46 protein-coding genes (1 of these 46 only partly in view) are annotated in these 57,671 nt (G+C 64.4%); 33 read left to right on the top strand and 13 right to left on the bottom strand.

What is annotated here, in order from left to right:
• Window positions 1-141: 141 nt before the first annotated feature.
• Genes kdpA through HIM68_RS11545 form a run of 5 tightly spaced genes read left to right on the top strand, consistent with a single transcriptional unit; the run spans window position 142 to window position 8,120 of the window.
• Window positions 142-1,878 (top strand): potassium-transporting ATPase subunit KdpA, encoded by a 1,737-nt coding sequence (kdpA, locus tag HIM68_RS11565; protein WP_172172331.1) that lies wholly within the window; start codon window positions 142-144, stop codon window positions 1,876-1,878.
• Between the two features lies 1 nt (window position 1,879).
• On the top strand, window positions 1,880-3,967 hold the full coding sequence (gene kdpB, locus HIM68_RS11560; protein WP_172172329.1) for a potassium-transporting ATPase subunit KdpB: 2,088 nt from the start codon (window positions 1,880-1,882) through the stop codon (window positions 3,965-3,967).
• A 51-nt stretch (window positions 3,968-4,018) separates the two neighbouring features.
• Entirely contained in the window at window positions 4,019-4,666 is a 648-nt protein-coding gene (locus HIM68_RS11555; protein WP_172172327.1) for a potassium-transporting ATPase subunit C, read from the top strand.
• Window positions 4,666-7,443, top strand: coding sequence for a DUF4118 domain-containing protein (locus HIM68_RS11550; protein ID WP_172172325.1), 2,778 nt, complete (start codon window positions 4,666-4,668; stop codon window positions 7,441-7,443). The genes HIM68_RS11555 and HIM68_RS11550 overlap by 1 nt, the downstream gene beginning before the upstream one ends.
• Window positions 7,440-8,120 (top strand): response regulator, encoded by a 681-nt coding sequence (locus HIM68_RS11545; protein ID WP_172172323.1) that lies wholly within the window; start codon window positions 7,440-7,442, stop codon window positions 8,118-8,120. The genes HIM68_RS11550 and HIM68_RS11545 overlap by 4 nt, the downstream gene beginning before the upstream one ends.
• A 57-nt stretch (window positions 8,121-8,177) precedes the next feature.
• Here the strand turns inward: HIM68_RS11545 and HIM68_RS11540 are convergent, their stop codons facing one another.
• Window positions 8,178-8,966: a helix-turn-helix transcriptional regulator gene (locus HIM68_RS11540; protein ID WP_172172321.1), complete on the bottom strand. Its 789-nt coding sequence runs from the start codon at window positions 8,964-8,966 to the stop codon at window positions 8,178-8,180.
• Window positions 8,967-9,040: 74 nt separating this feature from the next.
• Here HIM68_RS11540 and ilvD point away from each other — a divergent pair, with 74 nt between their 5' ends.
• The 6 genes from ilvD to dld all read left to right on the top strand — a co-directional run bounded on the left by ilvD (window position 9,041) and on the right by dld (window position 17,490).
• Window positions 9,041-10,900, top strand: a complete 1,860-nt coding sequence (gene ilvD / locus HIM68_RS11535; RefSeq protein ID WP_172172319.1) for a dihydroxy-acid dehydratase — start codon at window positions 9,041-9,043, stop codon at window positions 10,898-10,900.
• A 210-nt stretch (window positions 10,901-11,110) separates the two neighbouring features.
• Window positions 11,111-12,478 (top strand): hemolysin family protein, encoded by a 1,368-nt coding sequence (locus HIM68_RS11530; protein WP_172172317.1) that lies wholly within the window; start codon window positions 11,111-11,113, stop codon window positions 12,476-12,478.
• On the top strand, window positions 12,475-13,497 hold the full coding sequence (locus HIM68_RS11525) for a CNNM domain-containing protein (RefSeq protein ID WP_172172315.1): 1,023 nt from the start codon (window positions 12,475-12,477) through the stop codon (window positions 13,495-13,497). Before HIM68_RS11530 ends, HIM68_RS11525 begins: the two co-directional genes overlap by 4 nt.
• A gap of 110 nt (window positions 13,498-13,607) precedes the next feature.
• Window positions 13,608-14,279: a GntR family transcriptional regulator gene (locus HIM68_RS11520; protein WP_172172313.1), complete on the top strand. Its 672-nt coding sequence runs from the start codon at window positions 13,608-13,610 to the stop codon at window positions 14,277-14,279.
• Window positions 14,280-14,287: 8 nt separating this feature from the next.
• Window positions 14,288-15,646 carry an MFS transporter gene (locus HIM68_RS11515; protein ID WP_253903923.1) on the top strand — a complete coding sequence of 453 codons (1,359 nt, stop codon included), beginning with the start codon at window positions 14,288-14,290 and terminating at the stop codon, window positions 15,644-15,646.
• 137 nt (window positions 15,647-15,783) lie between these two features.
• Entirely contained in the window at window positions 15,784-17,490 is a 1,707-nt protein-coding gene (gene dld / locus HIM68_RS11510) for a D-lactate dehydrogenase (RefSeq protein WP_172172311.1), read from the top strand.
• Window positions 17,491-17,548: 58 nt separating this feature from the next.
• On the opposite strand, the gene HIM68_RS11505 is transcribed toward dld, so the two are convergent.
• The 4 genes from HIM68_RS11505 to HIM68_RS11490 all read right to left on the bottom strand — a co-directional run bounded on the left by HIM68_RS11505 (window position 17,549) and on the right by HIM68_RS11490 (window position 20,975).
• Window positions 17,549-18,292 carry an alpha/beta hydrolase gene (locus tag HIM68_RS11505; protein ID WP_172172309.1) on the bottom strand — a complete coding sequence of 248 codons (744 nt, stop codon included), beginning with the start codon at window positions 18,290-18,292 and terminating at the stop codon, window positions 17,549-17,551.
• Window positions 18,293-18,552: 260 nt separating this feature from the next.
• On the bottom strand, window positions 18,553-19,128 hold the full coding sequence (locus HIM68_RS11500) for a hypothetical protein (protein WP_172172307.1): 576 nt from the start codon (window positions 19,126-19,128) through the stop codon (window positions 18,553-18,555).
• Complete coding sequence (locus HIM68_RS11495) at window positions 19,125-19,337, bottom strand: helix-turn-helix transcriptional regulator (protein ID WP_172172305.1); 213 nt, start codon at window positions 19,335-19,337, stop codon at window positions 19,125-19,127. The genes HIM68_RS11500 and HIM68_RS11495 overlap by 4 nt, the downstream gene beginning before the upstream one ends.
• Window positions 19,338-19,733: 396 nt before the next feature.
• Window positions 19,734-20,975: an MFS transporter gene (locus HIM68_RS11490; RefSeq protein ID WP_172172303.1), complete on the bottom strand. Its 1,242-nt coding sequence runs from the start codon at window positions 20,973-20,975 to the stop codon at window positions 19,734-19,736.
• A gap of 278 nt (window positions 20,976-21,253) precedes the next feature.
• On the opposite strand from HIM68_RS11490, the gene HIM68_RS11485 reads away from it, so the two are divergent.
• The gene (locus HIM68_RS11485; RefSeq protein WP_253903922.1) at window positions 21,254-22,339 is read left to right on the top strand and encodes an LCP family protein; all 1,086 of its coding nucleotides are present in this window, start codon (window positions 21,254-21,256) and stop codon (window positions 22,337-22,339) included.
• Window positions 22,340-22,516: 177 nt separating this feature from the next.
• On the opposite strand, the gene HIM68_RS11480 is transcribed toward HIM68_RS11485, so the two are convergent.
• The 3 genes from HIM68_RS11480 to HIM68_RS11470 form a co-directional block, all read right to left on the bottom strand.
• Window positions 22,517-22,987, bottom strand: coding sequence for a hypothetical protein (locus HIM68_RS11480; protein ID WP_172172301.1), 471 nt, complete (start codon window positions 22,985-22,987; stop codon window positions 22,517-22,519).
• Between the two features lie 421 nt (window positions 22,988-23,408).
• A complete protein-coding gene (gene pgm, locus HIM68_RS11475; RefSeq protein ID WP_172172299.1) occupies window positions 23,409-25,049 on the bottom strand; it encodes a phosphoglucomutase (alpha-D-glucose-1,6-bisphosphate-dependent) in 1,641 nt (546 codons plus the stop codon).
• 118 nt (window positions 25,050-25,167) lie between these two features.
• On the bottom strand, window positions 25,168-25,464 hold the full coding sequence (locus HIM68_RS11470; protein ID WP_172172297.1) for a hypothetical protein: 297 nt from the start codon (window positions 25,462-25,464) through the stop codon (window positions 25,168-25,170).
• A gap of 246 nt (window positions 25,465-25,710) precedes the next feature.
• On the opposite strand from HIM68_RS11470, the gene glsA reads away from it, so the two are divergent.
• Both glsA and HIM68_RS11460 read left to right on the top strand, forming a co-directional pair.
• On the top strand, window positions 25,711-26,727 hold the full coding sequence (glsA, locus tag HIM68_RS11465; protein ID WP_172172295.1) for a glutaminase A: 1,017 nt from the start codon (window positions 25,711-25,713) through the stop codon (window positions 26,725-26,727).
• Complete coding sequence (locus HIM68_RS11460) at window positions 26,727-28,355, top strand: MFS transporter (protein ID WP_253903921.1); 1,629 nt, start codon at window positions 26,727-26,729, stop codon at window positions 28,353-28,355. The genes glsA and HIM68_RS11460 overlap by 1 nt, the downstream gene beginning before the upstream one ends.
• Window positions 28,356-28,425: 70 nt before the next feature.
• On the opposite strand, the gene HIM68_RS11455 is transcribed toward HIM68_RS11460, so the two are convergent.
• A complete protein-coding gene (locus HIM68_RS11455; protein WP_139469974.1) occupies window positions 28,426-28,755 on the bottom strand; it encodes a rhodanese-like domain-containing protein in 330 nt (109 codons plus the stop codon).
• A gap of 261 nt (window positions 28,756-29,016) precedes the next feature.
• On the opposite strand from HIM68_RS11455, the gene HIM68_RS19205 reads away from it, so the two are divergent.
• From HIM68_RS19205 to HIM68_RS11420, 7 genes are all read left to right on the top strand, one after another.
• Entirely contained in the window at window positions 29,017-29,856 is an 840-nt protein-coding gene (locus HIM68_RS19205) for a pyridoxamine 5'-phosphate oxidase family protein (protein WP_172172293.1), read from the top strand.
• 189 nt (window positions 29,857-30,045) lie between these two features.
• The gene (locus HIM68_RS11445; protein ID WP_172172291.1) at window positions 30,046-30,336 is read left to right on the top strand and encodes a DUF4287 domain-containing protein; all 291 of its coding nucleotides are present in this window, start codon (window positions 30,046-30,048) and stop codon (window positions 30,334-30,336) included.
• Entirely contained in the window at window positions 30,333-30,677 is a 345-nt protein-coding gene (locus HIM68_RS11440) for a cupin domain-containing protein (RefSeq protein ID WP_172172289.1), read from the top strand. Before HIM68_RS11445 ends, HIM68_RS11440 begins: the two co-directional genes overlap by 4 nt.
• Window positions 30,678-30,739: 62 nt before the next feature.
• Entirely contained in the window at window positions 30,740-32,053 is a 1,314-nt protein-coding gene (locus HIM68_RS11435; protein ID WP_172172287.1) for an FAD-dependent oxidoreductase, read from the top strand.
• Window positions 32,054-32,124: 71 nt separating this feature from the next.
• Window positions 32,125-32,982: an ABC transporter permease gene (locus HIM68_RS11430; RefSeq protein WP_139469989.1), complete on the top strand. Its 858-nt coding sequence runs from the start codon at window positions 32,125-32,127 to the stop codon at window positions 32,980-32,982.
• Complete coding sequence (locus HIM68_RS11425; protein ID WP_139469991.1) at window positions 32,975-33,805, top strand: ABC transporter ATP-binding protein; 831 nt, start codon at window positions 32,975-32,977, stop codon at window positions 33,803-33,805. Before HIM68_RS11430 ends, HIM68_RS11425 begins: the two co-directional genes overlap by 8 nt.
• A gap of 410 nt (window positions 33,806-34,215) precedes the next feature.
• Window positions 34,216-35,487, top strand: coding sequence for an MFS transporter (locus tag HIM68_RS11420; RefSeq protein ID WP_139469992.1), 1,272 nt, complete (start codon window positions 34,216-34,218; stop codon window positions 35,485-35,487).
• Window positions 35,488-35,716: 229 nt separating this feature from the next.
• Here HIM68_RS11420 and HIM68_RS11415 read toward each other — a convergent pair whose 3' ends face one another.
• Window positions 35,717-36,625 carry a sulfite exporter TauE/SafE family protein gene (locus HIM68_RS11415; protein ID WP_172172285.1) on the bottom strand — a complete coding sequence of 303 codons (909 nt, stop codon included), beginning with the start codon at window positions 36,623-36,625 and terminating at the stop codon, window positions 35,717-35,719.
• Window positions 36,626-37,021: 396 nt separating this feature from the next.
• On the opposite strand from HIM68_RS11415, the gene HIM68_RS11410 reads away from it, so the two are divergent.
• From HIM68_RS11410 to HIM68_RS11365, 10 genes are all read left to right on the top strand, one after another.
• Window positions 37,022-37,897, top strand: a complete 876-nt coding sequence (locus HIM68_RS11410) for a sirohydrochlorin chelatase (RefSeq protein ID WP_172172283.1) — start codon at window positions 37,022-37,024, stop codon at window positions 37,895-37,897.
• Between the two features lie 128 nt (window positions 37,898-38,025).
• Window positions 38,026-39,753 (top strand): nitrite/sulfite reductase, encoded by a 1,728-nt coding sequence (locus HIM68_RS11405; RefSeq protein WP_172172281.1) that lies wholly within the window; start codon window positions 38,026-38,028, stop codon window positions 39,751-39,753.
• The gene (locus tag HIM68_RS11400; protein ID WP_172172279.1) at window positions 39,750-40,559 is read left to right on the top strand and encodes a phosphoadenylyl-sulfate reductase; all 810 of its coding nucleotides are present in this window, start codon (window positions 39,750-39,752) and stop codon (window positions 40,557-40,559) included. Before HIM68_RS11405 ends, HIM68_RS11400 begins: the two co-directional genes overlap by 4 nt.
• Window positions 40,556-41,521, top strand: a complete 966-nt coding sequence (gene cysD / locus HIM68_RS11395) for a sulfate adenylyltransferase subunit CysD (protein WP_172172277.1) — start codon at window positions 40,556-40,558, stop codon at window positions 41,519-41,521. Before HIM68_RS11400 ends, cysD begins: the two co-directional genes overlap by 4 nt.
• Window positions 41,521-42,900 carry a sulfate adenylyltransferase subunit 1 gene (locus HIM68_RS11390; RefSeq protein WP_172172275.1) on the top strand — a complete coding sequence of 460 codons (1,380 nt, stop codon included), beginning with the start codon at window positions 41,521-41,523 and terminating at the stop codon, window positions 42,898-42,900. Before cysD ends, HIM68_RS11390 begins: the two co-directional genes overlap by 1 nt.
• Window positions 42,897-43,706, top strand: coding sequence for a uroporphyrinogen-III C-methyltransferase (gene cobA / locus HIM68_RS11385; protein WP_172172273.1), 810 nt, complete (start codon window positions 42,897-42,899; stop codon window positions 43,704-43,706). Before HIM68_RS11390 ends, cobA begins: the two co-directional genes overlap by 4 nt.
• The gene (fdxA, locus tag HIM68_RS11380; RefSeq protein WP_172172271.1) at window positions 43,703-44,029 is read left to right on the top strand and encodes a ferredoxin; all 327 of its coding nucleotides are present in this window, start codon (window positions 43,703-43,705) and stop codon (window positions 44,027-44,029) included. Before cobA ends, fdxA begins: the two co-directional genes overlap by 4 nt.
• Window positions 44,030-44,099: 70 nt before the next feature.
• Window positions 44,100-45,509, top strand: a complete 1,410-nt coding sequence (locus HIM68_RS11375) for an FAD-dependent oxidoreductase (RefSeq protein WP_172172269.1) — start codon at window positions 44,100-44,102, stop codon at window positions 45,507-45,509.
• Window positions 45,510-45,722: 213 nt separating this feature from the next.
• Entirely contained in the window at window positions 45,723-47,393 is a 1,671-nt protein-coding gene (locus HIM68_RS11370; RefSeq protein ID WP_172172267.1) for an APC family permease, read from the top strand.
• 178 nt (window positions 47,394-47,571) lie between these two features.
• Complete coding sequence (locus tag HIM68_RS11365) at window positions 47,572-48,900, top strand: hypothetical protein (RefSeq protein WP_172172265.1); 1,329 nt, start codon at window positions 47,572-47,574, stop codon at window positions 48,898-48,900.
• 95 nt (window positions 48,901-48,995) lie between these two features.
• Here HIM68_RS11365 and HIM68_RS11360 read toward each other — a convergent pair whose 3' ends face one another.
• On the bottom strand, window positions 48,996-50,978 hold the full coding sequence (locus HIM68_RS11360) for an acetoacetate--CoA ligase (protein ID WP_172172263.1): 1,983 nt from the start codon (window positions 50,976-50,978) through the stop codon (window positions 48,996-48,998).
• A gap of 191 nt (window positions 50,979-51,169) precedes the next feature.
• The gene (wecC, locus tag HIM68_RS11355; RefSeq protein WP_172172261.1) at window positions 51,170-52,429 is read right to left on the bottom strand and encodes a UDP-N-acetyl-D-mannosamine dehydrogenase; all 1,260 of its coding nucleotides are present in this window, start codon (window positions 52,427-52,429) and stop codon (window positions 51,170-51,172) included.
• A gap of 186 nt (window positions 52,430-52,615) precedes the next feature.
• Between wecC and wecB the strand changes: the two genes are divergently transcribed.
• The gene (gene wecB / locus HIM68_RS11350) at window positions 52,616-53,722 is read left to right on the top strand and encodes a non-hydrolyzing UDP-N-acetylglucosamine 2-epimerase (RefSeq protein ID WP_172172789.1); all 1,107 of its coding nucleotides are present in this window, start codon (window positions 52,616-52,618) and stop codon (window positions 53,720-53,722) included.
• 8 nt (window positions 53,723-53,730) lie between these two features.
• Here wecB and HIM68_RS11345 read toward each other — a convergent pair whose 3' ends face one another.
• Window positions 53,731-55,614: a glycosyltransferase gene (locus tag HIM68_RS11345; RefSeq protein WP_172172259.1), complete on the bottom strand. Its 1,884-nt coding sequence runs from the start codon at window positions 55,612-55,614 to the stop codon at window positions 53,731-53,733.
• Between the two features lie 349 nt (window positions 55,615-55,963).
• On the opposite strand from HIM68_RS11345, the gene HIM68_RS11340 reads away from it, so the two are divergent.
• Window positions 55,964-57,671, top strand: partial view of a nucleoside-diphosphate sugar epimerase/dehydratase gene (locus HIM68_RS11340; protein WP_172172257.1) — the 5' portion only. It continues 209 nt past the right edge of the window; the window shows 1,708 of its 1,917 coding nt (coding positions 1-1,708); it begins with the start codon at window positions 55,964-55,966; the stop codon falls past the right edge of the window.

Raw genomic sequence — 57,671 nt, 5'->3', positions numbered from 1 at the left:
CGCCGTCCGGGTCGCACCGCGGTGAGATGAACGCATGTCACTCACCCCATCGCCGAGGCGGTCGGCCGATCGTTCGAACGCGCGGTCCCGCATTCGCTGCGAACACTCGCGCCCCCATCTCCCCTGCAGGGAGGGCCGCCCATGAGCTGGTTCACCGGCATTACGCAGATCCTGCTCGTCCTCGTCCTCCTCGCCGCCGCTCACGTTCCCCTGGGCACCTACATGGCCCGGGTGTTCCTGTCGACGTCCGACACCCGCGCCGAGGCGCTGCTCTATCGTCTCACCGGCGTCGACTCCTCCTCAGAACAGCGGTGGCGGGTCTATTTCCTCTCTGTGCTGACGTTCTCGGCCGTCTCGATCATGGTCCTCTTCGGGGTGCTCCGACTCCAACACCTCCTCCCGCTGTCCAACGGGCGTCCCGCCGTCCCCGTCGATCAGGCACTCAACACCGCGGTCTCCTTCGTCACGAATACGAACTGGCAGTCCTACGCCGGTGAGACGACGATGGGCTTCCTCACCCAGATGGCCGGCCTCGCCGTCCAGAACTTCGTCTCCGCCGCCGTCGGCATCGCAGTGGCCGTCGCCCTCATCCGCGGCCTCATGCGCTCGAACTCTCTGTTCATCGGCAACTTCTGGGTCGACCTCACCCGTGCCACCCTGCGCATCCTGCTCCCGATCTCGGTGATCTTCGCGATCATCTACATCGGACTCGGCGTCACCGACAACCTCACCCCCGACCAGGTCGTACACACCGTCACCGGAGGAGCCCAGGCAACCCAGACCATTCCCGGCGGACCCGATGCCAGCCAGGAGGTCATCAAACACCTCGGCACCAACGGCGGCGGCTTCTTCAACGCGAACTCCGCCCACCCGCTCTCCGCCCCGTCCGCCCTGGTCAACCTCGCGAACATCTTCCTCATCCTCCTCATTCCCTCGGCACTGCCGCGCACCTTCGGCATCATGGTCGGCAGCCGCAAGCAGGGGTGGGCGATCCTCGCGGCCATGGCCGCCTTCTTCCTCATCTCCCTGACCGCCGTCATCGTCCTCGAAACGGCAAACACCACTCCCGCCTCCCAGGCGGCAGGTGCTGCGATGGAGGGACGTGAGACCCGCTTCGGCGTCATCCCCTCGGCCTTCTTCGCCGTGGCCACGACGCTGACCTCGACGGGAGCCACCGATTCGGCGCACTCAAGCTACTCCGGCCTCGGCGGCGGAGTGCTCATGCTCAACATGATGATCGGCGAGATCGCGCCCGGCGGCGTCGGCTCCGGCCTCTACGGCATGCTCATCATCGCGATCATCGCCGTCTTCGTCTGCGGACTCATGGTCGGTCGCACCCCGGAATTCCTCGGCAAACGCATCGGCCGGACCGAGATCACACTGGCGAGCGTCTTCATCCTCGTCTCCCCGGCCCTCGCGCTGCTCGGCACCGCCGCGGCCACTCTATGGCCCGGCGCGATCGACTCGATCCTCAACACCACCGCCACCCACGCGGCAACCACAACAGCCGCCGCCACAGCCGCAGCCGCCGGCAACACCCCGCAGCTCAACCCCCACGCCCTGTCCGAGCTCCTCTACGCCTTCACCTCGGCGGCGAACAACAACGGATCCGCCTTCGCCGGGCTGGACGCGAACACCCCGTTCTTCAACATCGCCCTGGCCATCGTGATGCTGCTGGGCCGCCTCGTGCCGATCGGCGCCGTGCTCGCACTCGCCGGGTCACTGGCCGGACAGACCCCCGCCGAGGCGAGCCCGGGCACCCTGCCCACCCACCGACCTCTGTTCGTCGGGGTCGTCGTCGGCATCGGCTTCGTCATCAGCGCCCTCACCTTCCTCCCCGTGCTCGCACTGGGACCGATCAACGAAGGACTCATGTGAGATGAGAACCATCACCGCCCCCGCCCTGGCCCAGGCGAGCCTCCTCGGACTGAAGAAGCTCGACCCGCGCACCGCCTGGCGCAACCCCGTGATGTTCCTCGTCGAGATCGGCGCGTGTCTCACCCTCATCCTCGCGATCATCGAACCCAACCGTTTCACCTGGGCGATCAGCATCTGGCTTTTCCTCACTGTCGTCTTCGCCAACACCGCCGAGGCGCTCGCCGAAGGGCGCGGCAAGGCTCAGGCCGACTCCCTGCGCGCCAGCCGGGTGAGCGTCGACGCGACCCGCGTGCTCTCAGGCGGGCACACCGAAACCGTGCCCGCCTCCACGCTGCAGGCCGGGGACCGAGTGCTCGTCACCGCCGGAGAGACGATCCCCGCAGACGGCGACGTCATCGAGGGGGCAGCTACCGTCGACGAATCCGCCATCACCGGCGAATCCGCACCCGTCATCCGCGAGGCCGGCGGTGACCGGTGCGCCGTGACCGGCGGGACGAGGGCGCTCTCCGACTCGATCACTGTGACCGTGACCGCGAGCCCCGGCGAGAGCTTCCTCGACCGGATGATCTCCATGGTCGAGGGCGCGAACCGGCAGAAGACCCCCAACGAGGTGGCCCTCGGCGTCTTCCTCTCCGTGCTCACCCTCATCTTCATCCTCGTGGTCACAAGCCTCGCCCCGATCGCCGCGTTCTCCGGTGCCCCGCAGTCGCTGACCGTGCTCATCGCCCTCCTCATCTGCCTCATCCCGACGACGATCGGCGCGCTGCTCTCGGCGATCGGCATCGCCGGAATGGATCGACTCGTCGCGGCGAACGTGCTCGCGAAGTCCGGTCGCGCCGTCGAGGCCGCCGGCGACGTGTCCACACTGCTGCTCGACAAGACCGGCACGATCACGATGGGCGACCGGCAGGCGACCGACTTCGTCCCCCTCGGATCGACCACTCCGGATGACCTCGCCGAGGCGGCCCGACTGTCATCGTTGGCCGATGACACCCCTGAGGGCCGATCCGTCGTCACCCTCGCGGAAGCGGAGTTCCAGATCGATGCGACGGGTCTCGAGGCCTTTCCCGGGGCCGAGTTCATCCCGTTCTCGGCGACCACCCGCCTGTCCGGAATCGTCCTCCCCGCTGTCTCGGGCACCCGCACCGTGGTCAAGGGTGCGGCGAAAGAGGTCATCGCCTGGGCCCGCGACCGCGGAGCCACGATCCCCGACTCAGCGACCGCCGAGGTCGAGCGCATCAACACCGGAGGCGGCACTGCACTGCTTGTCGCCGAAGCGGTCGACGACCCGGTCCCGGGGTCAGGATCCGAGGTCGACCGCACGGTCGCCTCGGCGAGGGAATCGGGCACGCTCGCACGGGTGCTCGGAGTCATCGATCTGCGCGATATCGTCAAACCGGGCATGGCCGAGCGCTTCGCGACCCTGCGTCAGATGGGGATCAGGACGGTGATGATCACCGGCGACAACGAATTCACCGCCCGGGCGATCGCCCGTGAGGCCGGCGTCGACGACTTCCTCGCCGAGGCGACCCCGGAGGACAAGCTCGCCCTCATCAAGAGAGAGCAGGCGGGGTCTCGGATGGTCGCGATGACCGGGGATGGGACGAACGACGCACCCGCGCTAGCGCAGGCCGACGTCGGGGTCGCGATGAACACGGGCACGACCGCGGCGAAGGAGGCCGGCAACCTCGTCGACCTCGACTCGGATCCGACGAAGCTCATCGACATCGTCGGGATCGGCAAGCAGCTGCTCATCACGCGCGGAGCGCTGACGACGTTCTCGATCGCCAACGACGTCGCGAAGTATTTCGCGATCATCCCGGCGATGTTCCTGACCGCGTTCCCCGGACTCGGGGCGCTCAACATCATGGGTCTGCACAGCCCCGCCTCGGCGATCCTGTCAGCGGTGATCTTCAACGCGCTCATCATTCTCGTCCTCATCCCCGTCGCCTTGCGCGGGGTCCGGTTCCGGGCGCGGACGGCCTCGGCGCTGCTGCGGATGAACCTTCTCGTCTTCGGTCTCGGCGGGCTCATCGTCCCCTTTCTCGGCATCAAAGTCATCGACCTCGTCATCGCGCCGCTGCTCTGATTCCGCTGTTCTGATTCCTCCTCTCCCGTCCACACAGAAAGGACACCCGTCATGGGTCCCATCCTCGGTCGCCAGCTCCTCACCGGGGCGCGCATGCTGCTTGTGCTCACCCTGATTCTCGGCCTCGCCTACCCGCTGACGCTGGTCGCGATCGGCCGCCTCATGCCCGGTCAGGACGCCGCGATCCGCAACAGCGCGGGCCGGGTCGTCGGCAATGCCCACCTCGCTCAACCGGTCAGCGGGGACGAATGGTTCTACCCCCGGCCCTCGGTCTCGAACTACGACGGACTCGCCTCGGGGGCGTCGAACCTTGCGGCGAACAGTCCTGAACTCGTGGCCCAGATCGCCGAGCGCAGGGCCCAGGTTGCCGGTCGTGAACACGTCGACCCGGCGAGGATTCCTGCGGATGCCCTGAGTGCCTCGGCCTCTGGTCTCGATCCGGACATCAGCCCTGAGTATGCTCGACTCCAGGTCCCCCGCGTCGCGCGGGAGACGGGACTGAGCAGGAAGGACGTGGCAGCCATGGTCGAGAAGAACACCCGGCATCCACTGCTCGGCTTCATCGGCGAGACCCGCGTCAACGTCGTCACCCTCAACAACGACCTCGCGAACGGCACAGCGACACAAGTGGGTGCAGAGTCCTCGGGTGCTGCGCGTGTGAACACGGCGTCTTCGGGCGCGGAAACCGGCGGACACTGATGGGATCACCTCGGCGGGGCTCGCTCACGGTCTTCCTCGGCTACGCGCCCGGGGTCGGCAAGACCGTCGCTATGCTCGAGACCGCCGCCACGGCGAAAGCCAACGGCCGTGACGTCGTCTTAGGCATCGTCGAGGACCACGGGCGGGCGTTCACGCGGACGCTGACCGAAGGGTTCGAGACCCTCGACCGCCGCCACGTCGACTACCGCGGACGGACGTTTCACGAACTCGACACCGAGGCGGTGCTGGCCCGGACGCCTGAACTCGTCGTCATCGACGAACTCGCCCACACGAACGTGCCCGATTCCGGCAGGAACGGGAACTCGCCCGATTCCGGTGTGGCAGGCGAAGTCGGCCCGACTCGTACTAAGCGGTGGGAGGACGTCGAGGCGATCCTCGCCGCCGGCATCGACGTGTTCACGACGGTGAACATCCAGCACCTCGAATCCCTCGGTGACGTGGTCGGGGCGATCATCGGCCGCAACCAAGCCGAACGGGTGCCCGACCCTTTCCTCCGCGCCGCCGACGAGGTCGAACTCATCGACATCACCCCAGCGGCACTGCGCACCCGCCTCGTCGACGGTCGAATCTACGCGGCCTCGAAGGTCGACGCCGCAATGTCGAACTACTTCCGGCTCGGCAACCTCACGGCCTTGCGCGAACTGGCCCTGCTGTGGTTGGCCGACCGTGTCGACGAAGGACTTGAGAAGTACCGCGACGAAAAGGGCATCCGCGCCACCTGGGCCGCACGCGACCGGATCCTCGTCGCCGTCACCGGCGGGCCGGAGTCGACGACGCTCATCCGCCGCGGACTGCGCATCGCCGGCCGCGTCGCCGGCCGCGAACTCCACATCGTCCACGTCATCGAACCCGATGGGACTCGCCGTTCCGGCGCCCCGCACCTGCTGAGTGCCCGGGAACTCGCCGAGGACAACCACGCCACCTGGCACACCGTCGTCGGTGATGATGTGGCCAAGGCGCTCATCGAATTCGCCCGCACCCTCAACGCCTCGCAGATCGTCCTCGGTGTCTCCCGCACACCCTGGTATCGGCGCATATTCGGGCCCGGAGTGGCCAACCGGGTCATCAGCTCTGCGGCCGACATCGACGTGCACATGGTCACCCACGCCCAGGCTGCCGGGCTGTGGAGCTCCGACCGCGAGCGCTCCCGGGCCAATCCGCTCTCGCAGGCCCGCCGCATCCTCGGCTGGATCAGCGGTGCGATCGCCCCGCTGCTGCTCACCGCCCTGTTCGTCGGCCTCGGCCCCGGATCGACTTCGCTGAGCATGAACTTCCTCGCCTTCATCACCGTCGTGGTGTTCGTGGCACTCATCGGCGGGCGTTGGCCGGCGGTGATGACGGCCGTATTCGGGGCCGGGCTCATTAACTTCTTCTTCACTCATCCGGTGAACTCGCTGTCGGTCAAACAGCTCGAGAACATCCTTGCGCTCGTCATCTTCGTCGCGGTCGCCGTGGCCGTGGCCACCGTCGTCGACCAGGCGGCTCGCCGTTCCCGGCAAGCCCAAGCCGCCGAACACGAAGCCGCGGTGCTCAGCGAGCTGGCTGGATCGATGATCGCTGAGGGCGACAGCCCCGAGGCCATGGTCACAGGTATCCGCACGAGTTTCGGTCTCGACGGGGTCGCCCTCTTGACCCGGGGCGGTGGCTTCGGTCGGCTCGATACGGCTGCCGGCCCGGACGGCACCACGCGCACTGACGGCACCACGCGCACTGACGGCACGGGCGGGGCCGACCTCGTCCTCGCCTCGGCGGGGGAACCGATTGCATCGCGGGCGCAGGCCAGCGAGGTCATCGACCTCGACGGCGACACCAGCCTGGCGCTGAGCGGCCGACCGCTCAGCGCCGGCGAGCTGCGGATCCTTGACGCCTACGCCGGTCGACTGTTGCGGGTGCTCACGGAGTCGGCCCTGCAGCGCAGCCGTACCGAGGCTGAGGAGCTCTCAGCCGGCAATGCTGTGCGAACCGCGCTGCTCACCGCGGTCTCCCACGACCTGCGCACCCCGCTCGGGGCGATCACCACGGCGACGTCGACGCTGCTGTTCGACGAGATCGAGCTGACTGAGTCCGACCGGAGGCTCATGCTCGAGACCATCGAACACGGTGCCCTGCGGCTTGAGAAGCTCATCGACAATCTCCTCGATCTGAGCCGCATCCAGTCCGGTGCGGTGGCGATTACGACCGCTCCGGTGCTCGTGGCCGACCTCGTTGCCTCGGCGCTCGACGAGATCGGCGGGGAGGCCCGGAAGACCGGGATCGATGAAACCGGCGGGGAAACTCGGGCCGCCGAGCTGGGCGAGGTCGATGGTGGCCCCTGCCCGCCCATCGCCGTCGACATCGACCCCGAAACCTGGGTCGAGGTCGATGTGGGGCTCGTCGAACGAGTGCTCGTCAACATCATCGAGAACTCCGTGAAGTACGGCGAAGGGGCTCCGATCACGATCGATGCCTCCGCCGGCGCCGACGCGGTGCACCTGCGCATCGCCGACTACGGTCCCGGCGTGGGAGCGGAGGCGCTTGAGAGCATCTTCACACCGTTCACCAGGCTCAACGAGTCCAACACGAAAGGCCTCGGTCTCGGGATGGCGGTGGCGTTGGGACTGTGCCGGGCGATGGGCATCGAGCTCAGCGCGGAACCGACCCCCGGCGGCGGGTTCACTGCGGTGCTGACCATTCCGTTCCGAGACGGGGCGCCCCTGAAATCGGGAACAGCGAGTCAGGAAGGTGCGGGACTGACGGGCAGGGAGGAAGCCCCATGAAGCATGTGCTCATCGTCGAAGACGACACCGACATCGCCCGTGCCGTGAGCGTGGGATTGCGCGGCAAAGGCCACGAGGTCACGATCGCCGGAAGCGGGCGACAGATGAATGAGGCGCTCGCCGAGGCGGCCGTCGACGTCATCCTCCTCGACCTCGGTCTGCCCGACGTCGACGGAATCGAACTCATCACCCAGGTGCGCAGGTGGAGTCAGGTGCCCATCGTCGTCGTCTCCGCCCGGCACGATGCCCACGGCAAGATCGCCGCCCTCGACGCCGGGGCCGATGACTATGTGACGAAGCCCTTCTCGCTCGGCGAGGTGCTCGCCCGGCTGCGCGCGATCGAGCGACGCTCGGGTTCGGCCGCTGATTCGTCTCTCGTACGCACCGGCGACGGGCGGGTCGTGATCGACCTCGCCTCCCACATTCTCACGGTCGAAGGCGCCGAGGTGCATCTGACGCCGATCGAGTGGAACATGCTCGGCGTGTTCGCCAAACACCGCGGCGCCCTCGTCGACGCGACCACCCTGCTCACCGAGGTATGGGGGCCGGAATACGCAGGGGAGCGCGGTTACCTGCGGGTCTATATGTCCCAGCTGCGGCAGAAGCTCGAAACCGACCCTGCCCGACCGCAGTACCTGCACACGCAGATGGGCATGGGCTACCGCTTCACCCCCTGACTTCCCTTGCTACCTGACGGCGGCCCAGCAACCTCGCGCGAGGTTGCTGGGCCGCCGTCAGGTAGCAGGGACGTACATAACGACGTGCAGGCGGGAGTCTTCGGAGGGGATGAGTCGGTGGTGCTCGAACTCGACTATGCCCTGCGCGTGGTGGTCGAAGACGCGCCGCCTGCTCGCGAAGCGCTCCACCGTCTGCTCGGCCCATTGCTCGCGGAAGTCCTCACTCGCCTGACTCAGCCTCTGGATGAGCGCACGGTGCCCCGGTGTGCTCAAGCGCACCCCGGACTCGACGCGGAACTCGGCCAGGAAGTGACGGCTCTCTGCCTCCCAGTCGGGAAGCATCCTGCGCAGAGTGGGATCGGTGTAGATGAGCCAGATGAGATTCCGGTCGGGCTTCGGAATCGACGTGATCGCCGGATACAGCCATTCGTAGGCCGCATTCCAACCGGCGATCGTCCAGTCCGGGGCGACAGCGAAGGCTGGGAAATCGAGCGCATCGAGCAGACGCTGGAGCGACTCCGTGACCTCAGCAGGCTCATCATCCCGAGCAGCCTCGACCCGTTCGACGAGTCCGAGGACATAGTCGGTCTCGGCGGCGCTGAGGTCGAGGACCCGGGCCACAGCGGTGAGCACCTGCCTGGAGACATTGGTGTCCCGGCCCTGTTCGAGCCACGTGTACCAGGTGCTGCTCACACCTGCGAGGGTGGCGACCTCCTCGCGGCTGAGTCCGCTGTCACCGCGCCTGGAATTCGGCGGCAGACCAGCCGCCGAACGCTGCCGTTCCCTGCGTCTGCTGGTGAGGAACTCACCGAGCTGCTCACGGCGGGGAGTGCGGGGTCGAATCATGGATTGATAGTACTCCCAGTACTGGTACCGATGGTAGCTTCCGCCGAAGCCACTACCGCGCTGAGATAGATTCCATGCCGACCTATCGTTCTCGTACAGTCACCCACGGCCGCAATATGGCCGGAGCCCGCGCCCTCTTCCGCGCAGCCGGAGTCTCCGGTGCCGACCTCGGCCGCAAACCGATCATCGCCGTGGCGAACTCCTTCACCGAATTCGTTCCCGGGCACACTCATCTCGCCCCGGTCGGGCGGATCGTCTCCGAGGCAGTGACCGCCGGCGGCGGCATTCCCCGCGAATTCAACACCATCGCCGTCGACGACGGCATCGCCATGGGTCACGGCGGCATGCTCTACTCACTGCCCTCACGCGACCTCATCGCCGATTCCGTCGAGTACATGGCCAACGCTCATTGCGCTGACGCCCTCGTCTGCATCTCCAACTGCGACAAGATCACGCCCGGCATGCTCATGGCCGCGCTGCGCCTCGATATTCCCACGGTGTTCGTCTCCGGCGGACCGATGGAGGCCGGGCGGACCACCTTGGCCGACGGCACTGTCCGCTCGCTCGACCTCGTCGATGCGATGTCCGAGGCCGTCAACGAGGCGACCTCCGATGCCGATGTGCTCCGCATCGAGGAGGCGGCTTGCCCGACCTGCGGATCGTGTTCGGGCATGTTCACGGCGAACTCGATGAACTGCCTCACCGAGGCGATCGGACTCTCCCTGCCCGGCAACGGTTCGGTGCTCGCTACGCACACCGCGCGAAGGGCCCTCTACGAAAGGGCGGGCAGCCTCGTCGTCGATCTCGCACGTCGCCTCTACGAGGACGATGACGATTCGGTGCGCCCCCGCGCGATCGCCACCTCGGCGGCCTTCGGCAACGCCATGGCTCTCGACCTGGCGATGGGCGGGTCGACGAACACGATCCTCCACCTGCTCGCCGCCGCCCATGAGGCAGGGGTCGACTTCGACCTCGACGATATCGACGACCTGTCACGCCGGGTGCCGTGTCTGGCGAAGGTCGCCCCGAACGTGGCCGGGGACCGCACCTTCTACATGGAGGACGTGCACCGTGCCGGTGGGATCCCCGCACTTCTGGGGGAGCTGCGCCGTGCGGGTCTGCTCAACGAGGAGGTCCACTCCGTCCATGCTCCGTCCCTGTCCGCGTGGCTCGACGAATGGGACGTCCGCGGTGGCAAGGCCGCATCTGCCGCTGAGGAACTCTGGCATGCCGGCCCCGGAGGGAAGCGCTCCTCGACGGCATTTTCGCAGTCTGCCCGGTGGAACAGTCTCGACCTCGACGCCGTCAGCGGCTGCATCCACGACATCGACCACGCATATTCGGCAGACGGCGGTCTCGGCGTGCTGCGCGGGAACATCGCCGTCGACGGTGCCGTGGTCAAGACCGCCGGCGTCGACGAATCCATCCACGTCTTCTCCGGGCCCGCCGTGGTCTGCGAGTCACAGGAGGAAGCGGTGGAGAAGATCCTCAGCAGACAGATCAAAGAAGGCGACGTCGTCGTCATCCGCTACGAGGGACCGCGGGGCGGACCCGGCATGCAGGAGATGCTCTACCCGACCTCATACCTCAAAGGCCTGGGCCTGGGGAAGTCGTGCGCGCTCATCACCGATGGACGTTTCTCCGGTGGGACCTCGGGGTTGTCGATTGGTCATATCTCGCCCGAAGCGGCAGCGGGCGGCACGATCGCACTCGTCGAAGACGGCGACATCATCGGCATCGATATCCCCCGCAGGTCGATCAGCCTCGAGGTCACCGAGGCTGAACTCGACCGCCGTCGGTCCCGCCTCGAGGCGGAGGGGCCCTACCGTCCTCGTCAACGCAAACGCACAGTCTCGACCGCGCTGCGCGCCTATGCCGCCTTCGCTCAGTCCGCAGACAAGGGAGCGGTGAGGAAGGTCCCCGAGGCGGTCTGACTATTCGTCCGTGACCGCCCGTCCGTGCTCAGCGTTCTGCCAGCCGGGGCCAGGATAATCGATACTGGCCGCCCACTTGATCACTTTCGGAAGGACCATGGACGACTATCGAAGTCCCGGCTGGGACATTTCACTTCGCACCTCAGAACAATTCAATAATGCGCGGGCAGACGCTCTGCGAGTACAGAGCGCGCGGGCAGGTGGTCGCCGTTGACCTGGCTGCTCTCGCTTCTCGTCGGCCTCCTCGTCGTCCTCCTCATCACGGTGGCCACCGGCTACTTCGTGGCGCAGGAATTCGCGTACATGGCCGTCGACCGCTCCCGACTCGCCGCACGTTCGGCCTCCGGTGATCGCGCCGCGGACAGGGCCCTGTCCATCACCCGCCGCACCTCCTTCATGCTCTCCGGCGCGCAGCTGGGCATCACCGTCACCGGACTGCTCGTCGGCTACGTCGCCGAACCGCTCATCGGCACCGCCGTCGGCGAGGCACTCGGCGGCACCCCGATCCCTGCCGGCACAGGCGTGCTCATCGGCACCGTCCTCGCCCTACTCGTCTCGACGCTCATCCAGATGCTCTTCGGCGAACTGTTCCCGAAGAACCTGGCCATCGCCCGCCCCGAGGCGCTCGCCACGTGGCTCGCCCGCTCGACCTCGATCTACCTCGCCGTCTTCGGCTGGCTCATCACGATCTTCGACAAAGCCTCGAACGCCCTGCTGCGCGTCCTCGGCATCGAACCGGTCCACGACGTCGACCACTCCGCCACCCGGCGCGACCTCAAGCACATCGTCGCCGAATCCCGGGAGGGCGGCGAGATCGTCGACGACGATTCGCTCATCCTCGACCGCATCCTCGACTTCCCACAGCAGAGCGTCGCCCACGCCACGGTGCCGCGCTCCCGCGTCGACGTCATCGACATCGACACGCCCCTGGACGAGGTGCGCGAACTGATGAGCCGCGGCCACTCCCGCTACCCCGTGCTCGACGCCGATGATCAGGTGATCGGTACGATCGACCTCCTCGACGTCCTCGCCGAGGCGGGGTCGGGCACCACCGACACCGTCACCGCGACCGGGGTCCGTTCCCTCCTGCGCGACCCGGTCTTCGTTCCGGAATCCCTCCCGTTGCCGGACGCGGTGGCCACGCTCCTCAAACGGCGGGAGCAGATGGCCTGCGTCGTCGACGAATACGGCGGCTTCGCCGGAATCCTGACGATGGAGGACCTCGGTGAGGAACTCGTCGGTGACATCGCCGACGAGCACGACCACATCGTCGAAGAACTCATCGAGACCGGCGACGGCACCTGGACGGCGCCCGGGATCATCCCCCTCGACGAGGTGGCCCGCGTGCTCCAACGAGAACTGCCGACCACCTCGGCGCAGACCTTGTCGGGACTCGTCATCGAACACCTCCGCGGATTCCCCGAGGTGGGCGACCGGGTCTCGATCGAACTGCCGATCGACCCCGCCGACCTCGGCGGAGACGACACCCCGGAGACCGAGCGCCTCGTCATCGACGTCATCGAGGTGGCCACGCATGTGCCCGCGCGGCTGCGGATCGGAATCGAGGTGGAACGATGAGCAACCCCTGGGTCATCACCGTGATCACGATCGTCATCATCGGCCTCAGCGCGTTCTTCGTCGCCGTCGAATTCGCGCTCATCGCCGCCAAACGGCACCGTCTCGAAGACGCGGCCGCGGACAGCCGCTCGGCCCGAGCCGCCCTGCGCAGCTCGACTGAGCTGTCGGTGCTGCTGGCAGGGTCGCAGCTGGGCATCACGGCCTGCACCCTGGCGCTCGGGGCGATCACGAAACCGGCCGTCCACCACTGGATCACCCCGGTCGCCGAGGCGCTGGGCCTGCCGCTGTGGATTGCCGACATCGTCGGCTTCGTCCTCGCCCTCATCATCGTCACCTTCCTTCACCTCGTCGTCGGTGAGATGGCGCCGAAGTCGTGGGCGGTGGCGCACCCGGAACGCTCGGCGATCATGCTGGCGCTGCCGATGCGAGCGTTCATGTTCCTCACCCGTCCGCTGCTGCATGTGCTCAACAACGCGGCGAACGCGTGCCTGCGCCTCGTGCGGGTCGAACCCGTCGACGAGGTCGATCAGGCGCACACACCCGAGGACCTGCGGCAGCTGCTGCAGCATTCGGCGCAGGCGGGAACCTTGGAGAAGGAGTCCTCGGAGGCTCTGCTCGGAGCCCTCGACCTCACCCGGCTCACACTTGACGAGCTCGTGGCCGGTCGCCCGGAGCCGACGGCCGTCGGTCCGGCAGCGACTGCAGGGGAGGTGCGCGAGGCGTCGCGCTGTGACCGTCACCGTCGCATCCTCGTGCACACCGAGGCTGACGGCCCGCTGAGTCATGTGGTGCACGTCAGGGATGTGCTCGGACTCGCCGAGGATGCTCCCATCACCGAGGCGGCCCGACCCGTCACCGTCGTGGACGGATCGATGACCGTGGTGCGGGCGTTCGAGGCGATGCGGGAGGACAGCGTGCAGCTGGCCTTGGTGGAGAGGGCCGACGGCAGCCACGCGGTCGCCACCGTCACCGACGTACTCACCCACCTGCTCACCACCGGCCAAGTGCCCTCCCGATAATTACTACCTGACGGCGGCCCAGCAACCTCGCGCGAGGTTGCTGGGCCGCCGTCAGGTAGTCCGAAACGTTAGATGCATGCATCAATGTATGCATCTGTTATCGTGGGTCCGTGAATGATTTGCTGACACTGCCCTGGCAGCGCATCGACGACTCCGCTCCGATCGCCGTTCGGATGGCCGCGGCGACCGCCCGGGAGATCATCGAAGGCCGACACGAACCCGGCGACCTCCTCATCGAGTCCGACCTCGCCGCTGCGCACAACGCCAGTCGCACCCCCGCCCGGGAGGCGATGCTCCAGCTCGAGCGTTGGCGCCTCGTCCGCCTCGTCCCCAAGAAGGGCGCGCTCGTGACCACCGTGACGGGCAAGGAGCGCCGCGACCTGCTCGCCGTGCGCTCGATGTTCGAGATCGACGCCGTGGAGACACTGGCCGACGGCGGCGACCTCACCGCTCTGGCCGCCGATCTGCGCACCCTGCTCGGCGAGCAGAGGAAGGCACTTGACGGGGGCGATCCGCTCGGCTTCGCCAGCGCCGACTATGCCTTCCACGCCCGCCTCATCCGCAGCGGCGACAACGCCATCGTCACCGAGATGCTCACGACCATGGGCCCGCGCCTGGCCCGCCTGACCTTCCAGGTCGCCATTGACGCGCCGCACGCCCTCGACACGCTCCTGACCGAGCACGAAACGCTCACCGACCGCGCCGAGGCGGGCGACGCAGAAGGCTTCGCCCGTCTCGTCCGCGACCACATCGAAGGCTCCCACTTCCCGCAGTCCCGCTGAGGAGGACCATGACCGCTTACCCCTCGACCTCCACGACCGATACCGCCGCCGAGGCAGTCCCCACCGGGAATAGGAATACCCGCACCGAGGCGGCCCCCACCACGGACATCGAAACGCCGGTTCCGAACCCTGCCCGGTCCCACCTCGGCGAGGTGGCTCCCGATCGAGGGCCGGAACGGCCATGGCGGGCACGGGCGTGGCTGATGGTGGCCCCGGCGATGTTCCTGCTCGCATGGGGCGGCAATCATTTCACCCCGCTCGTGCACATGTATGAGGAGGACGGCGGATACGCCATCTGGCAGGCGAACCTGCTGCTGGGGATGTACGTGGGCGGACTCATTCCGGGATTGTTGGTCGCCTCGGCGCTGTCGGATCGGCACGGACGCAAACCGGTCCTCATCGCCGGATCGCTCGCCGCGATAGCCGGCAGCCTCGGCCTCGGGCTCGGTTTCGATCTGTTCTGGCTGCTCTGCCTGGGCCGGGTGCTCGCGGGAATCGGCGTCGGGGTGGCGATGTCGGTGGGCACGAGCTGGATCAAGGAGCTCTCGGCCCCGCCGTTCGATCACCAGGCCGGAATCACCGCCGGTGCCCGGCGTCCTTCACTGACGCTGACCTTGGGGTTTGCCATGGGCGCGGCGGTCACCGGATGCCTGGCCCAATGGGGACCGGTGCCCGAAGTCGTGCCCTACGCCGTGCACGGAGTGCTCAACCTCGCCGCCCTGATCCTGGTGATCTTCGCGCCGGAATCGATGCCTCGCGACCACCGGGCAGCAGGCCATTGGTGGCACGGTCTGCGTGTTCCGCTCGTCGCACATCGGACGATCCTGCGACTGATCGTGCCGGCTGCGCCCTGGGTGTTCGGTGCCGCCGGGGTCGCCTATGCCGTGATGCCGGCGATCGTGCAGGGCGAGCTGGGGGAGTGGACGACGCTGTACGCCACGGTGCTCACCGTCGTCACGCTCGGAGCCGGTGCGCTGGTGCAGAACATCGTGCCGTGGATCAACCGGCTGACCGGCGGGCGGGCGCTCGTCGTCGGACTCGGGCTGATGACCGTGGGGATGGGGCTCGGGGCGGTGGCCGCACTTCTGGCGGACCCGATCCTCGCGTTCATCGTGGCGATCGTGCTCGGTGTCGCGTACGGAATCTGTGTGGTCTCCGGGCTCATCATCGTCCAGGCCATCGCCTCACCGCAGGAGCTCGCCGGCATCACCGGGGTCTACTATTCGCTGGCGTACTCCGGGTTCCTGCTGCCCACGGTGCTCGCCGCCTTGCTGACTGTGCTGTCGTACACGGTGTCTCTGGCCGCCGTGGCCGTCATCTGCCTGGCCTGCCTCACAGCAGTCGCCATATCCACCAAACACCCCTAATTGCTACCCGACGGCGGCCCAGCAACCTGGCGCCAGGTAGCTGGGCCGCCGTCGGGTAGTTCTGAGAGGGGGTGCGGGGTGCGAACCGAGACACCTACCATGAGAACAACCGTCGCCTACCGATAGGGATCGACCATATGCCCGGCAAGACACGTCACCAGTCCCCAGCCGTCAACGCGTTCATCGACATCATGGGGCCGCGCCACGTCCTCACCTCCGCGCGGGCGACCGCACCGTACGCCAAGGGCAACCGCTTCGGCGGCGGCAATGTGCTGGCCGTGCTGCGACCCGGCAGCCTCGTCGACATGTGGCGGGCCCTGCAGGTCTGCGTCGACAACGACCTCATCGTCATTCCGCAGTCGGCCAACACCGGCCTGACCGGCGGCTCCGGTCCGGGCGCGCAGGACTACGACCGTCCGATCGTCATCATCTCGACCCTGCGGATCAACGAGATCTATCTCATCAACGATGCCCGCGAGGCGATCTGTCTGGCCGGGTCCACACTGTACGAACTCGACGAGGCGCTCGCCCCGTTCCACCGCGAACCCCACTCGGTCATCGGCTCGTCCTCGATCGGCGCCTCCGTCATCGGCGGCATCGCCAACAACTCCGGCGGCTCCCAGATCCGCAAGGGTCCGGCGTTCACGAAGCACGCGATCTTCGCCCGCGTCAACGAGGAGGGGCGACTCGAACTGGTCAACCACCTCGGCGTGGAGCTCGGTGACGACCCCGCCCACATCCTCGACAAACTCCAGCGCGGAGACTGGGATCCCGCCGGGGTCACGCCCGCCCCAAAGGACACGACGGAGACCGAATACGGCGAGCAGGTCCGCAGGATCGTCGACTCACCGGCTCGATTCAATTCGAACTCCGACTACCTGTACGAGGCCTCCGGTTCGGCCGGAAAACTCATGGTCTTCGCCGTGCGCACTCGCACCTTCCCGAAGGAAGAGGGAGCGACCACGTTCTACGTCGGCACGAACTCCTCGACCGAACTCGAAGATCTGCGACGGGCGATACTGACCTCGGAGATGCCGCTGCCGATCTCGGGCGAATACATGGGCCGACCCTCGTTCGACCTCGCCGAGAAGTACGGCAAAGACACGTTCGTCTCGGTCAAGCACGCTGGCAGCCGCGAGCAGATCAAGCTGTTCGCGCTGAAGAACTGGGCCAACGGCGTGTTCGCGAAGCTGCCGTTCTTCGGCGAGACCGTCGCCGACACGATCGCGCAGAACGCGTTCGGCCTGCTGCCGCAGCAGCTGCCCAAGCGGATGCTCGAGTACCGCGACCGCTTCGAGCATCATCTTCTCCTCGTCGTCAGCGCCGAGGAGAAGAATCGCATGGGTGCGTTCCTCAACGACTTCTTCGCCGAGGATGCCCACCACGGTAACTATTTCGTGTGCAGTGCCGATGAGGCTCAGTCCGCGATGCTCCACCGTTTCGGTGCCGCAAGTGCGGCGACCCGGTACTTCAACCTCAACCGTGAGGACTCCTCGGACATGATCACCTTCGATGTGGCGCTGCGCCGCGACGATGACGATTGGCTCGAGGTGCTGCCCGACGAGATCGCCGACCAGCTGCACATCAGCTCCTACTACGGGCACTTCTTCTGCCACGTCTTCCACCAGGACCACGTGGCGAAAAAAGGCGTCGACACGGTGGCGCTGAAGCAGCAGATGATTGAGCTGCTCGAGGCCCGCGGTGCGGCCGTGCCCGCCGAGCACAACTACGGCCGGCTCTACCCCGTGCCGCCGGAGATGGAAGCGCACTTCAAGGACCTCGACCCGCACAACGTCTTCAACGCCGGAGTCGGCGAAACGTCGGCGAAGAAGGACTGGGCCTGACGCGGCGGGGCCGATGGAGTATCTCCTCGTCCCCAGGGCCCCCGCCGCAGCGGTCAGCTCATTTCAGGTGGCGGGCGAAGAACCGGGCGGCATCCTCGCCGGCGAATTCCGGGACTCCTGTGTGTCCGCCCATATTGGCGTAGAGCGTCTTCTCGGTTGAAGCGAAAGCATCGAAGAGTTCGAGGGCGGCCGCACGGTCATTGCCTTCGTCATCCCACTGCAGGAGGACGTGCAGCGGAATGGTCACGCGCCGGGCTTCTTCCATGGTCGACTGGGGAATGAAGCTGCCGGCGAAGAGCCCGGCTGCCGCGACCCTGGAATCGATCGCAGCCAGCCGGACAGCGATCGCAATCACTCCGCCGGAGAAGCCGACACTGTCAGCAAGACCGGGAAGGCGCAGGAGTTCGTCGAGCAGCGACTGCCATTCGGGAACTGCCTGCTCGACGAGCGGCAGGATGAGCTCGTTGATGACATCAGTGGAGGGTGATTCGCCGGCGAGGATGGCAGAACGCAGCCGATTGCGTGCCTGATCCATGCCGGGGAGGCGTGGACGCTCACCCAAACCGGGCATCTCTAGGCAAGCGGATGCGAACCCGAGTGCGGCGGTGCTGCGGGCGCGTGCCATCAGTCGCGGGTACATCCGCTCCATGCCGATGCCGCCGGGCTGACCCATGAGAATGATCGGAACCGGCTCGGTTTCTGATGCGGAGGACGGAGTCCAAAGAATGCCCGGAGTATCGCCGAGGCGGAATTGACGTTCGACGAAATCCCCGTCGAAGTGCTGTTCGGAGGTGAAATGCATGGTCGTGCCTTTCGGGAGTGCGATGAATGATCGGCGCTCCCGGACGACCTACCGTCCGACCGTGACTCCGTAGGGGAGCACCTTCGAAACTGCGTTCACTGGTACCACCTCCTCGGTCTCTTTCACGGAGTCTCAAGCGTAGCAGTGGCAACTAGGTGGTATGTCGCACCGCAGACAGCAAAAACACCCCGCCGCAACGGGGTGTTTTTGCGTTGAGGGTGATGGACGCTCAATCACTGCTCCTCAAGAACCGAGCGGAATCAGTCCTCGTCTTCGATCTCAGCGGCGGCGGCCGCCTCGGCGCGGGCCTGCTTGATTTTTCGTACCCGGGAGATCGTCATGATGGTCAGCGCGACGATGAAGCCGAACGCAGCGCCGATCGCGATGGAATAGGTGCTGGAGGGAGCACCTGGCATCGTTTGATTGCCCATTCCGACATCGATGAGCGGGTAGCCGTTGCTTATATGAAAGACGATTGCACCGACCCAAACGATGGCGAACAGGGCGCCGACGATATTGCCGACGATCAGCCGCCTCGGCGAGACGCGAGCCATCGACATGGAGAAGTCCACATTCTCACGCTGGCAGTATGCAGAGATGACGATGCTGGTCACCATGGAGCCGAAGACGATGAGCACACTCCACATTCCCGCGCCGAAGACGGCAAAGATGAGTGCAAGCGCGAAGAACACGTAGGTGGAGACGACGGCCCCCAAGGTATATGCCCGCAGAATGACGTCGCGTTCGCGTTCGTCTCCCATCGAGGGGTCGTCGAAGCCGGCGATTCTGTCGGCAAAGGCGTTGGGGCGGTTCTTGTTGTCGCTGATGTTGTTCATGACGATTCCTCCTGAAGTGAGAAGATCTCTTCGACTGTCGTGTCCAAGGCTCGGGCGATGCGCAGCGCCAGATAGACGCTGGGGGCGTAGTCGCCGCGCTCGGTCGCGATGATCGTCTGCCGCGACACCCCGGTGAGCTGGGCCAACTGTGCCTGCGTCAGCACCGCAGCCTTGCGAACCTGCTTGAGGTCCGAGGTCTGAACTTCCATACCGTTCCTTGATGTCAACTTCTCTTTACATCTAAAAGTAAAGCATGTTTGACATTGTGATGTCAATGATCTTTGACATCGCCGAGGAGGCCCTGCAGTAGCGGGATCGCGCAGGCTCGCGATCGGGCCACCTCGGCCGGGGCTGAGCCAGTGGGCCGCCGTCCCCTCCGAGCACAACATCCCGCAAACGCGAAAACACCCCGCCGCAACGGGGTGTTTTCTCGCTATGGGTGACGGATGCTCACCGGCCGGTGCGAAAAGAGACTCACGTGAGGGCGTGACACTAACGGTGACGGATGCTCGCCGAGGCGGTCGCCGGCAGGCGGCACTGCCGCCCATTGCACGTGACACCGGCGCGCGAGACAGCGATCGCGCAAGCGCTCGCCCCAGCGCGCTTTACGCCTCCACAACTCGCTCGCGCCGACGGTCCTTCTCCAGCCGGGCTTCGTGACTCGACCGCGAAGGGTTGAGCAGCTTGAGCAGCGACAGCGCGATGATCGCTCCCAGCACTGCGCAGCCGGCGGGCAGCAGCATCGCGGTCTTCGCATCGAAGGCGTCGATGATGTTGCCGGCGACGGCCGATCCGAAGGCGACGCCGAAGCCCAGCGAGGTGCCCAACCAGGCGAACGCCTCGGTGAGCCTGCGCGGGGGAGCGAGCTGCTCGATGACGGAGTTCGCGCCGATGAGGCTCGGTGCGATCGCGGATCCGACGACGATGAGGATGATGCCGTAGGTGATCATCGAGTTGGCCAGCAGCATCAGGCATGCGCCCACGGCCAGAGCGGACACGGCCACGCCGAAGCGGTGATGGACGGCGGCCTGCCAGTTGCGGGCCCCGTACAGCGCGCCGGAGATGAGCGATCCCAGCGCCAGGCACGACAGCAGCACACCGGCAGAGGACTTCACGCCGAGTTCGTCGGCGAAGGCGACGGCGATGACGTCGATGGCACCGAAGTTCACGCCGAGGAAGATGTTGACGATGATGATCGCGAAGATGCCCGGGTTCGAGAACACGTGGCCCTTCGCCTCGGTGGTGCGCTCCACCGGTGGGGGTTCGGTCGACTTCTGGATGTAGAGCAGCAGCGAGCCGATGCCGACGGTGATCATCGAGAGGATGATTCCGGCCGGCGGCCACACGGCGGTGGCGAGCACCGTGGCGAGCACCGGCCCGGAGACGAACATCAGCTCATCGGCGACCGATTCCCACGAGAACGCGGTCTGCAGCTTCTTCGGGGTGTCGACGATATGCGACCAACGTGAGCGCACGAGCGAACCGACGGAGCCGACGGTGGCGCCGCCGATGCCGGCGAAGACGAAGACGAATCCCGTCCACCATTCCTCGTACACGGAGACGATGAGCAGCGCCAACGCGATGAGGTGGGTGATGACGATGGGCGCCATGACCTTCGCCTGGCCGAGGCGGTCGACGAGGCGAGCGATCCCGGGGCCGGCAAGTGCCTGGACGATCATGTAGACGGCGGAGACGATGCCCGCCATGCCGTACGACCCGGTCACGCCCTGGATGAAGAGGACGATTCCCAGTCCCAGCACTGCGATGGGCATCCGGGCGACGAGACCGGCCAAGGAGAACTTGAGAGCACCGGGAAGCGACAGAATTTCCCGATAGTTATTGAACACCAGGAAAGTCTACCGAGCGCCTTCAGCGACAGCCAGACGAATTCTGCGTTATTACTGGTGAGTCCCCTCACCTCGGCGCCGGAGGTCATTGGTGGGTAACGAACCGGTATCAGTCCCGGTCCACCCGGTCGAAACCGGGGATCACTGCGTCTGACAAGGCAGAACACCTCGCCGAGGCGGCCCTGCCCTCCCGTTCGCCTCCGCAATGCGGTACGGGGTGAGTCGCGTGGCTGAGAAATGGGTCACCTCGGTCGCTATACAATGAGCGGGATTGCCCAATGACCCCGGCGCCCGGCGCCGACCGCTCAAACCCCGGAGTGCCGATGACGGACAACACCACCTTCGACGATCTCTTCGACCACCAGAACGAGGAACAGCAGCGCCCGCGCAAGAAGAAGCGCGTCTGGCGCAAGGTACTCGTCGCACTGCTGATCATCGTCATCCTCGGCGTGCTCGGCATCGGGCTCTACGTCTGGAGCGTCGGCCGGTCGTTCGACAAGAACGCGAACCAGCTCAGCGATGAGCAGGTCTTCGGCAAGTCCGGCGGCGGCAAGGACGGCGACGGCACGAACATCCTGCTGCTGGGCTCGGACGAGTCGATGAAAGATGTCGACGTCAACGATTCGCGCGGACTGCGTTCGGACACGATCATGGTCATGCACCTGCCCGAGGACGGCGGCAACGTCCAGATCATGTCGATCCCGCGCGACACCTACGTCGACATCGAGGGCCACGGAAAGTCGAAGATCAATGCGGCACTGTCCTACGGCGGTCTGCCGCTGGCCGTATCGACGGTCTCGGACTTCATCGGCACCGAACTGGATCACGTGGCGATCATCGACTTCGAGGGATTCAAGGCACTGACGGACAGCCTCGGCGGGGTGACCGTGAACTCCGAGCAGGCGTTCGAGAAGAACGGCTACTCGTTCACCAAGGGCGAGAACGTCCTCAACGGTGACGAGGCGCTGACCTTCGTGCGCGAGCGCAAGCAGTTCCAGGACGGCGACTTCCAGCGCGCACGTAACCAACAGGCGTTCATTCGCGGGCTGACGAACGAGATGATCTCGGCCGATACTCTGTCGAACCCGAAGAAGATCCAGGACATGGTCAAGAACTTCGCGCCGTACATGTACGTCGACTCGGGCATGGACGCGAAGTACATCTCCGCGACCGCGTTCAACATGCGCGACGTCCGCCCCGGTGACATCGAGTTCTTCACCGCGCCCGTCGCCGGCGTCGGCACCTCCCCGGATGGTCAGTCGATCGTCAACGTCGACGAGGATGAGCTGAAGAAGGTCCGCGACGCGTTCAAGAACGACACCGTGGCCGACTACGTGCAGAACGCCCCGGAGGCCCACCTGTAGAACCTCGCCGAGGCGGCCGACCGCAGCCGCCGACGCCGAGGCCCAGCGTCGCTGAGTCACACACATCGAGCCCCGCTCCAGGAAATTCCTGGAGCGGGGCTCAGTGCATCTGGGGTGATAGCTACTCTCATCGGTGGCTCGTATCGGCAGGTGCTCTGCCGGGCTGGAGCTTCAGCTTCAGCCGTCGAAGTCGACCCTGTACACAGCGTGGGGTGCTGCACCCCATTCGTCCTGGTCGCCGATGGCCTGGTTGGAGACACCGAGCGTCATCTTCTCGCCGGTCTCTGTATTCCGGTAGGTGATGTACGTTGTGCCTGCGGCGCCTTCTGCCCCGGAGTCCCTCCAATGAGAACCGTCTTCATTGCCGTGGTCTGCCAGCTTCTTCGCGACTTCGTCGCTGGCAAACGCTTCGACGCGTTCGGTGTTGTCCTGGCCCCAGGCGATGACGAGTTCGTCAGCATACTTGCCGGCTTCGATCGGGTAGTAGATGGACTGCGTGTCGACGTCTGTGGCGGCAGACTGAGCCGATGAGTTGGCTGCGCCAGAGTCGGCGGCCATGGCTGGTCCTGTTGCGAGTCCGAGGCCGGCGAGTCCGGCGACGGTGGCGATTCCGATGGCTGCTGCGCGGTTGCGAATGATTGACTTCATGGTGTTTCCCCTTCTGCTTCTGCGTCGCCGTGACGAGGCGACGGGACGTTGTCGCAGATCAGTCTTGTCACCGATTCTGAGGGGGAGGCAACGGTGGCTGAAAGCACAATCAAAGCGGATAACAGCGCGAAGACAGAAATATTGCAGTCCTGCGACAGGCGTTTTCAAACGGTGGTGAATGCCAGGTAAACGACAACAGATCCTGCCCGCGCGACCTGGCGGAACAGTAGACTGACTGCACTTCCTCCCGGTTCTGTGCGGGAGGCGTCGGAGGATTCGTTCTGCGACAATTCCGATTGGACAGCGATATCCGACCGTGATCAGTTGAGTGCTTACAAAATGAACAGAAGTCCGCGCAGAGTCGTGAACCTGCGATCAACGACTGAACCGGCCCGCACCTGAACGCGGACTAGCCTTGCGCCTACTCCAGCACACCGTCGACGAGAGTGCGGGCGTCATGCTGGACCTGGCGCAGGTGGTCCTCGTCGCGCAGGGATTCCGCGTAGATCTTGTAGACGTCTTCCGTGCCCGACGGCCGCACGGCGAACCATGCGTTGTCCGTGGTGACCTTGAGTCCGCCGATGGGCGCATTGTTGCCCGACGCCGAGGTGAGCACCTCCTTGACGGGTTCACCGCCGACGGTCTTCGCGCTCACCTGAGAGGCGTCCAGGGACCCCAGTCGTTCTTTCTGTGCGCGCGTCGCCGGAGCATCCTGGCGGGCGTAGGAGCTGGTGCCGTGATTCGCGGCCAGTCCTGCGTAGCGCTGCGAGGGGGTCTGCTCGGTCTTCGCGGTCATTTCTGCCGCGAGTAGGGCGAGTATGATGCCGTCCTTGTCCGTCGACCACACCTTGCCGTCCCGCCGGAGGAACGAAGCACCGGCCGATTCCTCGCCGCCGAATGCCAGCGTCGAATCGAGCAGGCCGGGAACGAACCATTTGAAGCCGACAGGCACCTCGAAGAGGGTGCGATTATGCGCGGCGACGATGCGGTCGACGATCGACGAGGTGACCAGAGTCTTGCCGATCCCCGCGTCCTTCGGCCAATCGGTGCGGGAGTCGATCAGGTAGTCGATGGCCGATGCCAGATAGTGATTCGGATTCATCAGGCCGGCATCGGGAGTGACGATGCCGTGGCGATCGGCATCGGCGTCGTTGCCGGTGGCGATGTCGAAGTCGTTTCGCGAGGCGATGAGGCCGGCCATCGCGTAAGGGGAGGAGCAGTCCATGCGGATGTTCTCGTCCCAATCCAGGGTCATGAACGACCAGGTGGGGTCGACGTCCGGATGGACGACGTCGAGGTTGAGGTCGTAGTCCTCTGCAATGGCCGCCCAGTAGTCGACGCTGGCTCCGCCGAGCGGATCGGCGCCGATCTTCAGCCCGGAGCTGCGAATGACATCGAGGTCGATGACCGACTCGAGGTCGTCGACATAGTTCGAGACGTAGTCGAAGTTCTCGGTGTTCTCCAGATGGAACGCCCGCTGGAACGGAGTGCGCGGGATCTTCTCCCACCCCTCGGCGAGGTACTGGTTCGCGCGATCAGCGATCCAGGTCGTCGTCTCGGTTCCGGCAGGCCCGCCGTGCGGCGGGTTGTACTTGATGCCCCCGTCAGCGGGCGGATTGTGGCTGGGAGTGACGATGATGCCGTCGGCCTGCGCATCCTCGCGCGACTTCCCGGCGTTGAAGCCGAGGATCGCGTGGGAGACTGCGGGGGTCGGGGTGAAGCCGTCGCGTTCGTCGATGAGCGCGGGCACCTCGGCGGCGGCGAGCACCTCGAGGACGGTGAGGAACGCGGGCTCACTGAGCGCGTGAGTGTCACGGCCGAGGAAGATCGGTCCGCGGATGCCTTTGTCTCGGCGGAAATCGACGATGGCTGCGGTGATGGCCGCGATGTGCGCCTCGTTGAAAGAGCGGTTGAAGCTCGAACCGCGGTGGCCGGAGGTCCCGAAGCTCACTGCTTGCGAAGGCACCGAAGGGTCGGGAACCAAGTCGTGATAGGAATCGAGAAGGGCAGGGACGTCAACGAGATCCTTGTCCTGGGCCAACTGGCCGGCGCGTGTTGTCATTCTTCTACCTAACCAAATGACAGCGGTTGCGCACAGTTGTGTCCACGGAGTTCTTGCATCGTGGACTTCGGCGGCTCCACGGAGCGAGAACTAGCAGCCTCGCTCAACGGTGGCCGTCTCAGTCAGGCGGCTCCACGGAGTCGTCTTCCTCTTCTTTCGTGTCTCCGCCGCTGATATCCCGGTCTTGGTCGGGGGAGGAGGACCCTTCGCCCTTGGCCTGGGCGTCTTCAGGATCCCGATCGATCGGAACATCGTGCTCAGCCGCGATTCGCTCAAGCTTCTCTTCGGGAGTCTTGGAACTGCCTTCGGCGTCGGTATCTGCACCGACTCCGACGGCAGAGCTCTCGATCTCCTGCTCGTCTTCGGTCTGCTCTTCTGCTGCGTTCTCCGGGAGATTCTTCTTCTCGTCACTCATGACTTCGCTCCTTTCGGAGTTGAACATGCTCTCGCCGTTCGGCGGAGGAATGGAGATCACCAGATGTGCCTCAGTGATCCATGGTGCCGACGGTAGACCCATCGTGGCATGCGGGCAAGGGGGTCAAACCGGCGGTCAGGGACCTGTGCAAGGTAAGCGCCCTGAGTTAGAGTGAAATCATTCTGCGGACAGGCGCCTAGCGGCCCGTCCCACGGCAACCCCCGAAGATTGGGACGAGGATCAAAGATGATCGGGCCCGACCAGGAAACGGTCAGACAGCGAGCTTTCACCGGGGACCTGCCTGCCGACCGCTTCATCGATTCGGCCCTGGCAGACATCCACGCACGGTACAGCGGACTCGACGACGGTGAGGTCGCCGACTACATCCCGATCCTCGCCGAGGCGGATCCCCGATGGTTCGGACTCAGCCTCATCGAATCGGCTGGGACCGTGCACGAGGCCGGAGACGTCGATATCGAATTCTCCATCCAATCCATCTCCAAGGCCTTCGTCTTCGCGCTCGTCTGTCAGGCCCGCAGCTCCGAACTCGTCCACGAACGCGTCGGCGTCAACAACACTGGACTCGCCTTCAACTCCGTGATGGCGATCGAACTCAACGACGGCAAACCGTTGAACTCGATGGTCAACGCCGGCGCCATCGCCACGACCGCACTCATGCCCGGGGCCACCTCGGCGGAGAAATGGGAGAACATCCGCTCCGGGCTCTCCCGCTTCGCCGGGCGGCAGCTTCGCCTCGACGGACGGGTGTACGAATCGGAGATGAAGACGAATCAGCGCAACAAGGCCCTGGCTCGCCTGCTCGAGAGCTACGGGCGGATCATCACGGATCCGCTCGACACCGTCGACATCTACACCCGGCAGTGCTCGCTGCTGGTCACCGCGCACGATCTCGCGGTGATGGGAGCGACGCTGGCCGACGGAGGAATCAATCCACTGACCGGTCGGCAGGTCGTCTCCGCCGAAGTGGCGCGTGACACGCTCGCGCTGCTCGCCTCGTGCGGAATGTACGAAAACAGCGGCGAATGGCTCTTCGAGATCGGACTGCCTGCCAAGTCCGGGGTCGCAGGCGGCATCGTCGCCATCGCCCCAGGCAAGGGAGCGCTGGGCACTTTTTCGCCGAGGTTGGACTCCGCGGGCAACAGCGTGCGCGGTCAATGGGCGTGTTTTCACATCTCCAGAGTCCTGGGCATGAACCTCTTCGCATCGAACGCGGCCGTCGAACGTCCAGGGAAAGGACAATGATGAGCTCCGAAACCACACCGCACGACATCGCCGAAGAGCGCAGATCCTGGGCACCGATGATCGGGCTCTTCCTCGCCCAGGTGCTCATGTCGTTCAACGTCGCCGCCCTGCCGATCTCGCTCGGCGGAATGGTCGAGGACTTCGGTGTTCCGCCCACGGTCGCCTCGTCGACGATCGTCGTCTACGGCCTTGCCGTGGCCGCGCTCGTGATGACTGGCGCGAAGTTGGGACAGCGGATCGGGTGGGTGCTCATCTTCCGCGTCGTCCTCGTCGTCTTCGCGGCCTCATCGCTGCTGATGATCTTCTCCCGGACGGTCACCTGGGTCATCACCGGTCAGCTGCTCGCCGGGGCCGCCGCCGCGATCATCGTGCCGGCCCTGGTCGCGCTCATCGCGGAGAACTACCGGGGTGCGCAGCAGGCCGCAGCGGTCGGCTCGCTCGGTTCGGCGCGCGCTTTCTCCGGGATGAGCGCCTTCCTCATCGGCGGCACATTGGGCACATTTGTCGGGTGGCGGCCGATCTTCTTCATCACGCTGGGCCTGGCCGTCATCGTCTTCGCGCTGACGTTCACGCTGAAGTCGGACAAGGGGGACGCTGCGATCCGGATCGACCTCGTCGCCTCGGCGCTCATCGGTGCTGCGGTCGTGCTGCTGACGTTGGGGTTCAACAACCTCAACGGGTGGGGGATCATCCGCGCCGAGGATGGGGCGCCGTTCTCGATCGCGGGGCTGTCACCGGCGCCGGTGTTCATCGTCGTCGGCGTGGTCCTCGGGCAGCTGTTCTTCGTCTGGACGAAGCGTCGGAAGGCCGCAGGAAAGGTGCCGCTCGTCGACATCAGCGTGCTCGGTCGTCCGAGTGAGAGGGCAGCGGTCTATGCGATGTTCGTCATCGTCGCCATGGAAGCGGCGGTGAACTTCACTGTGCCCACCTACATCCAGGTCGTCCAGGGGCGCACCCCTTTCGACACCTCGTTGGCGATGCTGCCGTTCAACCTCACGGTCTTCGTCACCGCCACCCTCATCGTCCGCTTCTACAAGCGCTACTCCCCGCGCACCATTGCGCTCTTCTCCTTCGGGCTGACGACGGCGGCACTCGTCTGGCTGGCGTTCGTCGTGACGAACAACTGGGAGACTCTGCCGACGATCCTCGGCCTCATCGTCTTCGGCATCGGGCAGGGTGCGCTCGTGACCTTGGTCTTCAACGTCCTCGTCACTGCCGCGCCGAAGCATCTGGCCGGTGATGTCGGTTCGATCCGCGGCACCGCGCAGAATCTCGCCTCGGCGGTCGGCACCGCGGTGATGGGAGCGCTGCTGGTCACGGTGCTCTCGGCCGGTCTGGCATCGGCCGCCGGTGACCATCCCGACCTGCCGCCGGAACTCGTCGAGCAGGTCGACCTCGACAATGCGAACTTCGTGAGCAACGACGAACTGCGCGACGTCCTCGCGGGGACGACGGCGACACCGGAGCAGGTCGAGCATGCCGTCGAGCTCAACTCCCAACAGCGGCTGCGCACGCTCAAGCTCGGCTTCCTCATCCTCGCCGGCATCAGCCTGATCGCGGCAGTGCCGGCCTCAAGGCTGCCGAAGTACCGCCCGGATGAGATCCCCGACCCCGCCGAGGCTGACTAGACCAGGCAGAGCAGCTTGATAGCTTTATCAACGGCCTGAATCTAGCGGCTGAAAACGGCAGGGGAGAGGATCACTTCACCCAGGGCTCTTCGCCGGTCTCGGAGACGATGGGCTTGCCGTTGTCGAGGTTCCACGAGCCCATGCCGCCGTCGACATTGAAGGCGTCGAAACCGTTCTGGTTGAGCCAGGCAACGGCCCGGTTGGAGCGCCCGCCGGTGCGGCAGATGACGTACATGTCGTCATCGAGGGGGAGATCGTCGAGGCGGCTCGGCAGTTCGCCCAGCGGCACGTGGATCGCGCCTTCGATATGGCCGGCCTCCCATTCGTCGTCCTCGCGGACGTCGATGATGGCGGCCCCTTCGGGGATGTCGTTGACGGTGACGGTCGTTTCTTCATCCATGGCTTCAGTGTAGACATCGGCCAGGACACGGACGCAATGGGCTGCCGGACCGATCTGCTCACCACCCGAGCTCCAAATGGCGCGGTGTCTGGCGCCTCGGGCCGGGCCCCGTCTCTGTGAGGTGGGGCAGGTCTCTTAGGGCGGCGCGTCTGTGCGCCGACTGGGAAAGCCCACCATGTTCAGTCAGTCAGCGTTCCGCACCGCGATCGCATGGAAGAATGACGAACCACCGCTGACGAAGAGGGGAAGAGGGGAAGTCTGATGAGCAGAGACAAGAGCACCGAAGGCCGCGGCGAGGAGAAGGCTCGCGACGCCGCCGCATTTCTCGACGAGACAACCGAGAAGTTCGCCGGTACCTCGAACATCGCCCCGGGCGAAAAGGGCGGATACACCGAGGGGGACGTCGAAACCCGGGCGCGCGACGCCGCTGCCAGCCAAGGTGCGAACCTCTACCGCAACCCCGACGGCTCACACACGGCTGTCGACGAATCTCAAGCCGCCGAGGGAGCCCTGAGCGCCGAATCTGAGGACTCCGGGCCCCCGGCCCGCACCGCAGCCACCGATGATACGGAGGCCGGCCAGGTCTCCGCAGCCGGTGACGGGCAGGCTCCTGCAGGCCAGGCGGCTACCGATGAGCTCGACCAGGCCGACGTCGTCAAGATCCTGCGCGGCAGCGACTCCGTCATGCTCGCGACCGCGTTGGCCGATGGCAAGATCCTCGCCCACCCGATGGCACCTCAGGAGGTCACCGAGGATGCCGACGTCTGGTTCTTCCTCGCCCTCGACGGCGACCAAGCGAAGGCGCTGCAGACGAACCCCGAAGTCAATATCAGCATCGCTGAGGCGGGCAACTGGCTGTCGGTGGCCGGGCGCGTGGAGTTCGTCGACGACGAGGCCAAGGTCGATGAACTGTGGTCGGATTCCGCCAAGGCGTGGTTCGATGACCGCCGCGACCCGAACCTCGGACTCATCAAGGTCGTCACACACTCCGCACAGCACTGGGGCCTGCCCGGCGGCAAGGCATCGGGCCTGTTCCGCATGGTCAAGTCCAAGATCACCGGAGACCGCCCGTCCGGCGGCACGCAGACCACGGAGCTCTGAGCGGGTGAGTCATCTGAACGCATGGAGCGAGCGGCCGAGGCGACTGCACGGTCTATTGGATCAGCCACTCACATAACTGTGGAGCGGGCCCGCCGAAGAGACTATGCTCTCTTTCAGGCGGGTCCGGTGCGGGGCCTCGCGGTGTCGCGCAAGGTCGCTCGGCATCATGTTCTGCTGAAGGGACCCACCATGTCGTTCCAGGCCTATCTCGACACCATCGAAGACAAGACCGGACTCACTCCTCGCCAGTTCATCGACCTGGCCAAAGACAAGGGGTTCGACGACGACTCGGTCAAGGCCGGAGCCATCCTCGAGTGGCTCAAAATCGACTATGGACTTGGCCGCGGGCACGGCATGGCCCTCGTCCACGTCATCAAGAAGGGCCCGCAGATCGACGCCAAACACGTCGGCACCGGCGGCACACACAACGATGAATCAGACATGCTCTGGCTCGACGGCAAGGCGAGCAGACCGGCATGATCACCGTCATGCAGCGTTCCGACCTGCTGCTGCCCGGATCGCCGACGGCCAAGTTCATCGGCGCCGAGCACGGTGCCGACGTCTCGTTCTTCTGGGTCGACACCGGACCGGGAAAGGGTCCCGATCTGCACTGGCATCCCTACACAGAGACATGGATCGTCCTGTCGGGGCAAGTGCGCATCGACGCAGCTGATGAAACCGTCGCTGCCGAGGCCGGCGCCGTCGTCACCGTCGGAGCCGAAACGGTCCATCGTTTCCGCAACATCGGAACTGAGAATCTCAAAATGGTGTGCATCCATGCCTCCCCCGAAATCATCCAGGATTTCGTCACCGAGGGCTGACCAGGTCGGTTTCACACCCGCACCTCCCACCCGGCCGCCTCGGCGAGGATTAGCATGGAGGCATGAGCAAGCGGATCGTCATCATCGGTGCGGGACTGGCCGGCACGACCGCGGCGCGGGAACTGAACGCGCGCGGTCAGGCCGTCACCGTCATCGACCCCCAGGCCGGCGAAACGTGTGAGCGGCCGCCGCTGTCGAAGCACCTCTTCGACGGCTCCCGCCACCACCTGCCGTACCACCTCGAATCGACCGAGCACATCACCTTCGTCCGTGACCGGGCAGAAGAGATCACCCTCGCCGAGGCGGTCGCGGACTCCCGCTACACCGCCGAGACCCAGCGACACCCCCATCCGCTGGCGAACCACCACGCGACCGCGGGCACCATCCAGCTGGCTTCGGGGGAGTCCATCGACTTCACCCACTGCATTCTCGCCACCGGGATGGAGGCGAATCGCCCCGATGTCCCCGCTTATCCGGACGCCTTGCCGGTCTATGACCTCGGCGACGCCGAATGGATTCTTGAACGTGTGAATAGCGCAACCGAGGCCCTCAACGTCGGGGTGCTGGGCTCCGGTTATCTCGGAATGGAAGTGGCCACCTCGGCGGTGGCGGCCGGACACCACGCCACGGTCTACCTGCGCGGGGACGAACCCCTGCGCAAGCAGCTCTCCGCTCCCGTGAGGCAGGCGCTGTTCGACAAGCACAAGGCCGCCGGAGTCGAATTCGTCACCCACACTGCGAGCCCGGATGACATCCCGGCCGATGTTCACGACCTGTTCGTCACCAGCGTCGGGGCTCGCCCTCGGCTGATCCCGATCGATGGTCACCGACCCGCTCAGGCGTGGGGTGTGGATGAGAGTTTGGCAACATCCAATCCGGGTGTCTTCGCCGCTGGTGACTGTGCCATCGTCACCGCCGGACCCTATGCACTCGACCACCCCTGGGCCTGTGAACCGGTGGCCGAAAGCCACGGAAAATTCCTCGCTGAACTGCTCACTGAAGGATCAGACACGGCTTCGAACGACGGTGATAATGCGCCCGAATCCGCTTCAGATTCTGGGCCGGACGACGGTCCGAAAGTCTGGTCCGATGTTCCCTGGCACTGGAGCTTCCAAGGCCCGGAGAAGGTGTTCACGGCGGGCCTGACGAGCCCCGACGCCGACGATACGATCACCCGACACGACCCCAGCGGAGCGAAGTTCCAGGTCTTCCACTTCGACGGACCCGCCCCGGAGTCGGTGCTCGTCGGCGTCGAGACGTTCAACTGGCCCCCGATGCAGGCGGCCGCCCGACGGGTACTCGGCGGTAACAATATTCCGACGAGAGCTCAGATCGCCGACCCCGACTTCGACTTCAAGGCTCACAGCCGACTGTGAGTCTGCGCTAGTCTCATCCCGTAGACTCTTTCTGTTCTATCCCCAGTCGCCGACGAGAGAATTTTCTGTTCATGGATATGGCCAGGCTTGCTGCCGAGCACGGACTCGAGAGAGTCGGTGGACGGCCGTCTCTACCTCAGTACGTCAAACAGCTTCTCAACCGAAGCGACTTCACGTATACGCTAGCGAAGTACCGGATGCAGTCCGAGAACGAACGCAATCGCCTCGGCATGCTCTGGGTGCTTCTGCGTCCGGCGTTCTCCGCACTCATCTACGGCACAGTCTTCGGGTTCATCATGCGGGGCGCCACCGCCCGGCCCGACGATTTCGCCCCTTTCGTCATCATCGGCGTCTTCGTGCTCGAGTTCTTCAACACCTCGATGAACGGCGGATCGAAATCGATCATCTCGAACGCCTCTCTCGTCCAATCGCTGCCGTTCCCGCGCATCGTGCTGCCGATCGCCACGGTGTTCCAGAACCTGCTCAACTTCATTCCCACCTTCATCTTCATGGCACTTCTCGTCATGCTCTGGGGCGCGAAACCCGGTTGGGACTGGTTCCTCTTCATCCCCTTGGTCTTCCTGTTCTGGATCTTCAACCAGGGTGTGGCCTTCATCTTCGCCCGCGCAACGGTCCACTTCCGTGACCTCTCCCAGGTGACTCCGTTCATCTCCCGGATGATCTTCTACACCTCGGGCGTCTTCTTCGACCTCAAGGTCATGGTCGACAAGATCAACCCGTCCCTGCAGCCCTTCGCTGATTGGCAGCCGCTGAACAACGTCCTGGCGATCGCCCGCGGCATCCTCATGAAGGACGGTGTCATTCCCTACGACTACTTCTGGCACCTGGCCATCTGGGCATTCGGCATCTTCATCATCGGCTTCGTGTTCTTCTGGCAGGCCGAGGAAAGGTTCGGTCGTGATGAGTGAGACGAACGAAGAGCAGGCCTTCGACACCGGCAGCCTGCCCGAAGTGACGCGAAACAATCCTCCCGTCGTCGTCTGCGACAACGTCCACGTCCGGTACAAGACTCTGGCTACGGGCAAGAAGCTCAAGCTCGGCAGCAAGGACGTCATGTCCAAGCGCCGGGAGCTGAGGGAGGTCCACGCACTCAAAGGCATCAGCTTCGTCGCCCACAAGAACGAATCGATCGGCATCATCGGCAGCAACGGCTCGGGCAAGTCCACGCTCATGCGGTCGATCACCGGACTGACTCCGACCTCCGAGGGGGCGATCTATGCAACGTCACGGCCGAACCTCCTCGGTGTCGGCGCCGCACTGATTCCGGATCTCTCGGGCGCCCGCAACATCGTCCTCGGGTCTCTGGCTCTGGGGCTCACTCGTGACGAGATCGATGCAAAGTTCGATGACATCGTCGAGTTCACCGGGCTTGAGGACTTCATCGACCTGCCGATGCGAACGTACTCCTCGGGTATGTCCCAGCGTCTGAAGTTCGCGATCGCGACCTCGGTGCAGCACGAGATCCTCATCGTCGACGAGGCGCTCAACGTCGGTGACAAGAAATTCCGTGACCGTTCCGAGGGGCGTATCCGCGCCATCCGTGAGAACGCCGGTACCGTCTTCCTCGTCTCGCACTCGATGCGCACGATCAAGGACACGTGCAACCGTGCACTGTGGATCGAGAAGGGCGAACTGCTCGCCGACGGACCGGCGCTTGAGGTCATTCGCAAGTACCAGGCCTTCACCAAGGCCGAGAAGGCGAAGGAAAAGAATCAGGAAGAGCCAGCCTGAGCCCTGGTCTGCCCGGCCTTCGGCCCCTTGCGAATTCGGCCCCGTTCTCTGCTGAGGACGGGGCCGTTTCTTTCACTTCGCCGCAGCCAGCGACACCCTGAGCTCCACTGTCCGCGCTGTGCGGGGCCCCCACCAAATCGCCGCGGCGATGTGGTGAAAGGCGTCGACAACGACACTGACGTGACTCGTCACCTGCTGAGACTGCCTTTGCGGCCGGATACTAAGGGACTACAATCGTCTCGCTGACGAGAACAGGGGGCATACTTGTCAGATCAGAGACTCCGACCGGGTCTGTGAATAAGCAACATCCGCCCGGGTGACGAGCAACGGTGCCTGCATCCTGCAATTCCACGATCCACCACCGGCTTCGCCAACCACGGCATCCCGGCACCTACAAGAAGAGGCACACGATGACTGAGACACCCGTCGAGTCCCGCGAAGACAAGTCGCGGGCCCGCAAGGCCGTAGTCGCGGCCGGACTGGGCAACGCCCTCGAATGGTATGACATCATCCTGTTCGGGTTCATGGCCACCTCGATCACCGCGGTCTTCTACCCCGGCGAAGGCCTGTCCGCGCAGCTGATGACCTGGGCGACCTTCGCCATCACCTTCGTCGTCCGTCCCCTCGGCGCGATCATCATCGGCCGCTACTCGGACAAGCACGGCCGCAAATCGGCCTTGTCGCTGACGATCGGTCTGATGACCCTCGGCGTGTTCATCATCGTCATCCTGCCCGGCGAAGCGACCATCGGCATCTGGGGCGCGATCGGCCTCATCATCGCCCGCATCATCCAAGGCATCTCCGCCGGCGGCGAATTCGGATCAGCCACAGCCTTCCTCACCGAGAACGCCAAGCGCGGCAAGGCCTACTACGCCTCCTTTCAGACCGCTACCCAGGGCATCTCGATGTTCCTGGCCGCCGGAATCTCGTGGATCCTCAGCTCGGCACTGAGCGAAGAGGCCCTGCACTCCTGGGGCTGGCGAGTGGCCTTCGCCCTCGGCCTGCTCATCGGACCCGTCGGCTGGTACATCCGCTCGAAGATGGATGACACTCCTGAGTTCAAGGCCGCCGAGAAGACCGACAACCCGCTTCGCGTCCTCCTCAGTGAGAACTTCGGTCGCCTGTTCTCCGCGTTCCTCATCATCGCGATGGCCACGATCTCGGTCTACCTCATCACCTTCCTGCCGCAGTTCGCCGTCACCAACCTCGGCCTCGACGCCTGGGCATCATTCCCCGGCGCCGTCGTCGCCGGTGTCATCACCCTCATCGGCGCCCCGTTCGCCGGCCGCCTGGCCGACCGAGTGGGACCGACGACCGTGATGATCCCGACGACCATCGTGGGCATCATCGTCGCCTGGCCGATGTTCATCCTCCTGACCGCGAATCCCTCGATCGGAGTCCTCACCCTGTGCGAGGCGATCGTCGGCCTGTTCATGGTCTTCTACTTCGGTCCGATGCCGGCGCTGCTGTCCGAACTGTTCCCCGTCAAGGTGCGCAGCTCCGGCATGACCATCGCCTACAGCTTCGGTGTCGCGATCTTCGGCGGCTTCGCCCCGCTCATCCTCACCGCGCTGCTCGGCGCGACCGGTCTGCTGACCGTGCCCGGCTTCTACTACGCGGGCCTGTCGCTGCTGTCCCTCATCGGCGTGATCATGGCCCGGAAGCTCTACAGCCAGCGCTGACCGCACCGCAGACCCGAACAGACCCGACCCCGCGATTGTGCGGAGTCGGGTCTGTTCGCGTGTTCCCGCCAGCTCATCGGCCTGCACCCGCAGGAATCCATGTGCTGGACGGGGTTTCCTTGCCTCGTTCAAGCCGGCCCGCGCATTTGGGTGCGTGTACCTCGCGATAAGCGAGCTTGGCCTTGAACGACGGTATGGAAGAGGGAAGGATCGCCCTCGCCGAGGCGGTTCACCCGCCGACGGGCACCTCGACTCCAGCTTCCTCGGCCTTCCGCGCCTTCGCTGCCGCACGTTCGATGCGCACGACGTGAGCCAGCAGTGCGAACCACACAAGCGCCAGGCCGGCGAGCGTCAGCCACACAGTCGACGAACCGAGGCCGAAGGCGAGCAGGATGGTGCGGACGTTCGTGAGAACGATGATTCCGCCCGCGGCGACCGCAAGCACCTTGGCCGGCAGCAGCTTCACCAGCCACGCGGCGAACGGTGCGGCGATGACACCGCCGACGAGCAGTGCCGCCACGATCTGCCATTCGATGCCCTGCGATCCGAGCGCAATGAGGAACCCGAGCGAACCGCCGACCGCGACGATGAACTCGCTGGTGTCGATCGAGCCGACGACCTTGCGCGGCTCCAAGCGTCCCGAGGACAGCAGCGTCGTCGTTCCGACTGGACCCCAGCCGCCCCCGCCGATGGAGTCGAGCGTGCCGCCGATGAGCCCGACGGGGACGAGCATCTTCGCGCTCGGCCGTGACTTGAACGTCGGACGCGCACCGCCGAGTGCCAGGAAACGCCAGATGACGTAGATGCCGAGCGCCAGCAGGATCCCTGAGATCCAAGGGGTCGCCGCTTCCCCGTCCAGGCTGGCGAGGAACGTCGACCCTGCGATCGCCCCGACGAACCCCGGGCCGGCCAGAATCGCGACGGTCCGCCAGTCGACATTGCCGAATTTGTGATGCGAGATCCCCGACACCAACGTCGTCCCCAATTCAGAGAAGTGCACCGCCGCCGAGGCGGCCGCCGGTGCCGTACCCGCCGCGAGCAGCAGCGTGGTTGAGGTGACCCCATAGGCCATGCCCAGGGAACCGTCGATGAGCTGCGCGATGAGCCCGACTATTCCCAGGATGATGAGCTGACGCATGTGCTTGCCTTTCGTGGATGACGCGGAGGATGTGGAGGCGCAGAAGATTGGTGAGGCGTCGAAGATGCGGACGGTGCCAGCGACGCAAAGACGCGTTGACAACACACACTAGCGAAACTGTTGAGCAGAAAGGAAAATCGGCAGCAATCCTACGAACTCGGTCGCCGTATGTCGAAAGATGACGTCGAATGTCGATATTTCGCTGATGAACAGCCTGTATGCGACGCCGAGGCGGATGGGTTACGCTATGCGAATGCATTCAATCCAAACGATCACTGCTCGCCCTGGTTGCTCAGTCGTTGAGCAATCAGCCTGCCCGGTGACCTTGACGGCCCCGGGGCAGGTGCGGGAACGGGTGCAGAGGCTCGCGCAGAGAAACGCGAAGGAGCGGGCGCAATGACAGGGTTGCCGTCGGTGGGCCTGATCTCCCACGGAACCTCATCGCCGACCGGGCAGGTCCTCATCGAAGTGCTCGCGACAGAGATCGCCACGGACCTGCGTATTCGCGGGATTGCCGACGAGGTCATGCTCGGCCATGTGGACGTCCAAAAACCCGACGTCGACGAGGTGATCGCCCGACTGCCCGCCGACCGTCCGGTCGTCCTCGTGCCGCTCCTGCTCTCGGCGGGGTATCACGTCCATGTCGACCTCGCCGAGGCGGTCGACCGTGCCGCTGAATCGAGCCGTGACGTTCGACGAACGCCCACGCTCGGGCCCGACCCGAGGCTTGCAGAGATCCTCGCCGACCGCCTCCCGGCGCTTGGTGACAACGATGACGTCATCCTCGCCGCTGCCGGATCGAGCGACGAGCGGGCCAACGAATCCTGCCGCGAGATGGGCAGGTTGCTGGCCGCAGAGCTCGAGCGCCCCGTCGAGGTCGGCTTCCTCGCCGGCGGAGGAGTGCCATTGAAAGACCTCGTCGGACAGAGTCGCAACAGCGGCGCCCGACCCGTGCTGGCGAACTACCTGCTGGCCCCCGGTTTCTTCGACGACCTCGCCCGCAAGCACGTAGAGGGCGGCACTGACTCGACCGGCCTCCTTGCCCCGCCGCTTCTCACCGGAGGCGGCACCGCGTCCGCCGTCCCGCCGAAACTCGTTGACATCGTCCGCGACCGAGTCCGAGAGGGCATCCGCGGCCAAGTTCGCGACGGTGTTCTCGCGACCGGCCGCAACAGTGGCCCCGGTGGCGCCCATGTCGAAGGCGGCTGTTCTGCCTACGTCCAACCTCACACCCAACCCCACAACTTCACCCCGCAGATGCTCAACGCCTGACCGCATACACGGCAGGCCGTGACGCCATATGTCACTTCGTGACACAAACCCTTCGGTAATTGGTTGAGCAATTCGGCATTCATGTAGCGTGATTCATCACTGGTTCCCCTCAGCGTTTGGAGACAGCAATGTCCACTCAGGTGGAAGAGAACAAGGAAACGGCAGGTAAACAGGCCGCAAAGCGGCCCGCCCGCCCGAAGAAGTCCAATGGGCAGTGGAAGATCGACGGCCATGAACCGTTGAACAAAAACGAGATCGACAAGGCCGAAGACAACGGCCTCAACGTTCGCGCCCGAATTGAGACCATCTACTCCAAACGTGGATTCTCGTCGATCGACTCCGACGACCTGCACGGCCGCTTCCGCTGGTGGGGCCTGTACACGCAGCGCAAACCCGGAATCGATGGCGGCCGCACCGCGAAGCTCGAGCCGCATGAGCTCGAGGACGAGTACTTCATGCTGCGTGTCCGCATCGACGGCGGAAAGCTCACCACCGAGCAGCTGCGCACGATCGCCGACATCTCCACCGAATTCGCCCGCGACAGCGCCGACCTCACCGACCGCCAGAACATCCAGCTGCACTGGATCGAGATCGAGAACGTCCCCGAGATCTGGCGCCGACTCGAAGCCGTCGGCCTGCAGACCACCGAAGCCTGCGGCGACGTCCCCCGCGTCATCCTCGGCTCACCCGTCGCCGGCATCGCCGCCGACGAGCTCATCGACCCGACACCGGCGATCGAAGAGATCTCACGCCGCTACATCGGCGACCAGAGCCTGTCGAACCTGCCCCGCAAATACAAGACCGCGATCACCGGCCACCCCAGCCAGGACGTCGTCCACGAGATCAACGACTGCTCCTTCGTCGCCGTCGAACACCCCGAACACGGCATCGGCTACGACCTGTGGGTCGGCGGCGCCCTGTCCGTCGTCCCCCGCTTCGCCGAACGCCTCGGCGCCTGGGTCGCCCCCGACCAGGTCGTCGAGACCTGGCTGGGAGTGACCTCGATCTTCCGCGACTACGGCTTCCGCCGCCTCCGCAACAAAGCCCGCCTGAAGTTCCTGCTCGCCGATTGGGGTCCGGAGAAGTTCCGCGAGATCCTCGAGACCGAATACCTCGGATTCAAACTCGCCGACGGTCCGGCGCCGGCCAAGCCGATCACCGCCGGCGACCACGTCGGCGTGCACAAGCAGACCGACGGCCGCTACTACATCGGGGTCAGCCCCGTCGTCGGCCGCGTCTCGGGCACCCTGCTCAGCCAGGTCGCCGACCTTGCCGACAAGTACGGCTCTACCCGCCTGCGCACCACCCCGCACCAGAAGTTCCTGCTGCTCGACATCGAGGAGAAGGACGTCGAAGCCGTCGTCGCCGAGCTTGACGCCTTGGGCCTCTCCAGCCGCAAGGACCTCTTCCGCCGCTCGACGATCGCGTGCACCGGCATCGAATACTGCAAACTCGCCATCGTCGAGACCAAGCAGACCGCAGCCGACACCATCACGAAGCTCGAAGAGCGCCTCGCCGACATCGAGGAGCTGCCCCACCCGATCAGCTTCCACCTCAACGGCTGCCCGAACTCCTGCGCCCGCATCCAGACCGCCGACATCGGGCTCAAAGGCCAGATCGTCACCACCGACGAAGGCGAACAGGTCCCCGGATTCCAGGTCCACGTCGGTGGAGGCCTGGCCTCGAAGGACCGCGACGAGGCCGGACTCGGCCGCACCGTCCGCGGACTCAAGGTCACCGCCGAGAACCTCAGCGACTACGTCGAGAAAATTGTCCGTCGCTTCCTCGCCGGGCGTGGGGAGACCGAGACTTTCTCCGAATGGGCCCACCGCGTTGACGAGGAGGAACTGGTATGACCCGTACGAACACGACCGCCACCGAGGCGACGCCCACCTCCGCAACCGCGGCGAAGGGAGGGGCAGCGACGCAGTCCCGCCCCGTACCGCGCCCCGTCGAGGAACTCAAGGCCCTCGCCGAGGCGGGTGCCCGTGAGCTCGCCGGTGACCCGGAGAACGGTGTCCCCGAGGCCAACCCCGCCGACGTCATCCGCTGGGTGTCCCGGAACTTCGACACCGCGGCCTGCGCCGTGGCCTGCTCGATGGCCGACGCCGCACTGCCGCACTACGTCGCCCAGTACCAGCCCGGAGTCGACGTCCTCTTCCTCGACACCGGCTACCACTTCGCCGAAACCTATGACACCCGCAACGAGGTGGCCCGCCGTGTCGATGTCCACATCGTCGACGTCCTCCCGGAGCAGACCGTGGAAAAGCAGGACGCTGAATTCGGCAAGGACCTCTTCGCCCGCGACCCGGGCCTGTGCTGCGCCCGCCGCAAGGTCGCACCATTGAAGAAATCGCTCAACGGCTACGAACTCTGGTTCACCGGAGTCCGCCGTGACGAGGCTCCCACCAGGACGAATACGCCGCTGATCACCTTCGATGAGAAGAACGGCCTGGTCAAGGTTAATCCTCTGGCCGCGTGGTCCTTCGATGACCTCCTCGACTATTCCCGCGCCTTCGACGTCCCGGTCAACCCGCTGCTTGACCAGGGGTACCCGTCGATCGGCTGCCAGCCCTGCACTCGCCCCGTCGCCGAAGGGGAAGACCCCCGCGCCGGCCGTTGGGCCGGATCGACCAAAACAGAATGCGGACTCCACACATGAGCATCGACACCCAGTTCAACCACGACACCCACACCACCCCCGAGGCGGCGCCCACCCACAAACCGGGTGCGAGCCTGTCCACCCTCGACGTCCTCGAATCCGAAGCGATCCACATCATCCGTGAGGTCGCCGCCGAATTCGAACGCCCCGTGCTGCTGTTCTCCGGCGGCAAGGACTCCGTGACGGTCCTCCACCTCGCCGCGAAGGCGTTCTGGCCGGCGAAGATCCCGTTCGGACTCCTCCACGTCGACACCGGACACAACTTCGACGAGATCATCCGCTTCCGCGACGAGACCGCAGAGAAGTACGGCCTCGACCTCACGGTCGCGAAAGTCCAGGACTACATCGACGACGGTCGCCTGCGCGAACGCCCCGACGGGACCCGCAACACCCTGCAGACCCAGCCGCTGCTCGACGCGATCACCGGCGGGAAGTTCAACGCCGTCTTCGGCGGCGCCCGCCGTGACGAGGACAAAGCTCGCGCGAAGGAACGGATCCTGTCCCTGCGCGACGAATTCGGCGGCTGGAACCCCAGCAGCCAGCGCCCCGAACTGTGGAACCTCTTCAACGGCCGCCACCTGCCCGGCGAACACGTCCGCGTGTTCCCGATCTCGAACTTCACCGAACTCGACGTGTGGAGCTACATCGCCCGCGAGGGCATCGACCTGCCCGAGCTCTACTTCGCCCACGATCGCGAAGTTTTCCAGCGCGACGGAATGTGGTGGGCCACCGGCGAATTCTCCACCCCGCGCGACGGCGAGGCCGTCACGACCAAGAAGGTCCGCTACCGCACCGTCGGGGATATGAGCTGCACCGGGGCCGTCGAATCGAGCGCCGATGACCTCGAATCCATCCTCGCCGAGGTGGCCGCCACCACCGTGACCGAGCGCGGAGCCACTCGCGCCGACGACCGGATCTCGGCCGCGGCGATGGAAGACCGCAAGAAGGACGGGTACTTCTGATGACGACCACAACCACCAGCACAACTGCGACCGTGGACACGGCTCCGACGTTGGACACGACGACGAAGACTCTGTTGCGCTTCGCCACTGCCGGATCCGTCGACGACGGCAAATCGACACTCGTCGGCCGACTCCTCCACGATGCGAAGGCGATCCTCGCCGACCAGCTCGCCGCCGTGACCGCGACGAGTCGGGAGCGCGGATTCCTCGGCGGAGAGTTCGACTTCGCTCTGCTCACCGACGGTCTGCGGGCCGAACGCGAACAGGGCATCACCATCGACGTCGCCTACCGGTACTTCGCCACCGACCGTCGCTCGTTCATCCTCGCCGACTGCCCCGGACACGTGCAGTACACGAGGAATATGGTCACGGGAGCCTCGACCGCCGATGCCGTCGTCGTCCTCATCGACGCTCGCACCGGCGCGACCGAACAGACCCGCCGGCACCTCACCGTCGTCTCCCGACTGGGCATCCGCCACGTCATCATCGCCGTCAACAAGATCGACCTCATCGACTACGACCAGGCAGCGATCGAGACGGTGGAGAACGACGTCAAGTCACTCGCCGACGAGATCGGCCTCGAGACCCCGCACCTCATTCCGATCTCCGCGCTGGCCGGGGACAATGTCGCCACCACCTCGGACAACACACCCTGGTATTCCGGGCCGGCACTGCTCGAGCTGCTCGAGACTCTGCCGAGTGCGGACGAGGACACCGCCGACCTCGAGGCCTTTCGCCTCGACGTGCAGACCGTGCTGCGTCCGCAAGGGGGACTGGCACCGGGACTCGACCCCGAGGAATTCCGGGACTACCGGGCGGTGGCCGGACAGATCACGGCCGGGCGGGTCAGCCTCGGCGATGAGATCGAGATCCACCCTGCCGGGCTGAAAACGACGGTGACCGGAATCGATACCGCCAGCGGTCCCCTTGAGACCGCGAGTGCGCCGCTGTCGGTGGCGCTGCGGTTGGCCGATGACGTCGATACCGCCCGCGGCAGCGTCATCGCCGCGGCCGGCACCCTGCCCACCCCGCGCCGCGAATTGCGCGCCGAGGTCTTCCCGTTCACGACCGAGGGTCTGCGCACGGGGGATCGGGTACTCATCAAGACGGGGACGACGACCGTGAAGGGGATCGTCACCATCGAGGCCAAACGCAACCTCGAGACCTCCGGGCTGGAGGCCGCCGAGGTGCTCGCCGGCAACGACATCGGCCTGGCCCGTGTGAAGCTGTCCGCCGAGCTGCCGGTCCCGGACTTCCGCGACCACGGCACAGCCGGAGCCTTCGTCGTCATCGACCCGCAGACAGGGAACACCCTCGCGGCCGGAATCCACACTCCCGAGGCGGCCCCCAGCCCCGAATCCATCGAGGACCAGTCATGACGCTCTTCCTCCCACAGCAGCCGGGCACGGTGCTGCTCGTCGGTGCCGGACCGGGCGATCTCGGACTGCTCACCGTTACCGGTCTGCGCGCGTTGGAACGCGCCGACGTCATCGTGGCCGACCGCCTCGGTGCCAGATCGGTCATCGATCAGCTCGAAACCGAACGCGGTGCACCGCTCGATGCGCAGATCATCGACGTCGGGAAGCTGCCGGGGCATCATCCGGTGCCGCAGAGCGGGATCAACGACATCCTCATCACACAGGCCAAGCTGGGCCACCGGGTCGTCCGTCTCAAGGGTGGGGATCCGTTCGTCCTCGGACGTGGGGGAGAGGAGGTCATCGCCTGCCGGGCCGCCGGCGTCGATGTCCGCGTCGTTCCCGGGGTGACCAGCGCGAACTCCGTTCCCGCGGTCGCCGGAATCCCGCTCACCCACCGAGGCGTCGCCACCTCGTACACGGTCGTGACCGGTCACGACCAGCTCAGTGAGATCGGCGGGGGACGCGATCACACCGTCGTCGTGCTCATGGGAGTGGGCACACTCATCAATTCGGCGATGGTGCTCGCCCGATCCGGGCGCGGTGACGACTGCCCGGTCGCGATCGTCGAAGACGGTTTCGGTGAGAACCAGCGGGTGACCATCGGAACTCTCGGCGACATCGCCTTCCGCGCGGCTCGCCGAGGCGTCCGGTCACCGGCCGTGATCGTCGCCGGTGATGTCGTGACCTTGAGCCCCTACGCCGATGGTGCGTTCACCCAGGCGACCGAGCCTGCCGCATCGGCATCCGAACTCGTGAGGAACCCATGACCTACATCATCGCCCAACCGTGCGTGGACCTGAAAGACCGAGCCTGCATCGAGGAATGCCCGGTCGACTGCATCTACGAAGGCACCCGCTCCCTCTACATCCACCCCGACGAATGCGTCGACTGCGGGGCGTGCGAACCCGTGTGCCCCGTCGAGGCGATCTTCTACGAAGACGATGTGCCCGATGAGTGGGAGGCCTATTACAAGGCGAACGTCGAATTCTTCGATGACATCGGCTCCCCGGGCGGAGCCGCCGCTCACGGGGTCGTCGACAAAGACCATCCCTTCATCGCAGCTCTGCCGCCGCAGAACGCGGACGACTGAACACCCCGCGACTGACTTCTCAATGACGACGAGCGACACTTCGCTCACCTCCGACTGATCAAGGAAAACCATGCCTGCTATTCCCTTCAGAGTGGCCATCATCGGTGCCGGTCCCGCCGGCATCTACGCCGCTGACCTGCTGACCAAGGCCGAACACGACCTGGAACTGAGCATCGACCTGTTCGAACGCCTGCCCTCACCCTTCGGGCTCGTCCGCTACGGAGTCGCCCCCGACCATCCGCGGATCAAGGGCATCATCAATGCGCTCATCAAGGTCCTCGACCGTGGTGACATCCGCCTGTTCGGCAACGTCGAATACGGGGCCGACATCAACCTCGGCGAGCTCACCGACCGCTACGATGCGGTGATCTTCTCCACTGGCTGCTTCGTCGACGCACCCCTGTCGCTGCCCGGCATCGACCTGCCCGGTTCCTATGGTGCCGCCGACTTTGTCAACTGGTACGACGCGCATCCCGATGTCGCCCAGACGTGGCCGCTGGATGCGGAGAAGGTCGCTGTGCTCGGCAACGGAAATGTCGCCCTCGACGTGGCTCGGGTGCTCGCGAAGCAGGCCGATGACCTCCACACGACGGAGATTCCCGACCACGTCTATGAGGGGCTGAAGTCCTCGAAGGTCACCGATGTCCATGTGTTCGGACGGCGTGGCCCTGCGCAGGCGAAGTTCACGCCTCTCGAGCTGCGTGAACTCGGTCAGGTCGAAGACGTCGACATCATCGTCTATCCCGAGGACTACGAGTTCGATCAGGGGTCGCTCGAGGCCATCGAGTCGAGCAACCAGGTCAAGCAGGTGACGAAGACGCTCACGGACTTTGCGATGCGGGAGGAGACCGGGGCGAAGCGGCGACTGCACCTGCACTTCCTCCACGCACCGGTGGCCATCCTCGGCGAGGATCGGGTGACCGGTCTGCGCACGGAACGTCAGGAACTCGACGGGACCGGTGGCGTCAACGGCACCGGGAACTTCCACGACTGGGACATCGATGCCGTGTATCGGGCCGTCGGCTATGCGGGTACGCAGCTGCCGCAGCTGCCCTTCGACGAGGCCAAGAAGGTCATCACGAATCACGAAGGACGCGTCGTTGACGCCGGTGATCAGGGCCAGGCTGCTGAGGCGGATGTCATCCCCGGCGTGTACACGACCGGGTGGATCAAGCGCGGACCCGTCGGGCTCATCGGTCATACGAAGGGCGATGCGCTCGAGACGATCGGGCACATCCTCGACGACCAGGCCGCCGGGGCGCTCACCGAACCCCTGTACCCGGAGGAGTCTTCGATCGTCGAGCTGCTCGAATCGAAGGGCGTCGACTTCACGGATTGGGAGGGCTACCACCGGCTCGAGGCCGCCGAGAAGGCCCTTGGTGTGGCCGAGGGACGTGAGCGGGTGAAGATCGCGACCCGTGAGGCCATGCTCGCCGAGGCGCGCGCCCACCTGACCGCGGACACGAACGCCGGGAGCTGAGACCCGCCCCACCGCTTCGGCGCCCACCTCGAGGTGCAAACCTCACATAGTGACCCTCAACGTTCCACCATTCGACCCCGAACACCGAAAAGACGTGTTCGGGGTCGTTTGAGTCTGTGACCTGGCCGTATAACACGGCTATGTAATTGACATCACACGCAGATCGGAGAAAACTAGCGGCGGATAAACTGCCGTCTACCCTGGGAGGCAAAGATGCCCTCACAAAGTTCCCTGTCGTCGGGCTCGCCCACGAGCGTGACCGTCGTCCATGACAAAGGGCTCAAACGTGATATCGGCAAGACCGGCCTGCTCTTCACCGGAGTCGGGTCGATCATCGGCTCCGGTTGGCTCTTCGGTGCCTTCGATGCCGCGAGCATGGCTGGTCCGGCCGCGATCCTGTCGTGGGCCCTGGGTGCGGTCCTCATCATCTTCGTGGCCCTGAACTACTCCGAACTCGGTGTCATGTTCCCTGTCGCCGGCGGTGTCGTGCGCTACCCGCACTATGCCTTCGGTTCGTTCGCCAGCTACACCAGCGGGTGGATCACGTGGCTGTCGGCGGCGGGAACCGTGGGCATCGAGGTGCTCGCGGCCGTCCAGTACGCCTCGAGCTATATGCCGTGGCTGATGGAGTCGAAGGAGGGGGTGCTCGTCCTCACGGTGCCGGGCATCTTCGTGAGCATTGCGATGGTCGCGGTCTTCTGCGTCATCAACATGTTCGGCGTGAAGTTCTTCGCCCAGTTCAACAACGTGCTCGTGTGGTGGAAGCTGATCGTCATCGTCCTGGTGTTCGTGGGACTGGCGCTGCTGGCGTTCAACCCGGGTCACTTCCATATGGCCGAGTTCGGCGGTTTCGCTCCCAACGGCATCGCCCCGATCTTCGCGGCTCTGCCTGCGGCGGGCATCGTGTTCTCCTACCTCGGGTTCCGTCAGGGTGTGGAGTTCGCGGGTGAGACGAAGAACCCGCAGAGGAACGTGCCGTTCGCCGTCATCGGTTCGATCGTGCTCACCGGCATCATCTACATCCTTCTGCAGGTCGCGTTCATCGGCGCCATCCCCACCGAACTGCTCAAGGACGGTTGGGGCGGACTGTCGTTCTCGAACTCGGCGGGACCGTGGGCGGAGATCGCGATCATGCTCGGTGCGATGTGGCTGGCGATCATCCTCTACATCGATGCCGTCGTCTCCCCGGCGGACACCGGCTTGATCTTCACCGCGCTCACTCCGCGGCTGTCGTACTCGCAGGCGCGCGTGGGCAATGCCCCGAGTGCCATGACGAAGCTGAACAAGAAGGGCATCCCGTGGTTCGGTCTGCTCATCACCTTCATCGTCGCCTGTTTCCTGTTCTTCCCATTCCCGTCGTGGGCGAAGATGGTCGGGTTCATCACCTCCGGCACCGTCATCTCCTTCGGCTCCGGTCCGATCACGGTGGCGGCATTGCGCCGTCAGCTGCCTAATCAGGAGCGTCCGTTCCGCCTGCCTGGTGGAGACGTCCTCCCGTTCCTCGGGTTCCTCGCTGCGAACCTCATTGTGTTCTGGACTGGGTGGGACACGAACTGGAAGCTGTTCCTGGCCATGGCGCTCGGCTACGTGGTCCTCGGCCTGCACTATGCGTTCAGCGACCGCAGCAAGATCTCGCCGCTGCAGTTCAAATCCGGTTGGTGGATGATCCTGTGGCTCGGCGGACTGGCCGTGCTCAGCCTGCTGAGCAACTACGGCGAGGGCGCCATGGGCGTGCTTACGTTCGGATGGGGCGAACTGGTCTGCACCATCTTCACCGCCGTCGTCTTCTACGTCGGCATCAAGACCCGCCTGAAGTCGGCGGAGGTCGTCGCCAACGTCGAGAACACCAAGGAGACCGCTGCCGAACACATCGACGGGGAGTGATCCCGTCGAATCCTTCGACGATAGATAGCGAAACCCTCGCCGAGGTGGCCCGACCCCGTATATCCACGACAGTGGTGTACGGGGTCGGGCCGTCTCTACGGGTATGACAGCAGCCGTAGCTTGGCAGAGAGGAGTCCGATACGGTTCGAGAAAGAGGCCCCTGGCATGGAGGACGACGATGACCACATTCGACAACGGACTCACCGCGATCGAGCTTTCCGATCAGGAACGCAAAGCACTGAAGGAGCTGTCCGAGTTCCCCTTTTTCGAGGCGGTGCTCGGACGCCGTTCACGCCGATTCCCCGTCGGCGGAGAGATCCCGGGCGGGGTCCTGGCCTTCAAGAGTCGGAAAGAATCCCGCCCGCTGACCTACCTGCAGCGTGCTCTGGTGCTGGCCACGGTCACCGGACAGACCGGAAGGCACTTCGGCATCAGTCGGCATCCGGGGTATGCGCCGCAGTTCCCGAACTACAGCGGGTCAGCCATTGGACGCACTTTCCCGTCGGCGGCAGGCTTCCACACGACTCAGTTCTTCTTCACCGATGATTCTGGAACCTACTTTCTGCCGACCCGCGACGACGTCCTCGACCAGCAGCTCGATATCAACACCTTTGAGTCGGACGACGCAGTAGAGAACGCGCTCAACTCAGTTCTCGCGCGTGCAGTGCGCATCAGCGACGAAAGACTGTATCTGCCTCGCGAACAGCCGTATTTCGAAGGACACAACACGTGGATCGGTAATTGGCCCGGTTCGCTTCTCGTGGTCCCCGTGGCCGCTCTCGCGCAGCAGACGCTGCTCAACATCGCCTTCTTCTCACAGAACGGCTACGTCATCTATGACGACATTAACGACCGCGAGATTCCCGGACTGGAGAAGTATCGCCACCGTCTTGTCCACTTCGACGATCCGCGGCCGTTGAGCTTCGTCGAGCAGTACTCGTTGGCCGAAGCCAGCGCCGAACTGATGACCTCCAGCTATGTGGGTCACCTCGCGCTCGGCGCGATCGGCTTGGGCGGATGGAGCTTCGACGGCATCGACCGACTGTCAGTCGTCGGCGCTTCCGGCAATCCCCAGGTCCCTGGCTTGGGGTTCCGCTATGACACCGATGAACGGTGGGCCATGCCCAATCCGACAGGCCGCGACGGAGTCTTCGAGACCTTCACCAGGCCGCACTACGGTTCGATGCGGAAAGTGGTCGAAGCTCTTGCCGAACGAAAGTTCGGTCCCGGAGGGCCGTTCAACTCCGCCGCTCCAGGCCCGTGGAAGGACTCCGAGACGGTCCGGGGCGCGGCGGCACCCTTCGACGACGAGTTCATGGAACTCCTCACGGTACAGGCCGAATACGTCGACGAGACATTCGGCAAGTTCCCGGGCACCGTTCCCTCGGTGTGGATCATGAACTATCTCCAGGCACAGCATCTTGACACCGACTTCTACGACGAGAAGTTCAGCCCTGGCGCGTACTTGAGCACCCATGCGAGAGAACAGGAACGCTGGAACAGCTGAAGAACCAAAACCCTCGCCGAGGCGGCCCGACCCCATACATCCACGAATAGTGGAGTACGGGGTCGGGTGCGTTCAGCTCGATTTCGAGTGCAGGCTCAGTCGCCCGCCCCGCCCGCAAACCTCACAAAGTACTCCAACGCCTCGAACGAATCCACCGCATCCGGATTCGCCACCTTCTCCAGCGCATGCCCCTGAATGAGTCGTTTCACCGGCACCTCAAGTTTCTTTCCCGTGCGAGTGTGCGGAATGGCCGGCACCGCGATCATGTCATCGGGCACGTGCCGCGGCGACGCCTTGGACCGCAGCTCCGAATCAATCCGCTCCCGCAACTCGGAATCCAACGAAACACCCGACGCCAACACGACGAACAGCGGCATCCAGTACCCGCCGTCGGGCTGCTCGGCACCGATGACCAGGGATTCGGCCACCTCGGGGATGCCGTCGACGACGTCGTAGATGTCGGCGCTGCCCAGGCGCACTCCCTGCCGATTGAGGGTGGCGTCCGAGCGGCCGGAGATGATGACGCTGCCGTGGTCGGTGATGGTGATCCAGTCGCCGTGGCGCCAGACTCCGGGGAACATCGAAAAGTACGTGTCGCGGTAGCGCTCACCGTCGGGATCGTTCCAGAACTTCACCGGCATCGACGGCATCGGGGCGGTGATGACCATCTCCCCAACCTCGCCAATCAATGGCTGACCAGAGTCGTCCCAGGACTCCAACGCGACACCGAGCACCGGTCGCGAGAGTTCCCCGGCCCAGATCGGACAGATCGGCGCTGATCCGGCGAAGCCGCTGACGACGTCGGTGCCGCCGCTCGTCGAGGCCAGCTGCACGCGTTCGCCGACGGCATCGCGCACCCACGGGAAGCAGTGGGCGGGCACCGGGGCGCCGGTGGCACCGATCGTCCGCAGTGCGGAGAGGTCGAACTCCTTGCAGGGTTCGATCCCGGCCTTCATCCCGGCCAGGAAGATCCCGGGACTGACCCCGAGTACATTGGCCTTCGTGTCCGCGGCGATCTCCCACAGCCGGCCCGGCCCCGGATAGAGGGGACTGCCGTCGAAACACACCGTGGTCGCACCGCCCACCAGCGCCGAGGCGACGAGGTTCCACATCATCCAGTTCGTGTTCGTGTACCAGAAGAACCGGTCACCCGGCCGGATGTCGAGGTGGAGGCCCAGCAGGCGCAGGTGATCGATGACGACCCCGCCGTGGCTGTGCACGATCCCCTTGGGAATCCCCGTCGTGCCCGAGGAGTACAGCACCCACAGCGGGGTATCGAATTCGACGCGCGCGAACTCGGGTTCGGCATCCCCGGCGGCGATATCGTCCCAGGCAGCGAGGTTCGTGATCTGACCGTGTTCGTCGATGAATTCCTCGCCGAGGTTGCCCACCCCGACCACGGCCCGCAAGCTCGGCATTCGGTTGGCCAAGTCCGCGACCTGGTCGCGGCGGTTGAAGGACGTGCCGTTCCACAGGTAGCCGTCGGCGGCGAAGAGCACCTTCGGTTCGAGCTGGCCGAGTTTCGTGGCGGCACCTTCGGCGGCGTAGTCCTGAGCACAGGCGGACCAGATGGCGCCGACCGAGGCGGTCGCGAGGAAGGCGATGAGCGTGTGTTGGGTATTCGGCAGGTAGCCGACGACACGGTCGCCTTCGCCGACTCCTTGGTCGCGCAGCCAGGCGGCGACGGATCCAACCTGGCGACGCAGTTCGCGCCAGGTGGTCTCAGTGCGCTCCCCGGACTCTTTGATGGTGATGATGGCTGGTTCGTCGGCGAGTTTGTCGTCCAGGCCGGCACGCAGGGCGTGTTCGGCGTAGTTGAGTCGGGTACCGGGGAACCAAGTGGCGCCGGGCATGGACCGATCAGCGAGGACCTCGGTGTAGGGCTCATCGGCGATGACGTCGAAGAAATCCCAGACCGCGCCCCAGAATCCGTCGAGGTCGCTCACTGACCATTTCCACAGATCGTCATAGGTGGCCAAGCTTTGGCCGGTGCGCTGATTCGCAAAGTCGATGAAGTCGGCGATCTGCGGACGCGGGGTCTGGTTCGGGTCGGGGAGCCAGATCGGTTCAGCGGTCAATTCTTCTCCTCAGCACAGCGGTGGGCGGTGAACGGGGTCTCCACCAGCTGAAACGAGGCACACTCGTTCTGCTGTGGAGACTTTGAGTCCACCTTACGCCGCCATCCCAGCGGCTTTTGCCGGCCGCCCAGAACGCAACTGCGCCGCCGAGAATTCTCACCGGCGCAGTCGATCGGTAAGTGGGTTCAGGCTCAGCCCCACACGCCTCGGGTGTCGTGAACGACCTTCTGCGAGAGCAGAGTCCGGTCGATGCGGGTGAACTCGTTATGGTCGACGAGGAGGAGAACGATATCGGCCTGTTCAATCGCGGCTTCGGTCTCGGTCAGCTTCACGTTGTCGCGTGACTCGAGCTCGGCCGGAAGCTCTTCGATGTTCGGTTCGACGGCCAGAATCGTCGCGTCAGGAAGCTCTTCAGCAAGGCGATTGACGATCTGCCGAGCGGGGCTCTCACGCAGGTCATCGATGTTCGGTTTGAACGCCATTCCGAGCGTCGCGATCTTCACTTCGTTGATGCGCTTCGCCTGAGGAATGAGCTTGTCCAACACGAACCCGGGCTTGGAATCGTTGACATCGCGAGCGGTCTTGATGAGTGATGACTGCTCTGGGGCAGTAGCAACGATGAACCACGGGTCTACAGCAATGCAATGGCCGCCGACTCCGGGGCCTGGCTGCAGGATGTTGACGCGGGGGTGGTGGTTGGCCAGCTCAATGAGCTCCCAGACGTTGATATCGAGACTATCGGCGATCATGGACAGTTCGTTCGCGAAGGCGATGTTGACGTCGCGGTAGGCGTTCTCGGTCAGTTTGGACAGCTCTGCCGTCCGAGCATCGGTCATGAGGAACTCGCCCTCACAGAACAACTGGTAGAGGTCGCGAGCTCGTTCGCCGGCATTGCCGTTGAGAGTGCCGATGATCCGGTCGTTCGTACGAAGCTCGATCATGATGCGGCCGGGAAGGACGCGCTCAGGGCAGTGAGCAAAGTAGATCGTCTTAGCCGTATTCGGTTTGAGCGTGAGGTCTGGGCGAGATGCGAGGATCGTTTCGGCCAGGAACTCAGTAGCCCCGGGAGGTGAAGTCGATTCGAGGATGACAAGCTCGTTGCCCTCAAGCAGGGGAGCAATCTGCTTGCCAGCGGTCTCGATGTAGGACAGGTCGGGCTTGTGCCCGTCCTTAAAAGGTGTCGGCACCGCGACGATGTAGTTGTCCGCATGCGGAGTCAAGGTCGTGGCCTTGAGGTAGCCCTGAGAGACGACACCAGCCACAGTAGTGGACATGTCCGGTTCGACGAAGGGGATGTTGCCTTCGTTGATAGTTGCTACAGCATCGGCGTTGATATCAACTCCGATCACGTCTGCCCCTGAACTTGCCAGCACCGCGGCAGTCGGTAAACCTATGTACCCCAGCCCGATTACCGCTACAGACGGGCGCTGACCAGCAGGACTAGGGGGCATTGCCGAAACTCCGAACTCTTAGGGACTATATGTGAAATAGTAGTGAGCCTTTTTGGATTCAGGAAACGTGTTTGACTTGCGAAACTGCGGACTTTGGTTGCGCCGGTGTTAAATTTGCCTGGTCATGTAGCTTGCGCGTAGGAGTCTTTTTTGAGCAATTACAGTGAGACGGCGGTCCGTTCAGTGATGGTAATCTACGGCACGCGTCCTGAGGCTATAAAAGTTGCTCCCGTCATCAAAGCTCTCGAAAGCGATGCCAAGCTACGGCCAATCGTCGTTGTCACCGCACAACATCGGGAAATGCTTGATCAGGTGAACGAAGTCTTCGACATCGTCCCCGATGTCGATCTCAACCTCATGGCTCACGGACAGACGCTCAACGCGATCGCCGGCAGCGTCATCACCAAGATCGACGTGGTCCTCGACGAGCACCGGCCTGATGCTGTCCTTGTCCAGGGGGACACGACGACAGTGATGGGTGCTGCGATCGCTGCATTCAACAGAGAGATCCCGGTCGTTCACCTAGAGGCTGGACTGCGCAGCGGCGACATCAATTCTCCGTTCCCCGAAGAGGCCAATCGCAAAATTGTCTCTCAGATTGCCCGTGTCCACCTTGCACCGACGATGGTCTCGCGTAGCAACCTGCTCGCCGAAGGCATTCCCGAGAAGAATATTCACGTGATCGGGAACACTGTCATCGATGCTCTGCAGTGGGCGGTTGAGCGTCCAGGGGATTTCAATCTTCCCGAGCTCCAGGCTCTCGAATCCGACGACCGTCGAGTGCTGTTGGTAACTACACACCGTCGCGAAAACCTCGGAGACAACATGGTCAATATAGGCAGGGCCATGCGGCACTTAGCAACGCACTATCCCGACCTGCTCATCGTTTGGCCGGCGCATAAGAACCCGAAAGTTCGTGCTTCGGTCGCTCCTCAGATCGAGGATCTAGACAATGTGATCTCGACCGAACCCATTGAATACGGCGACTTCTCACACCTCATAAACGCCTCGGACATCGTGCTCACCGACTCCGGAGGAATCCAGGAAGAGGCGCCCAGCCTTGGCAAGCCGGTTTTAGTGCTTCGAGAGAACACGGAACGCCCCGAAGCCGTGGACGCAGGAACCGTGAAGCTTATAGGGACCGCGACAGAGAAGATCATCGCTGAAGTCTCAAAGTTGCTCGACGACAGTAAGGCTTACCGAGACATGGCCAATGCCGTGAACCCCTACGGGGACGGCCACTCAGCTGGCCGCAGCGTGGACATCCTCAACGAACTTCTCGGCCGCAGCTGAGCCACTAGTCAGAAGCAGTAATGTCCACGGCTGAAACCAAAGCTGTGGACATTGCTGGTGGCCAACAATAGGTCGTCGTCGACATTCCATGTATGACTATGAGAGTCACGAACTTGGACGAAATTGAATCGGTCTGCTGAGTAGATTCGTGCTCCATCCGATACGAGTCGCCGTTGCAGGTCGGAATCTTCGCCCAGCGTGCGATCAGCGAATGGGTTGCGTAGGAACAGCTCTCTGCTGCCCATCAATGTAGGGCCCATAACGAGATCGGTGAAACGGTGCTCGCGTTCGGGAAACCTGCACATGACGATGTCACGATTGCGCAAGTGTAGGTAGTGAGCCTGCTTACCGACGAGATCCGCATTCGAATAGCGCAGAGCCGCCAACTGGTCCGTCAGATAATGCTCACCGTAAATATCATCGTCGTCCATCTTGGCGATGACGTCACCTGACGCCGCTTCAACTCCGCGGTTAAGGCACGCGCCCAGGGAATCTGAGTCGGGGGCCTCAAGCAGCACCAGGTTTTCGATTCCCAGATCGGCTGCATGATGCAATAGCTCCGGCGATGAAACGAACCCGTGTTTAATGATGATGAGCTCTCGGTTCTCAAGCTTCTGGGCGGCATGTGTCTCAAGGACGTTGCTGAGGTGTTCAGGCCGATTCGTTGATACCACGACAGACACTGAACGAGGGATCGGATCACTGTACTCGACTCCGATGGAGTCCATGATCGACATCGCGCGATGAGAGTAGGTGTGTTCGTTCCAAATGCGCCGTTGCGCGAGATGAACTGTGCGGTCGCGCAGTTCGCTGCTTCGGACGTATGCCCTGAGAGTAAGTTCGGCTTCTTCCTGGGTCTCAGGCTGAGGGAGCTCTGAAGGTGGGAAAAACCGCTTTGTTGCCTCGCTGGGAGTCGAAATCACCGGAGTTCCGGCCGCCGTGATCTCGAAAATGCGCCTTGCACACATGCTTGGTGAGTCGACGACCGAGTTCACGTTGAGGAATACTTTGTAGTTTTTGTACGCAGTCAACAAGTTGCGGTAGGGCAACGATCCGACAACCCTGTCGGCAAGGTTGCCGGGAAATTGGTACCGTTCATCGTTGCCAAGGAACCGGGAGAAGATTTCAAGCCCGTGCTCCATCCGCGAGGACACCGTGTCTGCAGCTCCCAAAAGCAAATCCATCTGGGCACGACGCTCAGGGAATTTGTGAGTGAAATACATCCCCGCGAATGCGATATCGCGTGCGGCGAAGTTCATTGACGGGCGCACGGGAGAATGTATCGCAGGTTGGGCGGCAAAGGCCAGAGGGGCGATGCGGTCATGGCCAAGGACTTTCCTGTAGTTGTCGACAAGGCGCACGTCGCTAGTGAAGACGACGTCGAACAACTTGGCCAAGGGTAGGAAGTCATCGAAATGGGGCGGATCTTCTTTGTTCCAGAACGCCGTTGGGATACCGCGATGGCGACAACCCTCCAGCAGCTCGACAATCTCTGGGCTCGGGTCGGCCGTCCCAGTGAGCTTAAACTTCCAGTCTCCGCCGTTGCCATTCCACGCTGACTCGATGAAGACAAAGTCGACCGAGTCCAACTGCGATGTCCATCCATCGCGCTTCAACGGGATCGTGGCCCATTCATAGCCGAAACTCTCCGCCGAGAACTCATCGAGGATGGTGCCCACCCTGAGGCCACTGAAGACGGGCCGACGGTCGGATCTCGGAGCTGCAGGAAACGCCTCTGGCAAATTGTCAGCAGTAAGCTGATCTGCTGGTCGGCCGTCGGCAATTCCTTGGCGCAGATTCCTGCGTCGCTTCCACTTCAGAAATTGAGCAGGACCGCCTTGGCGCAGATGCCAGAAGCCTGTCCTCAGGGCGCGAAGCGGAGATTCAGGCACAGTAGAATCCTTTCGGTCTGCTCTCAATCGGACTGCATTGGAATTTACAAGGAGATCGGAAGCGTTCAATTAATCTCTCTGAACGGCGTATGAGGCTACGTCGCTCGGTATGAGCCTAACGAATTGCGACCAAATCTAAACGCTTCCAACGGTTCTTCTGTGCGACAGCTATTGGGCCCAATAGTACAATCAAGAAGTTGCAGGAGGCTCGGCCGGTGTTTGTGAGATACAGGCCACCAATCATAGTGCTGACCGAGCCAGTCTATGGATGTCGATGGAAAAGAGGACAGTGGGAAGCAACTCCGGGCCCTCTCCCTCACAGACCCCGATGAGGCGGCGCGGCAGAGCCATGGCGCTGTCACTCATAGATGGTCTCGTCTTCGCGTTCCTCGTCGTAGCGATGACGCTGGTGCGATACGACTTCCACACTGAGCTCGTCAACACATTGGGCATGTTCGTCTGTACGGCGATCGGCCTGATCGTCTTCCTCGTCGGCGGGCCGTTGGCGATCTACCGCGGACGCTACAGACGCGGCTCAACCGATCAGTTCGCCGCAATCGTGGGAACGGTCGCATTGGGCGTCGGCATCATGTGGGTTGCGGAATTTGCGCTCGCCAGCCAACTGCTCATCCCGACCAGCGTCCCCATCACGGCGGGAGCGCTCATGGTGGTGGTCAAGAGCCTCGAGAACTGGATTCGTCGCAACATGAGGCAACGCAGCCTCACCACGTCCGGCGCATCTCGGCCCACGATCGTTGTCGGTGCGGGCGACCAGGGCATGCTCGCCCTCGATATGATCGCTCAGGACTCGCACAACGAATTCGTCGCCGTCGGCGTCCTCGACGACGACCCGGCCAAGCGGCATCTGCGCTACAACGGGATTCGCGTGCTCGGACCGATCGCCGACATTGCCGCCCATGTCGATCGCACCGGTGCCAGGGTGATCATCATTGCAATCTCCGACCTGTCTCCCGAAGAGCTCTCCCGCATCGCTTCGAATCTCGAATCCCGGCCGGTAGAGATCAAGATCATGCCAAAGCTCTCGGACTCCGCGCTGGCCCGTCCCGAGCCGGACGCCCACGACGTCGCCGACCTGCGTCACCGAAGCTTCCGCGATGTCAGCCTCGAAGACCTCATCGGACGCAAACCGATCTCGACGAATATCGACGACATCGCCTCGGCGATCACCGGTAAGGTCGTCCTCGTCACCGGGGCGGGCGGCTCAATCGGCTCACAGCTGTGCCGCCAGGTCGCCAGGTTCGACCCGGCCCGACTCATCATGACCGACCGGGACGAATCCGGCCTGCACGCAACCGAGCTCGGTCTTGAAGGTTCAGCCCTTCTGACCAGTGACGACCTCGTCCTCGGGGACCTGAGAGATCCAGCGTTCATCGACGCGCTCGTCGCCGAGGCGAAGCCGGATATCATCTTCCACGCAGCGGCTCTCAAACACCTGACCTTCCTCGAACGATTCCCGGAACAGGCAGTGCGCACGAACGTCGGAGCCAGCCTCGACCTGCTCAACGCGGCAGTGGCTCACGACGTCGATGCCTTCGTCCACATCTCCACCGACAAGGCCGCCGGCGCGACCTCGGTGCTGGGACGGACGAAGTTCTCCATCGAGCGGGCGATCGCCTCTGTGGCTGCCGCAACCGGGCGGCGTTATATGTCGGTGCGATTCGGCAATGTGCTCGGTTCCCGTGGGTCTGTACTTGAAACCTTTGTGGCTCAGGTCGCGGCCGGCGATCCCGTCACTGTCACCGACCCCGAGGTCACTCGGTACTTCATGACTGCCGATGAGGCGTGTGAGCTCGTTCTGCAGGCAGCGGCGATCGGCGGCCCCGGAGAGACCTTGGTCCTCGACATGGGCGAACCGATCCGCATCGCTGACCTCGCCAAACGCGTGATCGCACTGTCGGGCCGCAGCGATGCGCAGATCGTGTACACGGGTCTGCGCCCGGGGGAGAAGCTCACTGAAGCGCTGCTGTCGCCGGGTGAGGTCGACAGCCGACCCAATCATCCGCTGATCACTCAGGTACCGATCGCTCCGATCGATC

Source organism: Brevibacterium sp. CT2-23B (assembly GCF_013168765.1).
Taxonomy (GTDB): domain Bacteria; phylum Actinomycetota; class Actinomycetes; order Actinomycetales; family Brevibacteriaceae; genus Brevibacterium; species Brevibacterium sediminis.
The sequence above is the reverse complement of the archived record's forward strand: the minus strand, read 5'-3'. Positions and strand labels throughout refer to the sequence as shown.

What these genes read in the sequence shown, in the direction of transcription:
- kdpA (WP_172172331.1), top strand. Translation starts at nt 142, where the DNA reads ATGAGCTGGTTCACCGGCATTACGCAGATCCTGCTCGTCCTCGTCCTC.
- kdpB (WP_172172329.1), top strand. Translation starts at nt 1,880, where the DNA reads ATGAGAACCATCACCGCCCCCGCCCTGGCCCAGGCGAGCCTCCTCGGA.
- HIM68_RS11555 (WP_172172327.1), top strand. Translation starts at nt 4,019, where the DNA reads ATGGGTCCCATCCTCGGTCGCCAGCTCCTCACCGGGGCGCGCATGCTG.
- HIM68_RS11550 (WP_172172325.1), top strand. Translation starts at nt 4,666, where the DNA reads ATGGGATCACCTCGGCGGGGCTCGCTCACGGTCTTCCTCGGCTACGCG.
- HIM68_RS11545 (WP_172172323.1), top strand. Translation starts at nt 7,440, where the DNA reads ATGAAGCATGTGCTCATCGTCGAAGACGACACCGACATCGCCCGTGCC.
- HIM68_RS11540 (WP_172172321.1), bottom strand. Translation starts at nt 8,966, where the DNA reads ATGATTCGACCCCGCACTCCCCGCCGTGAGCAGCTCGGTGAGTTCCTC.
- ilvD (WP_172172319.1), top strand. Translation starts at nt 9,041, where the DNA reads ATGCCGACCTATCGTTCTCGTACAGTCACCCACGGCCGCAATATGGCC.
- HIM68_RS11525 (WP_172172315.1), top strand. Translation starts at nt 12,475, where the DNA reads ATGAGCAACCCCTGGGTCATCACCGTGATCACGATCGTCATCATCGGC.
- HIM68_RS11515 (WP_253903923.1), top strand. Translation starts at nt 14,288, where the DNA reads ATGACCGCTTACCCCTCGACCTCCACGACCGATACCGCCGCCGAGGCA.
- dld (WP_172172311.1), top strand. Translation starts at nt 15,784, where the DNA reads ATGCCCGGCAAGACACGTCACCAGTCCCCAGCCGTCAACGCGTTCATC.
- HIM68_RS11505 (WP_172172309.1), bottom strand. Translation starts at nt 18,292, where the DNA reads ATGCATTTCACCTCCGAACAGCACTTCGACGGGGATTTCGTCGAACGT.
- HIM68_RS11500 (WP_172172307.1), bottom strand. Translation starts at nt 19,128, where the DNA reads ATGAACAACATCAGCGACAACAAGAACCGCCCCAACGCCTTTGCCGAC.
- HIM68_RS11495 (WP_172172305.1), bottom strand. Translation starts at nt 19,337, where the DNA reads ATGGAAGTTCAGACCTCGGACCTCAAGCAGGTTCGCAAGGCTGCGGTG.
- HIM68_RS11485 (WP_253903922.1), top strand. Translation starts at nt 21,254, where the DNA reads ATGACCCCGGCGCCCGGCGCCGACCGCTCAAACCCCGGAGTGCCGATG.
- HIM68_RS11480 (WP_172172301.1), bottom strand. Translation starts at nt 22,987, where the DNA reads ATGAAGTCAATCATTCGCAACCGCGCAGCAGCCATCGGAATCGCCACC.
- pgm (WP_172172299.1), bottom strand. Translation starts at nt 25,049, where the DNA reads ATGACAACACGCGCCGGCCAGTTGGCCCAGGACAAGGATCTCGTTGAC.
- HIM68_RS11470 (WP_172172297.1), bottom strand. Translation starts at nt 25,464, where the DNA reads ATGAGTGACGAGAAGAAGAATCTCCCGGAGAACGCAGCAGAAGAGCAG.
- glsA (WP_172172295.1), top strand. Translation starts at nt 25,711, where the DNA reads ATGATCGGGCCCGACCAGGAAACGGTCAGACAGCGAGCTTTCACCGGG.
- HIM68_RS11460 (WP_253903921.1), top strand. Translation starts at nt 26,727, where the DNA reads ATGAGCTCCGAAACCACACCGCACGACATCGCCGAAGAGCGCAGATCC.
- HIM68_RS11455 (WP_139469974.1), bottom strand. Translation starts at nt 28,755, where the DNA reads ATGGATGAAGAAACGACCGTCACCGTCAACGACATCCCCGAAGGGGCC.
- HIM68_RS19205 (WP_172172293.1), top strand. Translation starts at nt 29,017, where the DNA reads ATGAGCAGAGACAAGAGCACCGAAGGCCGCGGCGAGGAGAAGGCTCGC.
- HIM68_RS11445 (WP_172172291.1), top strand. Translation starts at nt 30,046, where the DNA reads ATGTCGTTCCAGGCCTATCTCGACACCATCGAAGACAAGACCGGACTC.
- HIM68_RS11440 (WP_172172289.1), top strand. Translation starts at nt 30,333, where the DNA reads ATGATCACCGTCATGCAGCGTTCCGACCTGCTGCTGCCCGGATCGCCG.
- HIM68_RS11435 (WP_172172287.1), top strand. Translation starts at nt 30,740, where the DNA reads ATGAGCAAGCGGATCGTCATCATCGGTGCGGGACTGGCCGGCACGACC.
- HIM68_RS11430 (WP_139469989.1), top strand. Translation starts at nt 32,125, where the DNA reads ATGGATATGGCCAGGCTTGCTGCCGAGCACGGACTCGAGAGAGTCGGT.
- HIM68_RS11425 (WP_139469991.1), top strand. Translation starts at nt 32,975, where the DNA reads ATGAGTGAGACGAACGAAGAGCAGGCCTTCGACACCGGCAGCCTGCCC.
- HIM68_RS11420 (WP_139469992.1), top strand. Translation starts at nt 34,216, where the DNA reads ATGACTGAGACACCCGTCGAGTCCCGCGAAGACAAGTCGCGGGCCCGC.
- HIM68_RS11415 (WP_172172285.1), bottom strand. Translation starts at nt 36,625, where the DNA reads ATGCGTCAGCTCATCATCCTGGGAATAGTCGGGCTCATCGCGCAGCTC.
- HIM68_RS11410 (WP_172172283.1), top strand. Translation starts at nt 37,022, where the DNA reads ATGACAGGGTTGCCGTCGGTGGGCCTGATCTCCCACGGAACCTCATCG.
- HIM68_RS11405 (WP_172172281.1), top strand. Translation starts at nt 38,026, where the DNA reads ATGTCCACTCAGGTGGAAGAGAACAAGGAAACGGCAGGTAAACAGGCC.
- HIM68_RS11400 (WP_172172279.1), top strand. Translation starts at nt 39,750, where the DNA reads ATGACCCGTACGAACACGACCGCCACCGAGGCGACGCCCACCTCCGCA.
- cysD (WP_172172277.1), top strand. Translation starts at nt 40,556, where the DNA reads ATGAGCATCGACACCCAGTTCAACCACGACACCCACACCACCCCCGAG.
- HIM68_RS11390 (WP_172172275.1), top strand. Translation starts at nt 41,521, where the DNA reads ATGACGACCACAACCACCAGCACAACTGCGACCGTGGACACGGCTCCG.
- cobA (WP_172172273.1), top strand. Translation starts at nt 42,897, where the DNA reads ATGACGCTCTTCCTCCCACAGCAGCCGGGCACGGTGCTGCTCGTCGGT.
- fdxA (WP_172172271.1), top strand. Translation starts at nt 43,703, where the DNA reads ATGACCTACATCATCGCCCAACCGTGCGTGGACCTGAAAGACCGAGCC.
- HIM68_RS11375 (WP_172172269.1), top strand. Translation starts at nt 44,100, where the DNA reads ATGCCTGCTATTCCCTTCAGAGTGGCCATCATCGGTGCCGGTCCCGCC.
- HIM68_RS11370 (WP_172172267.1), top strand. Translation starts at nt 45,723, where the DNA reads ATGCCCTCACAAAGTTCCCTGTCGTCGGGCTCGCCCACGAGCGTGACC.
- HIM68_RS11365 (WP_172172265.1), top strand. Translation starts at nt 47,572, where the DNA reads ATGACCACATTCGACAACGGACTCACCGCGATCGAGCTTTCCGATCAG.
- wecC (WP_172172261.1), bottom strand. Translation starts at nt 52,429, where the DNA reads ATGCCCCCTAGTCCTGCTGGTCAGCGCCCGTCTGTAGCGGTAATCGGG.
- wecB (WP_172172789.1), top strand. Translation starts at nt 52,616, where the DNA reads ATGGTAATCTACGGCACGCGTCCTGAGGCTATAAAAGTTGCTCCCGTC.